Source organism: Ruegeria sp. C8 (assembly GCF_056537565.1).
Map to the genome: position 1 here is coordinate 1 of NZ_JBQFRV010000026.1, position 49,731 is coordinate 49,731.

Genomic DNA, 49,731 nt, shown 5'->3' on the forward strand with positions numbered 1-49,731 from the left:
GCACATTGCTACCTTCGAGGAGTTTCCTCCGATCCCCCCAGGAACGCCGGACCCCTACGAACCACCCACTGACTGAAGGGCGGCTTTGTCCCGCATTTTCCGAATTGCCGTCGTTCCCTGCAACTTAACTGAACATCTAATTTGCAGACATTTGCCGACTTTGCCAGTCACCTATTGAGGTAACCCTGCCTTCAACCAACCTTCACGCCAGTTGTTTGCGGAGGCTGGAACAGTGAAGATTGGTATCTGGGTTTCCTGTGAAGCGGCAGTCAAGCCCGGGCGCAAAATCTGCAGGTCTTTAACCGCTTTGCGAGCGACTTCTTCATCAGTCAGGTGCCCCAGAGAAGCGATCAGCATGAGGTGACTCATGACGAAGCTGGATCGCACTGACAAAGCATCCCGACAAGCTCCAGCCGCTTCCTCATATCGCTCAAGCTGAAAGAGTGCGCTTGCCTGAGCAAGGTAGGCGGCGTGGCGCAACGGATCATGTGGGCTAAGGTCGACAGATTGAACCGCGTGTTTCAGAGCCTCCTCCGGCCTATCAAGCAGGCATAGGTTAATGGATGCTAGCATGTGAACTGTTGCAGCGTTTGGATTTTGCTTGAGCGCTTGTTTGAAAACGTCCCGCGCACGCGGCAGGTCTCGCGCGAGCATTGAGATGGAATGCGCCGCATACGCCATTGCGATCCCGTCTGCACGATCGCTCATGAGGACCCGTTCAGCGGCCGTGACAGCTTCCTTTGGCCCGTCACCAATAGGTTCAAGTCCTTGAACCATTCGTTGAATATGCAACCAAGCCAAAAGCCCGGATGCGGACGTATAGTCTGGATCACGATCCAGTGCGAGTGTTGTGAGTTGTATGGCCTTGCGGTTGTCTTCGTCCGTCAAAAGATGGAAGTGCGATTGCGCCCGAAGGTACAGTTCGTAAGCTTCCAAATTGTCCGTTGGTTTCGCTCGTGCTCGGTTTGTTTCAGCGTGCCTCAGTGATGGCTCAATCGCTGTCACGACCTCAACGGTGACTTTGTCTTGAAGGTCAAAAATATCATCAAGCACGCCGTCAAATCGATCTGCCCAAAGATGGCTGCCGTTTTCTGCATCAATCAGCTGCCCTGTAATGCGGACGCGCTGACCTGCACGTCTGACCGAGCCCTCTAGAACATACCGCACCCCAAGAGTGCGCCCGACTTCACGTATATCCGTGCTTTTGCCTTTGAACGTGAATGACGAGTTTCGGGCCAACACCATAAGCCAGCGGAAACGAGACAGCTCTGTGATGATGTCCTCGGTAATGCCGTCTGCAAAAAACTCCTGTTCAGGGTCACCGGACATGTTGTCGAACGGAAGTACGGCAATCCCGGGTCTGACATCTGTTGTTGTGGAAAGATTGGCCGAAGTGCCTTTGGGCCAGTGCCAAACACCAATGCGGCGTGTGATGTTCTTCAGTTCAGTTTGCTCGCCGCCTTCGAAGTGAGATGCATCACCACGGTCCAAACTGTTGTGCGAGGTGTCTGACATCAGAACTTGATCCGGCTCGGCCAGCGCTTCGAGACGGGAGGCGACATTTATTCCGTCACCAAAAATGTCATCACCATCCGTGACGACCTCTCCGGTATGAATGCCAATTCGAAGTTTGATACCGTCCGGTTTCTGAGCTGACTGTATTGCGATTGCGCAATCTGCGGCATCTGATGTGGATTTGAACTCGGCAATCCAACCATCGCCCATACTTTTGATCAGCGTTCCGTCATGGTCCTCCAACAGACACTGAAGCGTTTCTTCACGAAATGATCTGAGCGCTGCAATCGTGCCCTCCCGATCACGATCCATCAGTGCAGAGTAGCCAACAATATCAGCTGCAAGCACCGTGGTAAGCCTTCTGTCCATTCGTTAACCCCCGTTTCTACGAACTTAACGCGACGCTCAGGTTCTGTCAGCCCGACAAGGTCACCTTGGGGCTCAGTGGCGACCTCGGTGACAGCGCGGCATCCTGTTATGCCCTATCTAGTCAACTTCAGGTCTTCGTTGTGGGCGTGCATAGCGGATCGGAGGATCAGTTGTGGAAACACAAAACTCACCTGCCATTCGTGCTCTTCGTTCCTCTTGGAAAAAGGGACGCATCGTCGGTCAGAAACGACCTTTGAAACCTAAACACGTCTGGGCAATTCGAGTAAGATTAGAACTCGCAACGAACTATCGCCGCTCGCCTCTCTTTAAAATGGCCATCGCCAGCGAGTTGTGCGGCTGTGACGTGGTGAAGATGAAAGTCGTTGACATCATGGCGTCAGGTTAGATCAACGAGCTGTTTTCGGTGCTACAAAGCAAAACTTAGCAACCGGTCCGCTTAGAGATTTCTGAAGCAATTCAGATCTTAGTCGAGAGGTGGATGGAAGGCGAACTGATGGTCGGGTCTGAATACCTTTGGATAGGGCGTTTCCATGAGTCTATACACATTTCAAAGCGCCAGTATACGCTGACCGTGAGCGCTTGCGCGGCTGCCTTTGCTGCACCTTTCGGCTTGAGTTCACGCCAATGACTGGGAGACGTATGTCAGAGGAACGAACACTTCACTCCCGGTGCTTCGATTCGAACAATGCTTCACCTCATTCATAGTGTGCCTCCAGGCTGCGAGAAATGGTGATGCGTGATCCTTGGCTGGTAAATGTTCTTTCAAAACTTGATTGATCAAGGACAACTGGTGCGCGTGGCGAGCAGGAGCGTCCGAACCGAACGGAGATACTTCGCCTTTTTGACCGAGAGAGCTTCGAAATACGCCGCTTAAAAGAAAGTTTGGGAATGGCTGGGCTCCCTGTCCGAAGCCGCACCGTGACAAGGACGAAAACCTAATGAAGGGCAACTTCCGCGGCCCATTAGCTAGGAACAGCCCAAAGCTGTCGTTGATACATTAGTCCTATTGCTGCGCTGCGGTCCGTCAGAGAAGACATTTGCCGCAGGCGCAATATTGCGAACTGATTTAGAGTGCGAAGCGCACTTTCTGCTGTAGTACTGGCGGATCTTACAGTTGAGTTGCTTGATCAATTACCCAACTGCAGAACTTTCTTGTGTCTTCTCTGTCTGCAGCAGCGTTGATTAAATAGAAATAGTCGCGTTCGATTTCCAAGAATCCTTCCAACTTTATCAAAGTTCCGTCAGCGAGATATGGGTCGACCAATGGGTTTCCCGCCAAAGCGATACCTTGTCCCGCGATCGCGGCCTGCAGCATGTTGATATAGGTATTCATAGCCACGCCGCTGGAGTCCGCTGACAGCACCAAATCGTTGGCTTTAAACCAATGTGGCCAACGCGCCCCAGCCCGATAGATACCAGACAGGTAAAGCAAATTCTCCTTCATCAGATCCATGGGTTCTGACAGAGCAGTACTGGGAGAGTATTTTGGGCTCATCACTGGAAAAATGCGCTCGCGCAACAGCGGAATTACGTTGTCTCCGGTTGGCTTTTCCTTGGAATAACGGATCGCAACATCGACGTTTTCCGCGGCAAGGTCCAGCTTACGATCAGTGACTACAAGGTTCAGTTCAACCTCCGGGAACTGATTGCTGAAATCCACCATACGCGGCATGAGCCAGTAGGTCGCAAAGGCAGTCGTCGTGGTTACTGTCAGTGGGGTATCACCTGACGTCTTTGAGACATTCAGAACGGCGTTTGCAATCTGATGCAAAGCCGGAGCCACCTCAGCCTCCAGCATCCTGCCCGCCAGAGTCAAAGATACTTTTCTGTGGTCCCTGACAAACAGCGTCGTACCAAGTGCTTGTTCAAGCTCGGCAATCTGGCGGCTAACCGACACGCGCGTGACGCCCAGCTCTTCTGCCGCACGTGTAAAGTTGGAATTTCTGCATGCTGCCTCAAAGGTTATCAGATGCGGCAGCTTAGTAAGTGTTTTGCGAAGGTTTACCATAACATTCTGGTTAACAAACTGGATGGTATTTTGGAACTTCACAACTGCATTCAGATGACAAAAAATCACCCCAAGAGAAGAAACCGGCCGAACAGGCCCTTGTAAATTTCAGGGAGGAAAACATGACAAACTTCTCCAATCTCACGCGTACCGCAGCGATGACAACCGTGCTCGCACTTCCAGCATTTGCGGCCGATCAGCCCGGCGCAGGTGTTGATGTCTCGCCCATCAAAGGATCGCCCGCCAACGCGTGGTTTCAGCATATGGTCGTGCAGCAGGGTTTGGAGGCTTTGGGCTACAATGTCGAAGAAACCTTGGAAGCAGATTTCCCGGCTGTGCATCTGGCTGTTGCGTCTGGCGACGCCGACTATACCTTCAATCACTGGAAACCCCTCCATAACGACTTTTTTGACAAGTCCGGCGGCGAAAGCACCATGACCCGAGTAAAGGCAGGGATTACTGGGGCGGGCCAAGGGTTCTTTATCGACAAGAAGACCGCTGAAGCGAACGGCATAACCAGCGTTCAACAATTCTCCGATCCTGCCGTTGCGGCCCTGTTTGATGCAGATGGCGATGGTCGTGCCAACTTGTCGGGATGCAATCCCGGTTGGGGATGTGAAATCGCAATCGAGGATCATCTGGACAATTTGAACCTGCGCGAAACCGTTCAACATGATCAGGGTAGCTATTTTGCGATCATGGCTGACACCATTACGCGATATAACGAAGGCGGCGCTATCCTTTACTACACTTGGACGCCGAATTGGATCAGCGATGTCCTGGTCCCCGGTGAAGATGTAATAAAGATTGGCATTCAAAGCGACGGCGAGATGGACGCGGGTTTTGCTGTGAACGACGTCTATATCGTCGCGAACAATGAATTCCTTGAAGATAACCCTGCCGCTGCAAAGTTCTTTGAACTGGTCGATATCCCGATCAGCGCCGTCAACGCGGCGCAAGTAAAACTGCGCGACGGGGAAAATACGCTGGAAGACTTCCAGCGCCACGCCGCCGATTGGATTGCCGAAAACCAAGCGCAATTCGACGGTTGGGTGGCCGAGGCCGCGGCTGCCGCAAACTAACTCTCCCCGAAGACTTTGGGGCGGCTTATCCGGCCGCTCCGGTTTTTTGAAGGAACAAGACAATGGCTGATGCACAGATCGAATGCCGTGACCTCTGGAAAATCTACGGCAACCGCTCGGACGAAGCCATGAAGGCGGTCCTGGCTGAGGGGCTGTCGAAAGAGGACGTGAGAGACAGATTTGGCTGCGTTCTTGGCGTTCGTGATGCGAGTTTCAGCGTCCGGAAGGGCGAGATTTTCTGCATTATGGGACTGTCCGGGTCAGGCAAGTCCACCCTTGTGCGCCACGTCAACAGGTTGATTGAACCGACGTCTGGCCAAATTCATGTGGCTGGCCAGCGCGTGGACACGATGGGCGAAGAAGAACTTCGCCAATTGCGAGCCGAAACGATTGGCATGGTCTTCCAGCATATGGCGCTGTGGCCGCATCGAACCTTGGGCGAAAATGTCGGATTCGGGCTCGAAGTTCGCGGCATTGATTTGCCAACACGGCGAGAGGCGGCAGTCAAGGCGCTCGAAGCCATGGATCTAGGCGGTTGGATTGATCACTACCCCGATCAGCTTTCGGGCGGCATGCAGCAACGTGTCGGTCTCGCCCGCGCATTGGCAGCCGACCCAGAAATCCTGTTGATGGACGAGCCATTCTCGGCGCTTGATCCTCTGATCCGCCGCCAATTGCAGGACCAGTTCCTGAACCTGTCGGCGCATATGCACAAAACCACGCTGTTCATCACCCATGATCTGGATGAAGCCATCCGGATGGGAGACCACATTGCCATCATGAATGACGGTGAGATCGTGCAGATTGGTACACCCGAAGAAATCGTGACCAGCCCCAAGGACGACTATGTCGCAGAGTTTGTGAAAGGCATCAGCCGTGTCGCGCTGGTCCGGGCGGAAACCATCATGGAGCCGCTGAACGGGCGGGAGACAACGGAAAAGACCGTGCGCGTCGACGCTGAACTGGGTGAGATCATTGATCTGTTCATGGAAGATCAGTCTCCAGTCACCGTCGTTAGTCCGGATCATGCCTCCGTTGGGCAGATCACCATCAAGGACGCGTTGACTGCGTTGCGCGGGTAAGGGGCGAAATCATGGATATCTGGAATATTTTTGACACCGAATGGGTCCCCGTTGGCACATGGGTTGAATCCTTCCTGCAATGGGTGGTGACCAATTTCCGCTTCATCTTTCAGGCGATCAAGGTGCCGTTTGAAATCGTTCTGACCGGATTGGAGGACGCTCTGACCCAGGCCCCAGACTTGGTGGTTCTGGCATTAATCATTTTGGTGGCCTGGCAGGCAGGCGGTCGCCGTCTGGGCCTGATCTCGGCGGCCTGCATGCTTGCCATCGGTCTGATGGGTGCATGGGAAGAAAGCATGACCACCCTGTCCATCGTTCTGACATGCGTTGTGTTCTGTTCACTGATCGGCATTCCGCTGGGTGTTTACTCGGCCAAGAATGATCGGTTCTGGACGGTTCTGCAGCCCATGCTTGATCTGATGCAAACGATCCCGTCCTTTGTCTACCTGGTGCCAATCGTGATGTTGTTCTCGATCGGCAATGTCTCAGGTGTAATCGTGACATTCATCTACGCCCTGCCGCCAGTGGTGCGCCTGACCAATCTGGGCATCCGACAGGTTCGGGGCGATATGGTCGAGGCCGCGCGCGCCTTTGGTGCTTCGAACCGGCAAACGCTGTATAAGGTCGAGCTACCTTTGGCGATGCCGACCATCATGGCAGGCGTGAACCAGACCATCATGATGGCCTTGAGCATGGTCGTGGTGTCTTCGATGATTTCCGTGACTGGTCTGGGCCAGATGGTTCTGCGGGGCATCGGGCGTCTGGACATGGGTCTGGCGACCGTCGGTGGGCTGGGCATCGTATTTCTGGCCATCGTCATTGACCGTGTATCGCAAAGCTTCGGCATTTCATCGCGTGAGCGTGGTCACAAGAAATGGTACGAAACCGGCCCGGTTGGATATGTCCGCAGCCTGATGGGACGGTGGTAACATGACCGAATCTCGCCCAAATATCCTGTTCTTTCAGGTCGATCAGCTGACGGCGTCTGCCCTGCAAACCTACGGAGACACCATCTGCCACTCCCCGACCATTGATGATTTGGCCGCGCGTGGTGTGGTGTTTGAGAACGCCTATTGTAACTATCCGCTTTGTGCACCATCCCGCTTTTCGATGGCAACAGGGCAGCTGGCGTCGAAAGTTGGCGCTTATGACAATGCAGCAGAGTTTTCGGCCGAAATCCCGACCTATGCGCATTACCTGCGCGCAGCGGGCTATCAAACGGCCCTGTCCGGCAAGATGCATTTCATCGGCCCTGATCAGTTCCACGGGTTTGAAAAGCGCCTGACAGCGGACCTGTATCCGGGTGATTTCGCCTGGGTTCCCAATTGGGAAAACGAGGGCAAGCGCGACACCAACGATCCTCGGGCCGTGCGCATCGCCGGGATCTGCGAGCGATCGGTCCAGATCGACTATGATGAAGAGGTCACGTTCAAGGCAATACAACACATATTCGATATGGCGCGCGGTGACGACAAACGCCCGTTCTTTTTGCAAGTCTCTTACACCCATCCGCATGAACCTTACCTTTGCCGGAAAGAGTTCTGGGATCTCTACGAAGGAAAATACATCCCCATGCCCGCTGTCGGGGCATTGTCGGAAAATGAGCATGATCCTCACTCTGTCCGCCTACTCAAGGATTTTGGTATGTTGGGCATCCAGTTCAGTGACGAGGACGTTGTCCGCGCCATCCGCGCCTACTATGGATCTATAAGCTATATCGATAGCCTGATGACTCGGATCATAGATGCCCTGAGAGCAACCGGCGCGGACCAGAACACCGTAATTGTTTTCACTTCGGATCATGGTGAGATGCTTGGTGAACGTGGCATGTGGTTCAAAAAGCATTTCTTTGAAAAGTCCCTGCGCATTCCCCTTATCATCGCTGGCCCCGGTATCGCGCCGCAACGGGTTCAGGAGTTGACATCTCTTGTCGATGTCGTCCCGACCCTGAACACAATTGCCGAGATTGAGAACGCTGTAGAACCGCTGGAAGGTGTGGATCTGTTGTCACTCGCAGACAGGGGTAATCCGCCACCTGAACGCGCAGTCTATGCCGAGTATCTGGCCGAGGCGACCAAGGTTCCGATGTTCATGATCCGCCGTGGGAACTTCAAATTCATCTCGTCTTCCCATGACGGGATCATGCTCTTTGATCTATCGGACGACCCGAATGAGCGCACAAACCTTGCACATGCCGAGAGCCATCGCGAATTGGTCCACGGATTCATCCAAGAAGTCGAAGAAAAATGGAATGAAGCTGAGTTGATGGAAAGCATCGTTCTCAGTCAGAAACGACGCGCTCTGGTTCGCAGGGCAATGGGGCAAGGCGTCAAGCAGCGTTGGAACCACGGTGAGTCTGAAGCCGACAAAGTTCTATGGTACCGCGGAGAACAGGGCTACAACGAATGGGCGTTCGACTATATCTGACGCCAAACCAATGAGCCGCCATTTGTAACGGCTGTCTGGGCCCAAACCTGCCTTTGTTTAAAGCTTGATGACGCTGCAGTGCGGCCGGCAGAAGGAGACTTTCGCTGCGGTTCAGAGTTGCCCGGGAAGATGGGGTCAGTCCCGCGGAACACAGTGTGTCGCCGCCCTAAGGTTCACAGAAAACCCGAGACAATGTAGGTTTCTTTTGAAAGCTTAACAGCAATGGGAGTGGACTAAAATGGCACGACAGTTCCCACTCGAAGGTCAAAAGACTTATCTGGTTTATGCTGGCACTGGCACCGACCTGATATTTAATCATGGAGTTGAGTTGCCTGGTTTCGCGTCGTTTCCATTGCTGGAAGAGCCTGACACAAGGGCAATACTGGCCGGTCAAATGAAAGCTCTTGTCGATCTCGCGCGTGAAATGAATGTCGGATGCATCCTTGATGCGCCCACATGGATGGCGAACGCCGACCGGGCAGCGCCCTTGGGGTACGATGCAGAACGGCTCGTTGAAGTGAACAAAGATGCGGTCAGTCTAATGGAGGAATTACGCCAAACTTCCGCTCGCGATGATGTACTGGTGTCGGCCTGTATCGGCCCCCGCTATGATCCTTACGCCGATATCCCACCAGTACCCCTCGAAGATGCACGTCAGTATCACGCCGCTCAAATGCGAAGCCTGAAAGACACAAGCGTCGACCTGGTCACCGCTTATACATTCAACCGTCCAAGCGAGGCAGCGGGATGCATCTTCGCCGCCCGAGACGCTGATCTGCCGATCATAATGTCTCTGGCCGTTGAGACAGACGGGTGCTTGGCAGACGGAACCAAACTTGTGGACGGAGTAGACCAGATCGATGCGGCAACCGACTCAGCGGCGCTGTTTTTTATGGTTAACTGCGCCCATCCGACCCATTTCGGCGGAGCGCTTGGCAATCACCCTCGACTTAAAGGACTGGTGGCGAACGCTTCAAGTTGCTCGCATGCGGAGCTGGACGAGGCAGATGAGCTGGACGAAGGCGATCCAATTGAACTTGGTAAGCAGATTGGCGCGATTGCGCGGCAGAATCCTTCGATTAAAGTATTTGGAGGGTGCTGCGGTACCGACATGCGTCACTTGAAGTCAATGGCCCGCGAATTGTTGTAGCCAACATAGTTGAATCTTAGCGTTAGCGTTGAGATCTGCGGTGATACTGTGAATTCTGTTCGTAACTTTCTATGAGCGGCCCAATCCGAACCTTGAGCCAAGGATCGTGGTGCCGCGGTGCGGTCCGTCAGACCGGCCATTCGCTGCACTTTCGAACCCTGGTTGGTGTCGGAAGTGTGCGGACGAAGCGGTCATTTATTCTCCTGCGGCGATATTTATAGATCTAGCCGTGAACGAAGTGCACACTTGCAAAATGACAGCGCCAGTCAGCCACTTCGGCGGCGATATCGTCGCCCTTCAATCCGCGCGCAATCAGAGAAGACAGTCTGTCGGCGTGATCAGACGTCATGCCCCATCTCACCAACTCGGGCGTACCGATGCGCAGACCATTCATGTCACCTTCGATTTCCGTCACCGGCAGGCCAATACCGCAAGCCAGGAACCCGGCTTTGCGCAGGGTCTTGGATGCAGCCTGTCCACCGCCAAAGCGTTCTGCCAGAACAGCGAACTGGTGAGAGGCAGTGAAGCCCTCGCGTCCGGCAAAAACCGGAACACCTCGCGCATCGAGGCCCTGGGCCATTGCGCGGGACATTGCGATCATCTCGGCAGCGTAGTCCTGTCCATAGTCGCGCCAATCAAGCATCGTCACAGCAAGCGCAGCTGACTTCGCAGCATCAAAGTTTGCCGTCATGCCTGGGAATGCTATGGCATCCAAAGCCTTTGCGATCTCCGCATCGTTTGTGACAATCAGCCCCCCAGCAGGACCGCCGAGGCTCTTGTACGTACTCATTGTTATGAAGTGTGCGCCCTCGACCAAGGGATTGCGCCAAGCTCTTCCTGCGATAATACCGCATTGGTGCGCGGCGTCGAACATCACCTTGGCACCGACTTCATCTGCAATGGCTCGTACATCTTTGACCGGGTGCTCAAAAAGGTTGAGACTTCCGCCGATCGTGATCAATTTGGGACGCTCCCTTCGCACAAGCGCGCGCAGCTGGTCGAGATCGACGGTGTAGCCATCGGCATCAGTTGGTGCATCTATTGTTTGCAAACCAAACAAACCGGCGCATCCTGCGATGTGATGTGTTACGTGCCCACCGATCGATGCCGGCGGTGCAATGATCGTATCGCCTGCTTGGCAGGTGGCCATGAAGCCATAGAGGTTCGCAATCGCGCCAGAAGGCACGCGGATTTCTGCGAACTTTGCGTCGAAAACTTCCGCGCAAAGCTCGGCTGAGATGACCTCGATCTCTTCGATGGCTTCAAGTCCCATCTCATATTTTTCGCCCGGATATCCAAGCGACGGGCGCGAGCCGATTCCTGAAGACAGCAGTGCTTCAGCTCTCGGGTTCATTACATTGGTTGCAGGATTCAGGTTGAAGCATTCGTGCTCGTGGATTTCCCGGTTTCGGGTGGCTAAATGGTCAATCTGATCCAGCAGAGCCTTGGATGAGGTGCGAGACGTTTCGGTTGCGATCTTCTGGACTAGTGCTTCGCTGTCGGCCGGCACCCAGTTTCTCATTTCTATGGTCATCGCAATTTCCTCCTTGGCTGCACACAGATTGGACAGATCGGAATGACAACGCAAACTAGTTTTGCTATTTCTGGGCTTAGAAAAACTTAGGCTGAGATCTATGGCTGTCGCTCCACGTCGCCCTAAAGGGCCGCCCCTCAATGCTCTGCGTGCCTTCGAAGCTGCGGCGAGGCTAGAAAGTTTCGTTTCTGCGGCCGAGGAGTTGGGCGTCACGGCAGGCGCGGTCTCACAACATATAAAAGCTTTGGAAGGCTGGGCCGGAACTACCTTGTTTGAAAGAGGTGCTCACGGTGTTTCGCTATCCTCCTCTGGTCGCAAGCTAGCAGTAGAGTTCACGCATGCCTTTGATCTTCTCGCGGCGGCGACGCAGAGTTTACGAACCCTAGCACCCAACCCCGAGATTCATATTGCCGCTTTGCCCTCAATTGCGCAGCTATGGTTGCCAGCGCGATTGGGCAAGCTGCGCGAGAAGCGTCCCGACCTGAATGTCTCGGTGACAGCGATGGAGAGGCCTCCCAGCCTATCGAGAGAACTATTTGATCTGTCGGTTTTCCTTTCCGTCCCGGCTGAAACACCGGATCAGATCGTGCTTGCGGAAGACGAAATCCTTCCCGTTTGTTCAGCAAAGATAGCAGATGGTCTTGATCTAGAGACCGCGCAGTTGCTGCACGACCAGACGTGGCAAGAAGACTGGTCCATGTGGTCAGAGGCGACAGGTGTTTCAGTTGGTGATCCCCAAAGGGGGCCGAGGTATTCGCTATACGCCCTTGCCGTAGAAGAAGCGAAATCCGGTGCGGGTGTACTTATGGGACACAGTTGCCTGGTTGAGCAGGCGCTTCAGTCTGGACAACTCAAAAAAGTTTCATCGGAAAGTATCGGAACGGGTCGGGTGTTGGCCCTCGAGCTTCCACATAGATCGAGACGCCATCCTGCGATTGATGAGGTCGTTAGTCTACTTCGAGAGGAAGGACAGCAATTTACGGATGAAAACTGCTGACATGTCGAGTGTTTCTGCGTTGGGCTCAAAACCGATTTCGGTGAAGACACAGAACCTGGGTTTTTCAGGCGTTGCATCTTCGGTTGAGAACGGGCGTGAGTTGACCTTTGCAGATCATGTGAGCCACTTCGATTCCATCTAGCGTTGCAGCTGCTGATGCTTCGGCGTTTGACCCAAGCATCGGTCGTATTCGCCTCTTAATGGATTGGTGGTCTTGTTCGATGATATTGTTCGAGTTCTTTCGCCTGACAATCTCTATTAGTATAGGGCAACCAAAGCCTTTGAGCATTCTGTTGATTGCTTTGTTACCCGCAGTGTTTGCGCCGCTTTTGTCGATGACAATCTTTCGTAGAAGGCCGTTGATGCTCCTGCATTTTGGCGAAGAACTTTGTGGCTGCCAGTTTGTTTCGACGTTCTGAAAGCATGAAATCAAGCATTTTGCCATGTTTGTCTACGGCGCGGTAATGACAGACCCAAGTTCCTTTCACCTTTATATGTAAGTCTCGTTCATTCTCCAGGAGCGGTCGCATGGCTCTTTCCGCCGAAGTTCTGCTTCAGCGATTGCACCGGAAAATTGCGTACCCCAACTGTTCAGCGTGTTGTGGTCGACCGGAACATCTCGTTCGTACTTGATTTCTTACAAATCGCGGCAGGAAACACCATAGCGAACATAAAAGAAGACCGTGAACTGGATAACGTCTCTCGGATACTTCGCTCCCTTGAATGAAATCATGATTAGGATTTCAACTGGTTAAGACCCGAAGTCATTCACTTCGCAGCCGCTACACCGCCAATTGCTAAAAGCTTGCAACAGAGCTCAATAGGCCGCGATTATCTTGGCCTGCGCATATCTAGTCCCTGAAGGAGCAGATTTATAGTAGCAAGACTTACGACCAATTATCTTCGTTTGTAGCAAACCAGGGTTGTAACTATTGGAAGATTCTGGGGATGACTGAAATGTTCCGTGTACTGCTAGTTTTGGCGTACCTGCTCCCTTCGACCATAGTGGCTAACACATTGGCGACGGACGCATTGAATTCACTTCGCGAACGCCAAGGTCTTCACGCCTTGCTATATAGCGAAAAACTGGAGAAAGCTGCGAAATCTCATGCAGAGGACATGGCTAAGAGAGGTTTCTTTTCGCACACCGGATCAAACGGGTCTGATGTAGGAAGGCGGGTTCTCGGGGCAGGCTACAAATGGTGCTTCGTCGCTGAAAACATCGCAAAGGGGCAGCAAGGGTTGGATGCAGTTGTGTCGGCTTGGGCTCGATCACCCGGACATCGAGCGAACATGCTCTCTCGCGAGGCTAGGGAATTCGCGCTCTACGAAGCCGCGGATCGAACTTGGGTAATGGTTTTGGCCGCCCCTTGCTAGTTTCGCGCAGGATCAGCGGGTCAGTTGAAACAATGGTGACGGCCAATCCATTTGTTCGACACGGCCCAATTGAACGCTATGCGCATCTAATCTTCTCAATTTTATCCATATTGGGCATTGAACGGCTAGCGAGCGAGGCGTCTCCAAGGCTGAGGTGCATATGGTAGCATGGCAAGAGTTCGTGTGACGCCGCATACCACTGCGAGTGTTTTCTGCCGCGGCCCGAATTCCAACCTCCATAAAAGCACTGCCGGTGTCATTCTCATTGGCTTTAAACGTCACCAATTGCCTGACACGTACTGGCTCTTGAAGGGTGACCTGATCAACACTCAACCTAGCAGAACACAAGCCCGAAAACCGCGATGCTTAAGAAAACGCGATGCGATCCAAAAGGTTGAGAAATGCCCGGCCATGTACTTTCCCAATGAAATTTGCCATTTTGGGTGTTTTAGATACGGTCATTTATACTAGTTGAACAGCCCAGCATCTGGTTTTCTCCTCATTCGAAATGCCAGTAGTCTGCGATGAGGAATCTCCCTTGAAGCCAATGAAAAGCCGTCAATTGAAAGAAGAGTGCTTCCCTCCTACAGCTTTCGAATGCCGTGGACCGTCAGTGTGCTGACCAGATCAGCGTAGTCTTCACGTGCCTTGGTTCCTGCTCCCGTGTTCCACATGTAATACCAGTTCAGCATGCCGAAGACTGACATTGTGGCTCCGCGCAGCTTGGCCTTGTCATCACCCAATGTCTCTGGAGACAGCTCCTGTAGGATATTGTTGATGAAGCTGACCATATCACGCTGGTACTCGCGCAGTTTCTTTTGCTGGTCGTCGGCGAGGGCGTTCATACCGCTGATCTGAACCCGGTGCTCGTCATCAGCACCTTGATAGGCGAACAAGATTTCGCGGACTGCCTTTCGAAGTTTCTCTTCAGGCTCAAGCCCTTCGAAATCAACGTTGCAAATGCGGTCACGTAAATCACGTAGATAGGTCTCAAGGATGTCATACAAGATGGCATCCTTACTGTCGTAATAATGGTATATGTTCGCCTTGGATATCCCGCACTCTTTTGCCAACAGGGTCATCGAGGCGCGGTCGAACCCCTGATCCGCAAAGATTTTCGCAGCTCTTTTGAGAATCTGTTCCCGCTTCTGGTCGTGGTCTTTGGCGATTGTCCGGGCCACGGCTTATTCCTTATCGCGGTTGTCGATGACGCGCTTCGCCTTGCCCTGAGAGCGTTCGACGTCGCCTGGATCACCTACAACAATTTCCGTTGAAACGCCAACAACGTCCTTGATGCGCTTAGTTAGCATTCGGGCTGCGGCTGTCTTTGACATCTCGTCGGTTGAGTCTGCTGACGCTTCGACAAACACCCGCATCGCGTCCATTCGGCCGGATTTGTAAAGTTCGATCTGATAGTAGGGGGCCAGACCGCCCGTCGCCATGACCTGCTCTTCGATCTGGCTGGGGAAAACATTCACGCCCCTCAGGATCATCATGTCGTCGCTGCGGCCGGTAATCTTTGCCATCCGGCGCATCGAGCGCGCCGTTCCAGGCAACAGACAGGTCAGATCGCGCGTTCGGTAGCGGATCATTGGCAAACCTTCTTTTGTCAAAGTGGTGAAAACCAACTCGCCGGTTTCGCCGTCGGGCAGTACTTCGCCTGTGGCCGGGTCAATGATCTCTGGTAGGAAGTGATCCTCCCAGATCACGGGACCATCTTTTGTTTCGACGCACTCGCTCGCGACGCCGGGACCCATGATTTCAGACAGGCCGTAGATATCAACCGCGTGCATGTCGAACGCGGATTCAACCTCCGTTCGCATCGCGTCTGTCCAGGGCTCTGCTCCGAAAACGCCGACCTTGAGAGAGCTTTTTCTCGGGTCGAGCCCGGATTTGTGGAACTGTTCAAGGATGTTGAGCATGTATGAGGGCGTCACCATGATCCCGTCGGGCTGAAAATCATGTATCAAGCCGACCTGTTTCTCGGTCTGCCCGCCGCTCATGGGGACAACGGTCGCACCCAATCGTTCGATACCGTAGTGGGCGCCCAGACCACCAGTAAACAGGCCATAGCCATAGGCGTTGTGGACCAAATCGCCCTTACGCAAACCTGCCGCCCGCAACGAACGCGCACCCAAATCTGCCCAGTTATCGATATCAGCTTTGGTATAGCCCACCACAGTTGGTTTGCCGGTTGTCCCGGAAGACGCGTGCAGTCGAATAATCTCACTGCGTGGGACCGCGAAAAGGCCGAAAGGGTAGTTGTCGCGCAGATCGTTTTTATACGTGAACGGGAACTTCGAAATATCCGAAAGCTGTTGCAAATCATCCGGATGGACACCCGCCTCATCAAAGCGCTGCTTGTACATCGCCACGTTTTCGTAGGCATGTCGGACCGACCATTTGAGGCGTTCAAGCTGTGTCGCACGGATTTCGTCGATCGATGCGATTTCGATCGGGTCCAATTCAGCTTTGTTGGGGGACAGGGCGTCCATTGCGTTGCTCCTCCAGCGTATTTCTATTCGACAAAATTCTGACCACCAACCGCGCGGGACATACCCCGGAATTCGGCGATAGTGATGCCATCTTGATTTGTGATGCGCACGTCATAGACACCGCTACGACCTGCAACAGCAGTTTCTGTTGCGGTTGCGGTCAGGCGGTCTCCCAGGCGGCCCGGTGCGAGATAGCTCATCATTGTATGTTGGCCGACGGTCGCCACGTTGCGACTGTTGCAGGCAAAGGCAAACGCGCTGTCTGCCAGGGCATGGGTGACGCCGCCGTGGCATATGCCATGGCCGTTGCAGTGATGAGTTGCGACGGTCAGTGCCAGAACGGCGCGGCCTTCGTCGACGTTAACGAGTTCCATGCCGAACCATTTGCTGGCCTCATCATTGGCCCACATAGCAGCGGCAGATTTGGCGGCGCGTTCTTGCGGGGTCATCGTCATTTGCCCTGAAAACTTGGCGCGCGTTTTTCGAGGAAGCTGGACACGCCTTCGGCATAGTCCTCGCTTTCCCCGCAGATTTTCATAGCGTCCGCTTCGATTTCAAGATGATCAGAAAGGCTGGTGGTCGCCGCGGTCTGAATGCACTGCTTGGTCTTACCCAACCCAACGGTCGGACCGTTGGCAATTTGGTTTGCCAAGGCGCGGGCTTCGGCCATCAACTGCTCATCGGGCAGGGCTTTCCAGATCAGGCCCCAGTCTTCTGCTTGTTTTGCTGGCAAGGGTTGCGCCGTAAGCGCCAGTCCTTTGGCTCTGGCCTCTCCCAACAAGCGAGGCAGGTGCCAACTGCCGCCGGTATCAGGGATCAGACCGACCTTGGCGAAACTCTGAATGAACTTGGCGCTTTCACCTGCCAAAACCATGTCGCAGGCCAGTGCCAGATTGGCCCCAGCTCCGGCAGCAACACCGTTCACAGCACAAATAACCGGGAAGTTCAGCGACCGGATCAATCGCACCAAAGGCGCATAGAAGGTCCGCACGGTTTTGCTCAGATCAGGCGGGCCGTCCATTTTCGATGGATCGCGGTCACCAAGATCCTGTCCGGCGCAAAATCCGCGACCTGCACCGGTCAAAAGGACGGCGCGCGCGCCGTTGTCTCGGGCGGATTTCAACGCGTCTTGCAGCGCGTAATGCATCTCATCATTGAATGAGTTCAGTTTGTCGGGACGATTCAGTGTAATCTCAACCCAGGTCCCGTGATCTTCTACAAGAATCGTATCGTTCATGACTGCTCTGCCAGATGTCGTTTCATTTTTATCATTGCATTAACCGAACGGTTGGTCAATATATAAACAAGACTCGAATCCAGAGCGCTTGAAGGGCACACCCATGTCTCAGACCTCACTTGTGAATGTTGAACTCAAAGGCGATGTTGCCTGGGTCACCATTGACAACCCGCCGGTCAATGCGACCTCGCAAGCGGTCCGGCAGGGGCTTGCAGATGCTGTGGACGCGGTCAAAGACGCCCGGGTGGCTGTGCTGCGATGCGCTGGCCGGACCTTTGTCGCGGGCGGGGACATGTCCGAATTCGACAAGCCGCCGGTCGAGCCGCACCTGCCCGAGGTCGTTCAAATGATCGAAGACAGCGAGGTTCCCTTTATTGCCTGTATGCACGGGAACGTTCTTGGTGGCGGGTTCGAAATTGCGATGGCCTGCGCATGGCGCATAGCAGCGGCGGGCACGGGATTTGGTCTGCCAGAGGTCAATGTTGGATTGATCCCGGGCGCGGGCGGCACGCAACGTCTGCCACGCCTTGTAGGGATGGAAGCGGCAATCGACCTGGCCTGTAATGGCAAAATGCTGAAAGCCGAGGAGATGCTGCAGCTTGGTGCCGTCGATCTGGTGGCTGACGATCTTGAAAAGGCGGTCGAGAGTTTTGTGGCCGATCTGCCGGACCGTCCTGTGCCGGCCAGCCAACGTATTGTTGCTGATTTTGCGCCTGATCTGATCGAGACCTCTCGGGCATCGCTGAAAAAGCGCGCCAAGGGGCAGCAGTCGCCGTTGGAGAACCTGACCGCGCTAACCTGGTCCCAAATGCCGTTTTCCGAAGCTCAGCCGATGGAGCGGACGCGCCATCTGACGCTTCGCCAAACTGCGGAAAGCCGCGCGCTGCGTCATGCGTTCTTTGCAGAACGCAGTGTCTCCAAGCCCTCTCTGATCAAGGATGTCCAGCCGCGCGATATCAGCCGTATTGCTGTGGTGGGCGGCGGCTTGATGGGGGGCGGAATTGCAACCGCCGCTCTGACGGCTGGCCTGTCTGTCAAGTTGATCGAGCGCGACTCCGAGGCCGCATTGGCAGCCCATGATCGGGTTGAAGACCTGTTGAAGGGCGCGGTCAAACGCGGAAAGATGACCGAGGCTAAATACCTGAATTGCCTGTCCCGATTTCGCGCCGTTGACAGCTATGCCGAAGCAGCCGACGCGGAATTGGCCATAGAAGCCGTGTTCGAGGACCTATCGGTCAAACAGCAGGTCTTTGCCGAATTGGCCAAGAACATGGACGTCGACGCAATTCTTGCCACCAATACATCCTATCTAGACCCGGCTGAAATCTTCTCGGGCATCGAAAACCAGTCACGGTGCATAGGGCTGCATTTCTTCAGCCCGGCTCATGTGATGAAACTGCTCGAGATCGTGCACACCCCCCAAAACACCCCCGAAGTGGTTGCCACGGGATTCGCACTGGGCAAGAAGCTTCGCAAGGTCTCGGTTCTGTCAGGCGTTTGCGACGGTTTCATTGGCAACCGTATGCTGGCCGCTTATCGGCGCGCGGCAGATTATCTGCTGGCAGACGGGGCACTGCCGCATGAAATTGATCAGGCGATGCGGGATTTCGGCATGCCGATGGGGCCCTACGAGTTGCAGGACTTGACCGGGCTGCAGATCGCCTGGGCGAATAGAAAACGCAACGCCGCCAACCGCAACCCGAGTGAACGCTATGTCACCATTGCCGACCAGCTATGTGAGTTGGAGCGGTTTGGTCAGCGATCCGGCAAAGGCTGGTACCGGTACGAAGATGGAAATCGCAAACCGATCCGCGACCCCGAGGTTGAGGCTTTGATCGAAGGGTATTCCGCTGCGCAGGGCATTACCCGCCGGACCTTTACGGCCGAGGAAATATCGTCTCGCCTTCTGGCTGTCATGGCAAATGAGGGCGCTTTGATCATCCAAGAAGGGATCGCCGAAAACGCAGAAGCCGTCGATATGGTTCAGATCCATGGCTATGGCTTTCCGCGTTGGCGCGGGGGGCCGATGAACTATCGCAAGGAAATTGGGAGTGACGTGTCCCAGTCGGTTATGCTGGCTGTGGCTAAAGAAAGTCCGGCGTCTTGGGCCATCGCGGCCTAAACGAAGGCGCTTTAAAAGTGTTGATGGTTACAAAAGCAACCATTAACGCATTCAAAATGCATGTTTCACAGGGAGGAGACAGAACATGAAACTCAGCAACTTGAGCACCTTGCTGGCTTCGGCAGCACTGGCCATTTCGGGTACGGTTGCGATGGCGGCAGACTATACGCTGACCATTTCCAGCTGGGCACCGCCGACTCATGGCATCAACGCCAAGATGTGGCCGAAATTCGTCGAAATGGTTGAAGAAGCCACCGATGGCCAAGTCACCGCCGAACTGAAACTTGGCATCGCACCGCCACCGGCCCAGATGGACCTGATCATGGATGGCGCGGCGGATGCCTCGATCATTTTCCACGGCTACCAGCCGGGCCGCTTTGTCACCACCAAGATGATCGAACTGCCCGGATATGAGGGCTCTGCCGAGGCTGCATCGGTGGCCTATTGGCGCGCCTATGACACGCACCTGAAGGCGGCCGACGAACATCGTGGCGTCAAGGTGATCGCGCTGCATACGCATGGGCCGGCCCAACTGCATTCCAGCAGCCCTGTTACCACGCTGGACGAGGTATCAGGCCTTAAGGTTCGTATCCCCGGTGGCGTGGGTGGCGATGTCGGAACAGCACTGGGCGCAACCGGTATCCAGGTGCCTGCTCCGAAAGTGTACGAAACACTGGCTTCGAAAGCAGCCGATGGTGTCGTGATGCCATTTGAATCCCGCAAGGGCTTCAAGCTGACCGAAGTGGCTCAGAACGTGTACGAAGTTCCGGGCGGCCTGTATCGCGGCTCTTTCGCGTTCATCATGAACGAAGACACATTTGCCGACCTGCCTGCCGAGCTGCAGCAAGCGCTGGAAGAGCAAGTCTTTGGCGAGCCGCTGAGCCGTGAAATCGGTAAAATTTGGGACGAGATTGATGCCATTGGGCGCGAAGCCACCGAAGGCACAGACGGCAACGCGATCAACACTGCATCTGCCGAAGACCTGGAAAAATTCAATGCGATTGCTGTCGATGTCCGCGCCAAGGTCATTGACGAGGTTAACGGCGCCGGGGTCGATGCTCAGGCCGCGTATGACATGATCGTCAGTGAAATGGCCGCGCAATAACGCGAGCTGGTTGGCGGTCTCGCACCGCCAGCCGTTTCGACCGGGCGGGAATTCCTCATGCAATCTCTGGTATCCTTCGCGCGCCGCATCAGTGTTTTTCCGACAGTGATGGCCTGTGTGGCGCTTTTTATCCTCATGGTCATGACGTTTTGCGACGTCATTCTTCGGTCCATATTCAACGCGCCGATCGAAGCGGCGACCGAGTTGACGCGTATTCTGATGGCGATCCTAGTATTCTCGGTGCTGCCGATGATTTCGGCTGGAAAGGGTCAAATTGCAGTCGACCTGACGGACGGGTTGTTTTCGCGACTGCGCCTAAGCCGCGCCCGGGATGCGATAGTCTATCTGGTCTCGGGCATCATGCTTTTCTGGCCAATACAGCGGGTCTGGATCCTTGCCGAACGGGCGCGGGACTACGGTGACGTGACCGAGTACCTTTCGATCCCCGTTTTCTATGTCGGCTGGTTCATTGCCGCGTCTACGGCGATCACGGCCGTCGCTATGATCACAACTGGTCTGCTACACATCTTCGCCCCCCATACTTTGTCGGAGCACCCTCAATGACTGCCGCACTGATCGGCTTTGGCCTTGTTCTTGTTCTCGTGCTTCTGCGCCTGCCGATTGTCTTTGCAATGGGCCTCGTTGGAACGCTGGGTTTTGCGTATGAACGCGGAGGCAGCACTCTGTCCGAACGCGGCTTGAAAGCGGCGATGTCGATGGTGGGTCGTCAGATTACCGACACGGCACAGGACTACGGCCTTTCGGTTATTCCGCTGTTTATCCTGATGGGTTTGTTCGTGAACAAAGGTGGGCTGGCGCGCGAACTTTACGCCGTATCAAACGCGTTTCTTGGCCATTTCAAAGGCGGGATTGCAATGGCTACGGTTGCGGCCTGTGGTGGGTTCTCGGCCATCTGTGGCTCGTCCCTGGCAACGGCGGCAACGATGTCCAAGGTCGCCATGCCGGAAATGCGCCGCTATCGCTATTCAGATGAGCTGTCGACGGCGTCGATCGCGGCAGGCGGCACGCTCGGCATTCTAATCCCGCCCTCCGTGATCCTTGTAATCTATGGTCTGCTGACCGAGACATCCATCGGCAAGCTGTTTGTTGCCGGTATCATTCCCGGCGTGCTTGGCATCCTTCTGTACCTGTTTGCCGTTCGCTGGACCGTCTGGCGCAAACCCGACTCCGGACCCGCAGGAGAAAAACACGGCTGGGGCGAGAAGCTGAGGGCGTTACGGTCGGTTTGGGCGGTGTTGCTTTTGTTTTTTCTGGTCATCGGCGGGCTTTACGGCGCGTTTGATTTCCATCCGCTGAACCTGACCTTCAGCCCGACCGAAGCCGCCGGCATGGGCGCCATGGGGGCGTTTCTGATCGCCTTGTCCCGCGGTGGGTTGACCCTGAGTTCGACCTTCGAGGTGTTGAAAGAAACAACTTATACCGCTGCCGCCCTGTTCTCGGTCCTGATCGGGGCTCAGATCTTTTCGAACTTCATCAACCTCGCTGGCCTGCCCGAGGCGCTGATCGGCTTGGTCACGGCCTATGACGTGGAACCGTTCGTGGTGATCCTGATGATCCTGGGCATCTACATCATCTTGGGCTGCGTGTTTGAATCGCTGTCGATGCTTTTGCTGACCGTGCCGATCTTTTTTCCGCTGGTGACGTCGCTGGGCTATGACCCGATCTGGTTTGGGATCGTGGTTGTTGTCGTGACCGAGATCAGCCTGATTACCCCGCCGGTTGGTTTGAACGTGTTCATCCTAAAAGGGGTGGTCGGGGACGTTTCGACCGCAACGATCTTCAGGGGTGTTACTCCATTTTGGATCGCCGACATTTTCCGTCTGGCCCTGATCGTGCTGGTGCCCTGGCTGGTACTGGTCCTGCCCGAACATATGGGGGCGATGGGTCACTGATGTTTTCCCTGACGGCGCTTCCCGACGGGTTTCACGAGGACCCTTATCCAGCCTATGCCGCGCTGAGAGAGGATATGCCGGTCTGCCCCCAACCCGATGGCTCTGTGATCCTGTCGCGATACGAGGATCTGGATCTGGTCTATCGGGATACGACGCGCTTCATCTCGGATAAAAAGGCGGTGTTTGGGCCCAAATACGGGGTCGACAGCCCGTTATACGAACATCACACCACAAGTCTGGTGTTCAACGATCCGCCTCTGCACACCCGCGTCCGTAAGGTGATGGTCGGCGCGATGAACCCGCGTGCCTTGGCGCAGATGGAGCCGGGTTTGATCCAGCTCGTCGATGGTTTGCTGGATCAGATGCAGGCCAAAGGTCAGGTCGAATTGATCGAGGATTTCGCCGGAGCGATCCCCATCGAAGTGATCGGCAACCTGTTGGGCATTCCCAGGTCCGAACGCGAACCCCTGCGGGACTGGTCTCTGGCTATTCTTGGGGCTTTGGAACCACAATTGACGCCTGAGCAGGAAGAGTGGGGTAATCGCGCCGTCTCCGAATTCAAAGAATTTCTTCGCCATATCATTGAGGATCGAAAAGCCAACCCGGGCAATCCGGAAACGGATGTTCTGACACGTCTGATGCAAGACGATGCGGATGGCGGCTTGACTGACGTTGAGCTGTATCAGAACTGTATCTTTATCCTGAATGCCGGGCACGAGACCACGACAAACCTGATCGGCAACGCGCTGGATCTGCTGGATCGGCACCGAGATAAACGTTCGGAATTGCTGAACAATCCCGACCTGATTGCCACGGCAGTGGACGAATTCTTGCGCCTCGAAAGCCCAAACCAGTTTGGCAATCGCCTGACCACCGAAGACGTGACACTCCACGGCCATACCATTCCGGCAGGCACGGATGTTCACCTGTGTATCGGCGCCGCCAACCGCGACCCAAGGCAGTTTGACCGGCCCGACGAAATGCTGCTGGACCGCCGCCCGAACAAGCACCACGCCTTTGCCGGTGGCCCGCACACCTGCGTCGGTCTGACTCTTGCTCGGATGGAGGGCAAGATTGCGGTCATTCGGTTTTTGAACCGCTTTTCCAACTATCAGGTCACAGAGGGCGCAAAGCGTGGTGGGCGAATTCGCTTTCGCGGGTTCGCCCAGCTTCCTGCACAGGTTTGACGTGACCGAACAAGAAAATGAGTCAGTCTTTTTATTGACCGACCGTACGGTAAATATTATAGCTACCATAACCGCGTACATAGGTCCGCGTAGATCATCTCAGGACTGAGGAGAGGCACATGACGATCCAACAGATTTCAAGTTTCGCGGCAGGTGAGTGGATCGCGCCGGGCGAAGGGGCCCGCAACATTGCCAGTGCTGTGACCGGAGAGGTGATCGCGACCGCTGGCAACACTGGTTTAGATGTACAGGGCATGTTGGACTATGCGCGCAACGTTGGTGGTCCGGCACTGCGGCAGATGACCTTTCATGAGCGCGCCAAGATGCTCAAGGCATTGTCGGTGCATTTGGGGCAGCACAAGCAGGCCCTGTACGACCTGTCATTCAACACGGGCGCGACCCAATCGGATCATCTGATCGATATCGATGGTGGGATCGGTACGATGTTCGTATTTGCCTCGAAAGGCCGCCGCGAAATGCCCGATGGTCACGTTTATCTGGATGGCGACGTCGAACAGCTGTCGCGGAATGGGACCTTTGTCGGTCAGCACATCTGCACCCCGCTGCAGGGTGTGGCGGTTCATATCAACGCGTTCAACTTTCCGGTTTGGGGCATGTTGGAGAAGCTGGCTCCGACCTTGCTGGCCGGTGTTCCAGCTATCGTCAAACCGGCGACGAATTCCTGCTACGTAACCGAATTGTGCGTGCGGTTGATGCTGGAGTCTGGCATTTTGCCTGCCGGGGTGCTCCAGCTTGTGTCGGGTGGTCTGGGTGACATGTTGGATCGCCTGACCATGCAAGACGTGGTCAGTTTTACCGGCTCGGCCAATACTGCGCTGAAACTACGGTCTAACCCCGTCATTCTGCAAAACTCCGTCCGTTTCGTGGCGGAACAGGACAGTCTGAACTGTTCGGTACTGGGCACTGACGCCCAACCGGGGACACCGGAATTTGACCTGTTCATCAAGGAAGTTCAGCGCGAGATGACCACAAAAGCGGGTCAAAAATGCACCGCGATCCGCCGGATCATCGCGCCCGAGCGGCATGTGCAGGCGGTGATCGAAGCGCTTTCCGCGCGGCTGGCAAAAACGGTTATCGGCGACCCTAGGCTTGAGACAACGCGCATGGGCGCGCTGGTATCGAATGATCAAAAACTGGATGTACTGGAAAAGGCTGCGATCATTTGCCAAGAAGCCGAACGTGTGTTCGGCAACCCGGATGATTTTGCCGTTGATGGCGCAGATGCCGATAAAGGGGCTTTCCTGCCGCCGATGCTGTTCCATTGCGCCGACCCGGACGCGGCACAGCGCGTTCATGACACTGAAGCCTTCGGGCCGGTCAGCACGATCATGGGGTATCGCGACACCGACCACGCGATTGAGCTTGCGAACAGGGGACAGGGGTCTCTGGTCGCGTCGGTCATTACCCACGACCCGGACGTGGCGCGCAAATTCGCCATGGGTGCCGGGGCGTATCACGGGCGTCTCTATTTCAACAACCGAGACTCGATGAAAGAGGCCACGGGCCACGGCTCTCCCTTGCCGCATATGGTCCATGGCGGCCCCGGTCGCGCGGGTGGCGGTGAGGAAATGGGCGGCGTGCGGGGCGTGAAACACTACATGCAGCGCACAGCCATCCAGGGCTCGCCTGACCTGTTGACGGCGATTGGCTCGAAATGGGTCTCGGGCGCGACCGAGATCAAAGGCCCGGCGCATCCTTTCACGCGGCGCTACCACGATCTGGCAATCGGTGAGACAATTCACACGGCGCCGCGCACCGTCACGCTCGAAGATATCGAGCACTTTGCGGAATTCACCGGCGACACCTTCTATGCGCACATGGATGAGGCCGCCGCGGAACGAAATCCGTTCTTCCCGGGTCGTGTCGCGCACGGATACTTGCTGCTGTCCTTCGCTGCCGGGTTATTTGTCGAACCGAACGAAGGCCCTGTCCTGGCCAACACAGGTCTTGACGGATTGCGCTTTATGAAACCGGTTGTGGCGGGCGACAGCATCAAAGTGCGCCTGACCGTTAAGTCAAAGAACAAACGCAACGATCAGTATGGCGAGGTTCGCTGGCATGTTACTATGACTCAACAGGATGATGACCTTGTTGCTGAATACGAACTGCTGACAATGGTGGCCTACTGACGAAACCGGGCCGGATGGTAATTCGATCCGGCCCGCCTATACTGCGGCCATGAAAGACGCTTCCACAGACTGGTTCGACCATTGCGTTCGTCATTTGGCCTCCGAAGGGTCTCTGCGGGTTTGGTCTGTGCTTGTCACGATCTTTGGCGATCTGGCGCAAAACAAATCCGATCAGATAAGCGGATCATTGATCACTGCGTTGACGAGCCTTGTGGGTATCAAGGCCGAAGCGACCCGAGTGGCGTTGCATCGATTGCGCAAAGAAGGCTGGATCGAAAGTACGCGAGTTGGTCGTGCGAGTGTCCATCGGCTTACGGACTATGGCCGCACTCAAAGTGCAGCCGCTGCGCCACGCATTTACGCCCGCGAAACGGCCAAACCAGACGTTTGGCACGTGCTGATGTCGAGCAGTTCGGAAACATCCCGAAAGGAGTTGGCCGATCTGTTGCTGACTGGGGAATATATCTCATTAAACCCTTCCACAGCGATGGCAGCAGGAACCATGCCGCGCAATCTGGAAGAACTGCTGGGTTTTGAGACTACAGCGATTTCAGTGCCAGATTGGCTACGAGAGCTATGCGGACCAGAGTCGCTGAAAACCGCGTATGACGAGTTTTGGACATCAATCCAGGCGATCGACGATCTGCTGCCGACGACCGGAGTGGGTGATCCGATGAAAACGGCAGCTCTGCGTGTCCTCCTTGTGCACAATTGGCGCCGCATCATCTTGCGACACCCGGCTTTGCCCTCGGATTTTCTGCCCAGTGACTGGAAGGAGCCCGCCTGCCGCGAGGCGGTCTCTAGGATTTTGGACAGGCTGCCCCGACCGCAACTCAAAAATTTGGAAGCAGAGTTGAGTACTTAGGTTTTTGGGACAAAGTCCCTCCTGATATCTCAAAGGATGATGGCTTGCTTTAACAGCAAACTGATTTCTTTTTATGTTACGAGAATGTGTAGCTACAAAAAATTCTGTAACATAATGCTTGCTTCGAATCGATGACGGAAATATAAACCGACCATACGGTCTATAATTGAGCGTGAACGCCCAGGAGAATTGACAGATGGATGCATTCATTTGCGACGCGACGCGCACTCCGATAGGGCGCTACGGCGGGGCATTGTCGTCGATCCGTGCGGATGATCTGGCGGCCATCCCGTTGGCTGCCCTGAAAGAGCGAAATCCGCAAGTTGACTGGTCCAGCGTGGATGACGTCATCTATGGTGATGCCAATCAGGCCGGTGAAAGCAACCGGAACGTCGCCCGTATGGCGGCCTTGTTGGCTGGACTACCGATAGATGTTCCGGGGACCACCATAAATCGCCTGTGCGCCAGCGGCATGGATGCTGTTGGAATGGCCGCCCGAGGCATCAAGGCGGGTGACTATGACCTGGCGATCGCGGGTGGGGTTGAAAGCATGTCTCGTGCACCCTTTGTGATGCCCAAGTCGACATCTGCATTCACGCGCAGTAACGCGGTTTACGACACGACCATCGGCTGGCGCTTTGTGAACACGAAGATGCAGCAGGCCTACGGCATCGATTCAATGCCGCAAACCGCTGATAATGTTGCCGATGACTATGGCATCAGCCGCGCGGATCAGGACAGTTTCGCCGCCCGCAGTCAAGCCCGATGGGCCGCTGCGCATGAAGCCGGCCTGTTCACAGACGAAATCACTCCGGTCTCGGTCCCACAACGTAAGGGCGACCCGATAGTGGTTGATACTGATGAGCATCCGCGCCCGGGAACAACGGCCGACAAGCTGTCGGGCCTCAAGGGAGTAAACGGGCCGGACAAAACCGTTACGGCGGGCAATGCTTCTGGCGTTAACGACGGAGCCGCAGCCATTTTGCTGGCGAATGAGGCAGCGGCTGCAAAGAACAGCCTTACTCCGATTGCGCGGGTTGTGGGAATGTCGGTGGCTGGCGTCGCGCCGCGCGTCATGGGCATTGGCCCTGTCCCGGCTAGCCGCAAAGTATTGGCCCGGGCCGGGCTAACCATTGAACAGATGGATGTGGTAGAGTTGAACGAAGCTTTTGCGTCGCAAGGGCTGGCAACACTTCGCGAACTGGGCCTTGCTGACGACGCACCGCATGTGAACCCAAATGGCGGTGCCATTGCCATGGGGCACCCTTTGGGCATGTCCGGAGCGCGGCTGGTTTTAACCGCCGCCTATCAACTGCGGCGGACAGGTGGGCGGTATGCTCTCTGCACGATGTGCGTTGGCGTAGGGCAGGGCGCAGCCTTGATCCTTGAACGGGTTTGATAGGGAGAGCACTGTTTTGACTGAGGCGATCCAAATAATCGACCACAGCGAACGCGTCGAGCGGCTGTTTGAGCCGTATCAAGATGTTCTCGGCGACGACTACAAGGCTTATCGGGGCCATGTTTATCGTGTGATTACCTATGCCATGCACTTCCTTGGCGGCGATGACACGCATCGTGCATTGGTCGAGACGGCCTTCGTCTACCACGATATCGGACTTTGGACGAAACACGATCTGGCATATCTGGAGCCATCCGAAGAACTGGCGCTGCGGGACAACGCTGAAAAGAGTTGGGGACTGGATCCAGAGCTGCTGCGCAATGCCATCCACTGGCACCACAAGGTTACACCCTACCGCGGGCCGCATGCCGATGTGGTCAACGCCTGCCGAAAAGGTGACTGGATCGATGCGACAGGGGGCAAGGTGCGAAAAGGACTGTCACGCGATCAAGTCGCCCAGGTCGAAGCCGCCATTCCCAGCTACGGATTTGCGGATGTTTTACAGCGTTTGGCAAAAGACCTTGGTGGCTCCGCACTAAAAGGAAACATGCGGGTTCTAAGCCACGTATTCAAAATCTGATCCCATCCGAGAGGAGGAAATACGATGTACGCACAAATGGTCAAGTCTGAGGCCACAAACGATGACCCTGAAAAGCTTGCCGAGTTTCAGGCAAAGATTGACGCGGACATCAAGATCGAGCCCAAAGATTGGATGCCGCAAGGCTATCGCAAAACGCTGATCCGCCAAATCGGTCAGCACGCCCATTCCGAAATCGTCGGACAACTGCCCGAAGGCAACTGGATCACCCGCGCGCCCACGCTGGAACGCAAAGCGATCCTGCTGGCCAAGGTGCAGGATGAGGCCGGACACGGGCTATACCTGTATTGCGCGGCGGAGACACTGGGCGTCAGCCGGGACGAACTGACCGAGATGCTGCTGGACGGTCGGATGAAATATTCGTCCATCTTCAACTATCCAACATTGAACTGGGCCGATATCGGAGCGGTTGGTTGGCTGGTCGACGGGGCCGCGATCATGAACCAGGTGCCGCTGCAGCGGACATCTTATGGTCCGTATTCGCGCGCCATGATCCGGATCTGCAAGGAAGAAAGCTTTCACCAGCGTCAGGGCTACGATGCCATTCGCAAGATGGCCGAAGGCACGCCCGCGCAAAAGAAGATGGCGCAGGATGCGTTGAACCGGTTCTGGTACCCGTCGCTGATGATGTTCGGACCGTCGGACAAGGACTCGGTCCATTCGACCCAATCCATGGCGTGGAAGATCAAGATGAACACCAATGACGAGCTGCGTCAGAAGTTCGTCGATCAGACCGTGCCGCAGGCCGAATTCCTCGGCCTGACCGTGCCCGACCCGGACCTGAAATGGAACGAAGGCCGCGGGCACTACGATTTCTCGGAACCCGACTGGTCCGAGTTCTTTGATGTCATCAAAGGCAACGGCCCTTGCAACACCGACCGCCTGGCGGCGCGCAATAAGGCCTGGGATGACGGGCAATGGGTGCGCGACGGCCTGCTGGCGCACGCCAAGAAGAAACGCGCCGGTCAAGTGGCCGCTGAATAAGCCTGACCTGAGGAGGAAACCCGATGAAAAACGAATGGCCCCTGTGGGAAGTCTTTATCCGCGGTCAGCACGGTATGAGCCACCGTCATGTCGGATCGCTGCACGCACCCGACGCAGAAATGGCGATCAAGAACGCGCGTGATGTCTACACGCGCCGCAACGAAGGCGTGTCGATTTGGGTGGTCGAGGCGAACAATATCTCGGCCTCATCCCCCAGCGACAAGGGCCCGCTGTATGAGCCCAGCGAAAGCAAGGTCTACCGTCACCCGACCTTCTTCGACATCCCCGATGAAGTGGGGGCGATGTGATGACCCGCGACGAAGCCTTCCTACAGTTTCTGCTAAGAATGGGTGACAACACACTCATCCTTGGTCACCGCGTGAGCGAATGGTGCGGTCATGCGCCTGTGCTGGAAGAAGATATCGCGCTGGCCAATACCGCGCTGGACCTGATCGGCCAAACCCAAATGTGGCTTGGCCTTGCCGGCGAAATCGACGGTGGCAAAAGCGCCGATGATCTGGCGTTCCTGCGCGATGCCTGGGATTTTCGCAATGTTCTGATGGTCGAGGTTCCGAACGAGGACTTCGGCCGGACCCTGATGCGCCAATTCCTTTTCGACGCGTGGCATTCGATCATGCTGGGGCGTCTGATCAAATCGTCAGACGACCGTGTCGCGGCCATTGCGGCCAAAGCCAGCAAAGAGGTCGCTTATCACCTGGAACGCTCTGGCGACACGGTGGTTGGGTTGGGCGACGGAACGGCGGAAAGCCACGACCATATGCAAGCGGCGCTGGACTATCTCTGGCCTTATGTGGGTGAGATGTTTGCCAGCGACGACGTGGATACCCAGATGGCAGCCGATGGTATCGCGCCCAATCCCGCCGATCTGCGCGATGAATATGACGCTTTGGTTCAGCGGATCTTGGCGGATGCGACGCTAACGATCCCAGACAGCGATTTCGCGCATAAGGGCGGGCGTACCGGGCAGATGCATACCGAACATTTGGGGCACTTGCTGACTCAGATGCAATGGCTGCAACGCGCCTATCCCGGCGCCAGCTGGTAAACCGATATGGAACGGGTGACCACAGATCAGATATGGGACTGGCTGGATGCCGTTCCTGACCCTGAAATACCCGTCATTTCCGTGGTTGATCTGGGGATTGTGCGCGATGTGCGCTGGGATGCCGAAACCTTGAAGGTGACGGTGACTCCGACCTATTCCGGCTGTCCGGCAACGTCGGTCATCAGCATGGATATTGAAACCGCGCTACGGGATCGCGGGATCGAAGACATCCGGATCGAAACCACCATCACTCCCGCATGGACCACCGATTGGCTCAGCGATAAGGGCCGTGCGCGGCTGGAAGAATACGGAATCGCGCCGCCGCAACCGGCAGGCGGCCCGGAACGGTGCCCGCATTGTGGCAGCAAGGCGGTTGAGAAGGTTAGCCAGTTCGGCTCGACCCCGTGCAAGGCGCACTGGCGCTGCGCCGACTGCCTGGAACCTTTTGACTATTTCAAGTGCATCTGAGGAGGAGCACCGGATGGCACGTTTCCACGACCTGAAGGTCACCGACATCCACAAAACGATCCGCGACGCGGTAGTCTTGACGCTGGAGCCCATGAATGGTGCAGCGCAAGAGTTTGACTTTACTGCAGGTCAATACCTGACGTTCCGCCGCGAGTTCGATGGCGAAGAACTGCGCCGGTCCTACTCGATCTGCGCAGGCAAGGACGACGGAGTTCTGCAGGTCGGGATCAAACGCGTTGATGGCGGGGCGTTCTCGGGCTGGGCGAACTCGGAACTGAGTGTCGGGGACATCGTGCAGGCAATGCCGCCGATGGGTAGCTTTCACGCTCCCATCGATGCAGATTCAGAAAAGCAATATCTCGGTTTTGCCGGTGGGTCCGGGGTGACGCCAGTTCTGTCGATTCTCAAAACGACACTCGCCCGTGAACCCCAGTCGCGCTTTACGCTGATCTATGCCAACAAGGGCATCAACACGATCATGTTCCGCGAAGAACTTGAGGACCTCAAGAACCTGTATATGGGGCGCCTTAACGTGATCCATATTCTCGAAACGGATTCCCAGGAAATTGACCTGTTCACCGGGCTGGTGACACAGGAAAAATGCGCCGAACTATTCAAGCACTGGGTCGATATCGAAAACGTCGATACGGCGTTCATTTGTGGTCCTGAACCCATGATGCTGGGTATTGCGGCTTCCCTGCGCGAACACGGGCTAGACGACAGCCAGATTAAATTCGAACTTTTTGCAAGCGCGCAGCCTGGGCGGGCCAAACGTAAGGCCATTGCGGCAGATGCCGGTCGGACAGACAATCAAACCAACGCGTCCATTACGCTGGATGGGTCAACCCAAACCCTGACCATTCCCAAGGACCTGTCCATTCTGGATGCAGCTTTGGAAAACGCGTTGGACGCCCCCTATGCCTGCAAGGCCGGAGTCTGTTCGACCTGCCGCTGCAAGGTGCTGGAAGGTGAGGTCGAGATGGTCGCAAACCACGCGCTTGAGGATTACGAGGTCGAGAAGGGCTATGTGCTCAGCTGTCAGGCCTATCCGATAACGGACCGTGTGGTCGTGGATTACGATCAGTAGAGGAGAGGTAGACATGACCGATACGATGACTCTCGACAGCTATCTTGCCGCAGGTGGCGTTCTGACCAATCCTTCAAATGTTCCACCGCGCTATCGCGCTGAGTTGCTGAAACTGATGGCAACCTTTGTTGACAGTGAATTGGCAGGCGCAGCCGGTTTTGCTGACGTAATTAACCTCGGGCCGGGAATCAAAGAACGCATCGCTGCCGCGAAGATAGTGCTTGAAAAAACGGATCATGCAAATCGTGTTCTGAACATCATGGGAGAGTTTGGAGCCGACACAGAACGCTACGCAAATCATCATCCGTGGACAGCCCGGTTAAGCCGGGATGCGGACATCGGAGCAACGCGTTCCGAACATGATATGCGCTTGGCTGTGTTCAACTATCCGTTCTCGGGTTGGACGGACGCCGTGATCATGAATCTGCTCATGAGCCGCGCCGTCGCCGAACAACTGGCTGAGTATTCGACGATTTCATACCAACCCCTGGCCGAGGCGTTCCGCTCAATCTCTCCGATTGAAGCACACCATGGTGAACTGGCGATGGAAGGCGCAAATAAGTTGATCGAACGAGGCGAAGCTGAGCAAATGCAAGTCTCGGTCGACTACTGGTGGCCTCGCGTCGCGGTGTCTTTCGGGGGCGACGATCCGAAACGGTTCGAATTGTTGAAATCTCTTGGTCTGCGGCGGAATAAAAACAGTTCCCTGAAAGAGCGCTGGAGCCAGACGATGAATGACACGCTGAAGACTTTGGGACTGAAAACGCCTTTGTGAATCGCTTGACTGGGCCGATTTTGGGTCCGTCCTCTAGTCTGAGGTGAGGCCTAAGTTCTTGGAATGACAAGAAAAATATCAGTGTAGGGCTGGGGTTTGTCGGACGTGGCCTGACGACTGATCGCAATGGGCCATTCGGTAACACTTCAGATCCTCGACTATCCGGGGGTTCAGAAATTCGCTCAATGGGGAATGACAGAACTATTGGACTACGCGAATAAACAGGCTGAAAATCTTGGTTCCTTGCTGTTCACAAGTGAGATCGCGCTGCAACCAATTCGCTAACCCTTGGTTATCGTCGCACCGCCATCAGTTTGGGCCAATTCCTAAAACGAAACACTTTGGAGTGAGTTACATACAGCCCGACGAGTACACGCCAAATCCACCAGTTCTATACATTGCAAAACGTTTTGCTGAAAACTAACATCAGGGGTACTCTTTGCGCTGATCCAATCGCAGCAAATATGACACCCATGAAGCCACAGCTAGACAACGCATATTTTAAACCGCTTGTGCGGACGAATTTGCGTTCACGATCTGTGGAGGGGTTTTCTCAGGATCTGGAAAAGATCTGCGGGCAGTTTGCTGTCGAGTCCAGTGTTGCCACGCGCGGACGCATCGACGGGGATATCTCCACCTTGCCGGTTTCACGCTTTGAGACGGCAATCGTATCGCTCGACGCACAAAGGGTTTTTCGGGACGAGCGTATGATCCGACAAGACCCCGGAGAGCACTTGTTTCTTCTCATCCAGGACAAGGGAAACTGTCGTATCCACCAGAATGATACATCAGTTTTGTTGGGTCCCGGCGACATGTATCTGGTCGACAGCGCGAAACGATCCGAGTTTGTTTATGACGGGATGAACTCGCGTCAGGTCTCGATCCATTTGCCACGCGACGAGATGGTCCACAGATTCGGTGAGATTTGCACTGGTGGTATCGCAGTAGACCGTAACGACCCGCTGTTTTTCGCAATGCGTGCCGTGCTGGCCAAGATATTTACCGAGGAAGCTGCTGTAGCCCCACATTTGGGCGAAGCCTTTCTGAGCTTGTTAGGCGCGTATTTCCGCTGCGTCAGCCATCAGGAAGACCAACGCGGGCGAGAAGCAAACGCGGTCCTCTCGCGCGCTCTTCAACTGATTGAGCAGAACGCGATGGATCCAGCATTTGGACCGCAGGCATTGGCTGAAGCATTGCAGGTTTCGCCTCGGACACTTCAGCGTCATTTTGGAACCATTGGGGAAACCGCAAGCAAACGCCTTATGTCCGTGCGGCTTGAAACAGCGAAAGCCCGGCTAAAAGAGGTGAACTCTGACGTAGGGCGCGACACGATCGCTGCGGTTGCGTATGATTCCGGTTTCAACGACCTGTCTCATTTCTACAAAGTCTTTCGGGAACGATTCGGTGTCTCACCCGGGGCGGTGCGGAAAAATATGTCGTCCTAAGCCACAATTTTTGGCGCAAAACCCCAAGACTCGACCGACCGGTCGGATAATAATACTCCCCAGCCTTGCTGTGTTCGCGCAAGGGCATGCGATTTAGGGAGGACAAGCCGTGATCGAATACGATCTGACTATCGGGGGTGAACCGGTATCTACTGCCGCCAGCTTTGACGTATTGAACCCGTCAACCGGTGAAGTCGCAGGGCGTGCGCCCAATGCGACACGCGCTGATCTGGATACTGCTGTTAAAGCTGCGAAAGCTGCTTTCGAAAGCTGGTCGGCCAAATCGGACGAAGAACTGCAGGCCGCATGCGAGGCCGTAGCGCAGAAGATCGGAGAACATTCCGAGGAGCTTGCACAGATTATCACAGCCGAACAGGGTAAGCCGCTTAACGGGCTTGGATCGCGCTGGGAAATGGGCGGGGCAGGGGCTTGGGCAGGATATACTGCCGGGCTGTCCCTACCAATGAAAGTGCTGCAAGATAACAACGAAGGCCGCGTTGAACTGCACCGCAAGCCGCTGGGCGTTGTGGGTTCTATCACGCCTTGGAATTTCCCGGTGATGATTGCGATCTGGCATATCATGCCAGCGCTGCGCACCGGCAATACCGTTGTCGTCAAACCCTCGCCGCTGACCCCACTGTCAACATTGCGCCTTGTTCAGATCATGAACGACGTGCTGCCCGCTGGTGTGGTTAATGTAATCACCAGCGATGACAAGGGCGACAATATCGGAGGGGCTATGTCGGCCCATCCGGACATTCGCAAAATCGTTTTCACTGGGTCCTGTGCGACAGGGCAGAAGGTCATGGCCTCGGCCGCGGAAACCATGAAACGCCTGACCCTGGAACTGGGGGGCAATGATGCCGGTATCGTTCTGCCCGACGCAGATCCGCAAGCGATCGCCGAAGGTTTGTTCTGGGGTGGTTTCATCAATAACGGCCAGACCTGCGCCGCGATGAAACGTCTTTATGTCCACGAAAGCATCCATGACGAGGTTTGCGACGCGCTGGTGGCCTTCGCCCGAAATATCCCGGTGGGAGATGGCATGGACGACAACGCGATCCTCGGTCCGGTCCAGAACAAGATGCAGTTTGACAAGGTCAGCCGCCTGGTGGCCGATGCGAAAGAACGTGGGCAGGTCTTGCTGGGCGGTGCGCCGGGCGACGGGCTGTTCTTCCCTCCCACGATTATTGCGGGTCTGAATAACGGCGATCCGCTGGTCGATGAAGAACAGTTCGGCCCGGCGCTGCCAATCATCAAGTATTCAGAAGTGGAAGACGCAATTGCGGCCGCCAACGACAGCCCGAACGGGTTGGGTGGCTCGGTTTGGTCGTCCGATATCGACGCCGCCAAGGCCGTTGCCAGCCGCATGGAGTGTGGTTCGGTCTGGATCAACAAACATGGCGCAATTCAACCCAACGCCCCGTTCGGCGGGGTCAAATCATCTGGCGTCGGTGTCGAATTCGCGGACGAAGGTTTGGCCGAATACACCGATATCCAAGTCGTATTCAGCTAAGAACAAGACAGGAGAGGAAAAGATGAAGATCAGAAATATCCTTGCCACAACTGCACTGGGCGCCGTTTTCGCCGGCAGCGCTTTGGGACATCCCCTGGACGGGTTAACGCCAGATGAACTCCAGCAAATCAACACGATCCTGAAAGACAGCGGCACCGTCACCGACGAGACGCTGTACCCTTTGATTGATCTGCGCGAGCCGTCGAAAGCCGAAGTTCAGACTTGGAAAGAAGGCGATGCACTGGATCGCAAGGCGATGGTGCAATACACCACCGACGAAGGATTCAGCGAAGCAATCGTGAACATCACGCAAGGCACCGTTGAAGAAAACTTTGCCATCGAAGGCTCGGGTCAGCCGATGGTATTGTTTACGGAGTTCATCGGCGCATTGGAAGGCGCGCTGGGTCACCCGGATATGATCGCGGGGCTCGAAGCGCGTGGGCTGACAAATGAAGACGCGTTCTGCCTGCCGCTGACAGCGGGTAACTTCTTTACCCCCGAATTTAATGGCACCCGCCTGATGAAGGTGCCCTGTTATCAGAACCCGACAGGCTCAAACTTCTACGCAAAGCCGATCGAAGGGTTGTTCGCAATCTACGACATCGGCAAGCAAGAGGTTGTTGAGGTCATCGACACCGGTGCGATCCCCTTGCCGCAAGACGCCTGGGGTTACACGGCCGAAGAGGTTGCCGAACGGGTCGAGCTGCGACCGGAAACCAACAAGGTTCTGCTGACGCAGGAAGGCGGTCCGAATTACACTCTGGATGGCAACCATCTGGAATGGGACATCTGGCGAATGAATCTGCGCGCGGAAAAGCGTGCTGGCCTCGTTGTCTCGAACATTGATGTCAACGATCAGGGCAATTGGCGTTCGGTCATCTATCAGACGCATCTGTCCGAAGTGTTTGTCCCCTATATGGACCCGACCGAGGGGTGGTACTGGCGGACCTATATGGACAGTGGCGAATACGGGTTCGGTCTGTTCCTGACGCCGTTGCGTGCGGGTGTGGATTGCCCTGAATATGCAACCTTCCTGCCTGCCGTAATCGCGGATGACGCAGGTATGCCGCTGGAAATTCCGGATGCGATCTGCATCTTCGAGCGCAACATTGGTGACCCTGCTTGGCGCCACTTTGAGATCTTTGCACAGACGCCCGACAACTTTGTACCTGCGGAAGGCCGTTCGGAAACCGAATTGGTTGTGCGTACTGCGTCAGAGGTCGGTAACTATGACTATCTGATCGACTACCGCTTCAAGCAGGACGGTCAGATGTTCATCAAGATCGGCGCAACCGGTCTGGACGCGGTCAAAGGCGTGGTTTCCACCTCGATGAATGATGCGACCGCTGCGGAAGACACCAAGTATGGCACGCTGATTGCACCGCATCTGGTTGCGGCCAACCACGACCACTACTTCAACTTCCGGATCGACTTTGACATCGACCAGCCGGTCAACCACATGGGTCTGATGGAAATCGTTCCGACCGAAGTGCCTGCGGACAGCCCGCGCAAATCGATGTGGACCTGGCAGCATGTGATGCCGGACAGTGAGTTGGACGCACGCTATCGCTTCAGCGCCTCCAAACCGCGTCACGTCCATATCTCGAACCCGCAATCGGAAGGGTATCTGGGCCACACTCCGGGTTGGATGATCCACCACGGCTCGATCGCATACGGTCCGTTCGACTTTGAAAGCGACCCGCCGTTCAAGCGCAACGCCTATATCGAGTATTCCTCTTGGACAACTGTCTATGACCAAGAGCAGCGCTATGCGGGTGGTAAATACGCGATGCAAAGCGACGGTTCGGACACGCTGGCGGAATGGGTCAAAGAAGACAAGCCGCTGATGGGTCAGGATATTGTGTCCTGGTTCACCGCAGGGTTCCACCACATCCCGCGGATGGAAGACTGGCCTGTGATGTCGACCGAGTGGAAGACGGTTCACATCATGCCGTTCAATTTCTTCGCGCATAACCCGGCGTTGACGATCCGCGAGTGATTGATGGCAAATGAAATTTTAAAGGGCGGCCTGCAATAGGCCGCCCATTTATTTCTTGTTTTCTTGTTTTCCATTAGTTTTGCTGCATCGAATGCAGACCATCCAGGATCTGATCAGCCTGCTCGATCGATGTACGTTTAGGGGCGGGGGAAGGATGATGTCGTTGGCGTCGATCCGTACCCAACGCCATCATCCTATAGCTATTGATAGATGCGGCGCATTTCGGGCGCGAGTTCCGGGTCTTTCGGGGCGAAATGGTTTCGCTGGTCCCAGTACAGCCGAAAAGTCGACGGGCCGGCAACCAAGAGGTCAGTTTTCCTTCGCGGCCTTCAGTGCCTGGTTAAGTGTTTCTCGATCTCCGATGTGATTGGAGAGGATGAGAATGAGGCGCGCGTTCAGGGCTTCGCTTTCCTCATCCGACAGCCCTTCATGCACTGCGATGAGGTCTGCATAAAAATCATCCGGTGAATACAGGTTTGGTTCGGTAGTCAGGGGCATCAGCTTATTCCTTTCCGCAGGCTTTAAGGACTGCTGAACGCAGTGCGGCCTCGTCGTAGTTCCGCCAGCGCGCCGCGACATGCTGATCGGGGCGGACGAGGTAGACCGCCTGGTTTTCAGACCCAAGGTAACGTTCCGCTAGTGTGTCCGAAGCCGTAAGGGACACGCTTCTGACCGTGATACCGTCGATATCGAGGCTGTTCGGAACTTCGGTGTTGAGTGCCAAAATCACGAAGTCGTTTCCAAGCTGATCGAGAAGGAAGCCGTCGCCAACCGGGGCATCCTTGCATGGAGATCCTACTCTGGACGTGTCAGGACCTCCTGCGAGGTCATCTGCTCCGTTCAGGGACGAGTGATCATAGGTACAGGGCACTGACAGACGCCCCGAGTTCACCAGAAGCCGCGCAAATGTATGGCGTTCCGCCAGGCTAAGCACAGCGTCCCGGAAATTCTTGCTTACCTTCGATTTTGGCGTGATGAAATCAGTTGAGCGGGTCGAATTCAGTATGTTTTCGTCCGCTCCGAAAATCCGTTCGTCATCATAGGTGTCCAGAAGGCTTTCCGGTGCCTTGCCCGACATCACTAGGCCAAGTTTCCAGCCAAGGTTGTCGACGTCCTGAAAGCCGGAATTCGCGCCACGTGCCCCGAAGGGCGACACTTGATGCGCCGCGTCGCCAGCAAAAACAACGCGCCCGTGGCGGAATTTGTTCATACGCCGGCACTGGAAGGTGTAGATGGATGACCAGACCATTTCATATTCGACGTCATCGCCCAACATAGCATCCAGCCGCTTGCGGATGTTTTCCTCTTTCAACTCTTCCTTGCGATCGACATCCCAGCCGATCTGGAAGTCCACGCGCCACACGTCATCAGGCTGTTTGTGCAGCAAAGTCGAGGCGCCGGACTTGAAGTAGGGCTCGAACCAGAACCAGCGTTCTGTCGGGAATGTGTTGTTCTTCATCCGGATATCAGCGATCAGAAAGCTGTCCTGAAAAACCCGGCCTTCAAATCCCAGATCCAACATGTCGCGTGTTGGCGAACTTGCGCCATCGCAGGCGATCATCCAATCCGCCTCAAGCTGGTAAGGCCCGTCCGGAGTTGTGACGGACAGAACAACATGGTCGTCCTTGACGTCTACAGCTTCGACCCGGTTCTTGCCTCGGATTTCAATAGGCGCGCCGCGTTCCTGTTCCGCGCAAATCGCTTCGAAAATGAACTTTTCGAAATAAGGCTGCTGCAAGTTGATGAAGGCCGGGTTGCGATGGCCGGATTCAGGCAGAAGGTTGAACTCAAAGACCTTTCGGTCGTCCTGAAACACCTTCCCAACATTCCAGACGACCCCTTTGTCGAGCATTGGCGCGCCACAGCCATAACGGTCGGCGATTTCCAGTGTTCGCTTGGCAAAGCAGATGGCACGGCTGCCCATGCCGATCCCTTCGTGATCGTCCAGAACCAACGCCGGAATGCCCTGTCGACCAAGGTCCAGCGCGGCGGCCATTCCGATAGGACCGCCTCCGACGATGACAACCGGGTGGCGCACCGCAACGGGCGCGTCTTGATCTTTTGATTTCTCATAAGGGTAAAGCTTGAAGGCGAGGGAATATCGGTCCTGAAGCATCGAAATACCTAGCTTGTTGAGTTCGGAGGAGATGAGTGGGTTCAGCCTTGCAGCTGTTCCCACATTTCCAGATCACGTTTGTCAGTCCAGATGCGAGGGTGGGCGATCCCCCGAGCTTCGTCATAGGCACGGCTGACGTTGAATGGCAGGCAGTGCTCGTAGATCGCGTAGTCCTTGAACTTAGGATCGCAGGCGTCGCGAACGGCATCCCAGGCGTCTTTCAAACTGCCGCCTTTCATCGCCACTTTCTTGGCGGGTTCGTAGGTTGAGTTAACGAAGTCGCGAGTGCTTTCGATGGCCCGTTCGACCGCTTCTTTGCCGATCAGCGCGCCGCCGCGCCCCGGAGCAATGGCGTCGACGTCATAAGCTTTGATATTATCCAGCGTCCGGCCCCAATCGGCAAAGTGACCATCTCCGCAATAGCAGGCCGAGTGGTCCTCGACGATGTCGCCGGTGAACATGACGTTCTGATCAGCTACATGGATCACAGCATCGCCTGCCGTATGGGCGCGGCCGATCTGTTTGATATCTACGCGACGGTTGCCCAGATAGACCGTCATGCTGTCGCTGAATGTGGTGGTGGGCCAGGTCAGGCCAGGGATGCTTTCATGACCTTCGAACAGGCGCGGGAAACGCTGGAACTCGCTGTCCCAGTCCTCTTGCCCGCGTTCCACGACCATCGAGCGTGCCACATCCGACATGATCACCTGCGGCGCGTTGAAGGCCGAGGCGCCCAGAACGCGTACCGCGTGATAGTGCGTGAGCACAACATGGCTGATCGGCTTTTCGGTGACTTCACGCACCTTCTCGATCACTTTGTTCGCAAGACGCGGGGTGGCCTGTGCCTCGACAATCATGACGCTGTCGTCACCGATGATGACGCCCGAATTCGGGTCACCTTCGGCAGTAAAGGCCCACAGGCCCTCGCCGATCTCATCGAAGGTGATTTTCTTTTCTGTCATATCGCCTTGCGATGCGAATGCTTTAGCCATGTGAGTCCTCCGGTGCCCGAGCGGGCGATGTTACGTGTCAGTTGCGTTTGTAAGGATCGTCGAGCGCCGCAAGGACTTGCCCCGCGCAATCTCCGAATCCGATCTGATAGCCGTCGCCTATAGCCGCGCCCGTCAGGGTTAAAGTGTCTCCGTCTTCAACAAAGCTGCGGGTCTCACCGGTGTCGAGCGTAAATGGCTCCTTGGCACCCCAGCTGAGTTCCAAAAGGGACCCGCGATTGTGTTTTTCGGGGCCGGAAATTGTGCCCGAGCCCAGAAGATCGCCGGTATTCATCGGGCACCCGGACGTGGTGTGATGGGCCAGTTGCTGAGCCGCCGAATAATACATTTCGTTGTAATTGGTGCGGGCAATAGTTGTAGCCGCTTTGCCCTTGGGAGCCAACGTGACCGACAGGTCGATGTCGTACAGCATCGGGCCACAATCCTTCAGGTGGTCCAGCAATTCGAACTCTCGCGCTGGGGTGTTGCAGCGGAATGGCTCAAGCGCAGCTTTTGTTACGATCCAGGGACTGATCGAGGTTGCCGTGGCCTTGGCCTGAAATGGCCCCAGCGGCTGGTATTCCCAAGCCTGAATGTCGCGCGCAGACCAGTCGTTCAGCAATACGTAGCCAAAAATGTGGTTATCCGCCTCTTGCACGGAGATCGGACCATCCGAAGGGGTTCCAACGACGGCGCCCATCTCAAGCTCGACGTCGAACCGTTGAGACGGGGCAAACCGGGGCAGGGTGTCGTTTGGACCTTTCAGTTGCCCCCAGGGGCGTCGAATGTCCGTGCCCGAAACGACCACTGATGAGGCACGACCGTTGTAACCGATTGGGATGTGCAGCCAGTTCGGGGGCAGCGCTTTCTCCGGCCCGCGGAACATGGTGCCAACATTAAAAGCATGGTGCCGACCCGCGTAGAAATCGGTGTATTCGCTTACGGCCAAAGGCATATGCATCTCGGCATCGTCTTGCGCGACGAGCAGCGGTTCGATTTTATCTCGTTCTTCGGCGCCTTCGGCCAACAGGCTTGTCAGCCGGTCCCGCAATGCCGCCCACACAGCCGGGCCCTCTTCCATCAATGGATTCCAGAAAGGCAGATCGAACAGGGGTTCGTCGCTCAGCGAAATCAGGCCTTCGGCCTCGGCGGCGGAGACGTCCAGGATCATATCGCCGATGGCCACGCCACAACGGGGTTCGCCGCCTTCGGTCGAAAAAACTCCATAGGGCAGGTTGTTCAAGGGAAAGGGATGGGCTTCATCATTGGCCGATATCACCCAGGAGTTCATCAAAGGCATTTTGTATCCAGACTTTGTCACGAGTGGATTTGTTGCTTCACTTTTTGCCGGGCGTGCCGTCGAATTTCTTTTCGATGTCTGCCCAGCAGTCGATATAGTCGTCCTGCAAGGGGGCCTCGGTCGCGGCAAACGCCGTGAGGTGCTGCGGGAAGCGGGTTTCGAACATGAAGGACATGGTGTGGTCCAGCTTGTCCGGCCCCAGATTGGCGTTTGAGGCTTTTTCGAACGCTTCGCGATCCGGACCATGCGGGATCATCATGTTATGCAGGCTCATGCCGCCAGGCACAAAGCCCTGCGGTTTGGCGTCATACTGGCCGTAGATATTGCCCATCAGCTCGGACATGATGTTCTTGTGGTACCACGGCGGGCGGAACGTGTCCTCGGCCACCATCCAACGTTCGCGGAACAGGACGAAATCGATATTGGCCGTGCCGGGCTGGCCCGATGGGGCTGTCAGGACGGTGAAAATCGACGGATCCGGGTGGTCGAACAAGATTGCGCCGACCGGGCAATAGGTGCGTAGGTCGTATTTGTAGGGCGCATAGTTGCCGTGCCAGGCCACTACGTCCAGCGGGCTATGACCGATCTGAGTGACGTGGAACTGCCCGCACCATTTGATCGTCACGGTCGAAGGCACCTCTCGGTCCTCGAATGCCGCGACAGGTGCTTTGAAGTCGCGCGGATTGGCCATGCAATTGGCACCGATCGGTCCGCGACCCGGCAGCTCGAATTTCTGCCCGTAATTCTCACAGACAAATCCGCGTGCCGGACCTTCCAGCACTTCAACACGGTAGAGCAACCCGCGCGGCAGGATCGCGATTTCCTGCGGCTCCAGATCAATGATCCCCAGCTCGGTCACAAAACGCAGACGACCGTCTTGCGGAACCACCAGCAGCTCGGAATCGGCCGAGAAGAAATAGTCATCCACCATCGAGTCGGTGACCAGATAGACATGGCTGGCCATGCCGACCTGCGTGTTCACATCCCCCGCCGTCGTCATGGTGCGCATACCGGTCAGCCAGGTCAAAGAGGCGTCAGAATGCGGAACCGGGTCCCAGCGATACTGGCCAAGGCTGATCACATCCGGGTCGATACAGGGCGCGGACTTCCAATAGGGCAGGTCGATTTTCTCATAACGATGGGAATGCTTGACCGAAGGGCGAATGCGGTAGCACCACGTCCGCTCGGGCGGGTTGGCGGTGAAGGCCGTGCCGCTGAGCTGTTCGCCATAGAGGCCATAGTTGCAGCGCTGCGGGCTGTTCATGCCCTGAGGTAGCGCGCCATGCAAAGCCTCGGTCTCAAAATCATTGGCCCAACCGGGCATGTAACCCTTTGAAATGGCGTTCCCATCTTCTGCAACGGTCAATCCGCTATGTTTAACGAGTGCATTCATCTGGATCTTCTTATCACTCGATTCGAGAAGATTTTGGGTTCACAGTAAATATTTGTTGCATTTGCAACGTTGTCAATATTTTTGTTGCAGATGCAATGAAAATCTGAATTCAAGAACGCCGAAAGGAAATCCCTGCATGAGCACCAAAAACTTGCCTGAGTTCGATTTGGAAGGGTTCTTGCCATACCGGCTTACGGTGCTGGCCGCGCGACTGAGCGCAGAAATGGCGCAGCAGTACAAACATGAGTTTGGCGTTTCGAACCCGGAATGGCGCGTTCTTGTGAATGTCGGATATGCCGAAAACCCGTCGGTTCGGGACATCGAAAAGCGGGTCAGTCTAGAGAAGTCAAAGGTCAGCCGGGCGGCCGCACGGCTCGAATCCCGCGGACTGATCACTAAGGTTGAGGATCCTGCCGACAGACGACTTGTCAAACTCGACCTTACGGAAAAAGGCGCGGATCTTCTCAGCCAATTGGTTCCTATTGCACTGTCGTTTCAATCCAGCCTGGAAACCAAACTTGGTGAGTCTGAGGAAGCGCTGAATGCCGCCCTCGATCTGCTTTCGGAAGAATAAATGATTAAACTTTATGACTATTGGCGCTCTTCAGCCAGCTACCGCGTGCGGATCGCGTTGGGCCTTGCCGGGGAAAGCTGGGAAACCGTCATCGTGAACCTGCTGGAAGCTGAGCAGCAGTCCGACGCGCATCTGATGAGAAACCCTCAGGGTCTGGTGCCGGTGTTGGAGATAGACGGGAATAGGTTCACCCAGTCGCTAGCGCAGATCGAGTATATTGACGAAACAAGAGGTCTTGGCCTTTTGCCCTCGGACCCCGTGGGCCGCGCCGAAGTGCGTGCGTTGTCTTATGCTGTGGCAATGGATATCCATCCGGTTTGCAACCTTCGAGTGGTGAAATGGGCTGTAGAACACTCAGGGAACCAGATTTCGAACGAAGGCTGGATGCAGCATTTTATCGGCGAAGGTCTGGCGGCTTACGAGGAGATGGCGCAGGGCGGTCCGTTTTCCTACGGTGACCGTGTAACGCTTGCCGACGTTTGCCTGATGCCTCAGCTTTACAACGCGCAAAGATGGGGTGTTGAATTGGCTGACCTGCCCAAGATTTCTCGGATCAAGGACAGCTTGGATCAGATCCCGGCCTTTCAGAACGCCCATCCGGACAACAGCCCTCATTAACTGTTTTCGTTCTCGCGACTCTGCCCATAGTCAGCCACAGCCTTTTCAAGGGCGCGAAGTCCATCCTTAAGCTTGTCTATGTCCTCATCGCTCATGCGTTCCAAAATCGAGTCAGCACAGTTCTGCACGGCTGGAAAAACTTCGTTGAATAGGGACTTTCCAGCCTCGGTACAGGAGTATTGGCGCAGCCTCCGGTCACTGTCCGCGACGGCGCGGCCAATTAGGCCCTTTTTCTCTAAACTGGTCGCAGCACGGCTTACCTGAACTTTGTCCAACGTGGTGCGCTGCGCCAGTTGGAGCGAGTTCGACTGACCCGCGCTGGCCAATAGAAACAACAGACGCCATTCCTCTCGCGAGAGGCCGTAGGTTCGACCATAGACCTGAACAAGCTGGCGAGAAAACGCCTCGGCGGTCGATGCAAGCTGATAAGGAAAGTATGTTTCAAGATTCACAAGAGCTCCTCACCAGCGGTCAATGCACACCATTGGATATGCAGGGAACTTATCTGAATTAAAGCAAATTCGCACGATCAGTGTTTTGCATTCTAACCAGAGGACTCTAGCTTTCCGACTAAAGAGCGCATTATCGACCAAAAACTTACCTCACTACTGAGGTAAGGGAACAATTTAGACCGCTTTGTTGAGCACATTTGCTTGCGCACGGGCCTTAGCGTAGCGCAAGCTTTGACTTCCGTGGCATTCTCTTAGTCTCAGAGTCCGCTAACTACTCTGAACACTAGGTTTTCTTTGTTGAACTGCCAATGGGCGTTTAGTGCAGTTTGCTATTCAGGGCAGCGCGCAGTCGAATCGCATTCTTGGTGAGACTACGGCTCCAACAAAATCAACTATTTAGAACATTGAATTTTTGAGACTCCAGAATCCGAGATTGATATCCAAACAAATAATAAGCAGTCATTCATTTAACACGCAGTGAACGACTGCATTGAGCCCGAAGCGGACGTTGCTTTCTCGAAGATGTCAGGGTCACCCTGCACAGTCGCAAGTAGCGCTGCACCTTCCAGCGTTGCGAGCATAGTTAGTGCGTCAGAAAGCGGATCGGCGCTGTCCGGAAATACGCTGACAAGCCGATCGACCAATGCTGCAAAGAACATTTTTGCCGCCTCCACGACCGGTTCAGGCAGGCCTCCGCTTTCAGCTGCGAGCAGTCCACAAAGGCACATCTTTCCGTCCTGGCGCAAGCTTTCCGCGAAAAGCTCGCGTAGGCGCGCGACACGCGTATGAGACGGGCATTCATCCAAAGCGTCTAGGAAACGGGACGTGTAATTTCTGGCCAGTCGAGCGACCAGATCGGTCTTGGTCGGGAAGTAATGATGTACGCCTGCGCTAGTCAGCCCTGCGTCGCGCGCAATGTCTCGGAACGAAAAGCCGTTGTAGCCGCCAGTGCGGACCCGCGCCTCGGCGGCGGCAAGGATTTTCTCTTCTGATGTCATACCATCACCCTCGACAATTCATGCCGCGCTGCATCCATGGCTTCAAGAGCGCCTTCGAGGAAACCCCCGTGCGACGGTGCGGTTTCAGTTCCTGCAAAAATCACCCTCTGAGTAGGAGTGAGTGTACTATACATAGGATGGGCGTTAAGCGGCTTTAGGTCGGCCGAGGTGGCGGTAGCCATGTCGGCGCTCCAATCTTTGACGACTACACCGCGCGGCTCGGCTGCTTTGGGGCCAAACAGGCGAACCAGTTGCGCCACCGCTTGCGCTTCGAACCCGGATTGTCGGGCCGTGCCGGGCATTGCAAAGCCGAACAGAGCACCCTCGGTGCCGTCCATGGGTGACGCGTCATGGATTTCAGCCAGGGGACCTTGATGAGAGATTGCGTCACCATTCAGGCCCGCGTCGCGCCAGAATGGGGTGTCGTAAAGAGCAACGAGTTTGGCGTGCCCGGCCATCCATGTTGGAACATCCGGAACGACCACACCCATCTGTGCAGCGAGGCGCGGGGGCAACGCCAAAACAACGAAGTCGGCGCGCAATGAAAACCCGTTTCCACTCAATGTCACGAATTCGTCTTCTTCGATCACATGCCGAACTGAGTGGCCAAGACACAGCGTATCATCAAGCTTTTGGGCGAGGGCGTCGGTTATCTGAGCGAGTCCGCCCGAAACGCGAAGCGCGTCACCCATGGGGGCGAAATCGAAGTCACGACGCACATTGCCCTGAGCATCCTCGAACGCCAATCGTCCATCGCTGTATTGTGGAAATGTTCGCAGCCCAAGCTTGTCTACGAGGGCCAGCATGCGGTGGTTGTGCGGCCAAATCCAAGCAGGGCCGAGATCATAGCCGCTCTGTGAGAGAATGCGACCGCCTACGCGGTCGCGCGCCTCCAGCAAAAGCGCGTCGCGTCCTTCAAGCTTCAGCGCATGCGCCAAAGCGAGGCCGGACAACCCTGCGCCGACGATGACAATCTCAGCGTTCGGCTTCATGTCGCGCTCTCTGCGACGTGACTAAGGTGGCCGGTCTTGATCCAGACTCGCGCCCCGTTAGCGCCAGCGGTCGCCTCGAAACTCGCCCCGACGGGTAGGCGTAACCAATCCCAGCGGGACAGGGTATCGCCGTCCTCGTTCAGGCTCCCATCAATCACAAAGACCTCAAGCCCGCCTGAGGCATGTAGAGAGCGCACTGTACCTGCATCCCAGTGTTCCATCGCTACAGTTTCATGTATATCTGTGTGAAGGGGCAACCTGGACACACCATCTGCTGCTTCAATCCAGCTTGCCTTACCGCTGTCGATCTGGACCTGATTGCGGTCGCTAGCGTCGAATTGGTGGAGCTTTACCAGAATTGTCGCGCCGTCCTGTGCGGCAGGTGTATGAGACGAGGTCGGTGGGTTCCGCACGTAGGAACCAGTTGGAAAATCACCGTCCTCGTCCTGAAATGTACCGTCGAGTACCAGGTATTCTTCGCCACCGTCATGCGTGTGGGCAGAGAAGGCGCTGCCAGGCGCGAAACGTACGATGGTGGTGGCACGAGCTACTTCCTCTCCAATTCGGTCAAGCATCTTCCGCTCAACTCCAGGCATCGGGGATGCGACCCAATCGTTCTCACTAAAACGTACAAGAACACGTTCATTAAAGTCGGCATTCACGCGCATGGTTTGGTCTCCTTCTATCGTCACTGTACTTGTGCAAATTGGCTATACTTACCTACTGATAGGTAGGTTGTTTCTCAATATCGCTATCGCAACAGTGATCACGCGTTCGTGATCCACTGGTTGAACCGCAGCGGCTGCCGGTCCCATCCTTCGAGTTAAGCAAGCAGCCGTGAAAGTCAGCAATGCAACCCAAACCTGACGAATGCAAATGCAGCGACCTTATGGATCAGGAAAACCGGTGGCGGTTCGTTCGACCAATCGAGATAAGTCTTGTTAAACGTCGGTAGTGGGCCCAGATCTACCACGTTAAGTTAAAGGCATACTGGACATGCATTAGGCAGGGCGCAGCCCCTGAGCAGACTTTCAAAGCCGGACTTTGCTGTTTCAGATTTGCTGACAAACCTGCCAATTGACCAATATCTGCTTTTCGCACTCGCTCTGAGTTCGAACAACCGTTCTTTGTCTGGCAAAGGCTGGACTATAGACAAATTAGCAAAACCGAACGGTTTAATCCTCTCGATAGCTGCTTCCATCTCGGCCGAGGCGGCGTTTGTGAGCCCAGCAATTCCTAGTAAGTCGAAGTCACAGTGCTAGTGGCAACCGATACCATAAGAGTTCGACTGGACCCACGTGCATTCAGATCCAACAAAACGAAAGTGCTCAACCCGAGAATGAATTGAACAGAGAATTGTAACTAAATACGCCATTGCCGCGTTGCGAAGGGCTGATTGTTCCATGTCGCATTCAACTCAGCATCCGCCGTGGTGCGGTCGCCTGTGGTTCTGGCAGTCAATGCGACCGAAACCTCGGCAGTTCCGTCAGGCCGTTCGAAAACCATCCTGTGAAGTACGTTTGTCTGTTTCTCAACGCCATCTGAAGCATCCAGACTGTGCGTCATGCTTGTTTCATAGCTGAAAGCGGTTTCTGTTTGGGCGAAGGTTGTTTTCAAAAGCGGCTGATGCCATCCCATCTCAATCCTGTCTCCGGTGGTCTGTGTCCAGCGAGACAAAGGGTCAGGCGCATAGGTGGAATGCCGCTTCTGCACGGGCATGTCTTGTGCGGGGGGCAGTGGTTTAGACAAGTCTTCGAGCTCATGGAGTAAAACAGGCAAACGCAGCGTTGCGTGGTTTATTTGCATATCCAAGACCGGTGATTTCGCGTGAAAGAGAGGCCAGAAAGATGAGGACAAAGCCAGTCGTAGGGTGTGTCCCTTGCGCACGCGATAGGCAGTCGAATGAAGTAGGATCTTCCCATAGAATTCGCCTGTTTTCGCCGCTGACGGGGTACGATCCAAATTTTCGTCAAGCGAAAGGTTTCGAACACCATAGCTTACACGCGCAGCGACCCCATCCGGGGCCACATCGCTAAGTCTTGCGATGATCTGCCCCGGTTTGCCTCCGGACTTGCCGCGCACAGTCAGTGTAACCGAACCATAGATAATGAGGTCTTGGGCCAAAGGAGCCGTTTCGAACACCAATGAACGGGCATCGTCTGCGGTTTGATCAAGTGGCAGCCCGCCGGGGCGGCCAAAATACCCCGTGTCCCCGGCGGGTTTCCCGACGGTCGGGTCTGCGGGAACCCTCCATGGTGCAGGACCGTCGCTGGATTTAAGCGTGGACAAGTCCCAGTCCTGCGTCTCGCTTTCCTGCGAGGCTGGC

General features: G+C 55.5%; 45 protein-coding genes and 1 pseudogene. 28 read left to right on the forward strand and 18 right to left on the reverse strand.

What is annotated here, in order from left to right; genetic code table 11:
- Positions 1 to 171: 171 nt before the first annotated feature.
- Positions 172 to 1,884 carry an adenylate/guanylate cyclase domain-containing protein gene (locus ACR0KL_RS21700; protein WP_170681202.1) on the reverse strand — a complete coding sequence of 571 codons (1,713 nt, stop codon included), beginning with the start codon at positions 1,882 to 1,884 and terminating at the stop codon, positions 172 to 174.
- Positions 1,885 to 2,056: 172 nt separating this feature from the next.
- On the opposite strand from ACR0KL_RS21700, the gene ACR0KL_RS21705 reads away from it, so the two are divergent.
- On the forward strand, positions 2,057 to 2,290 hold the full coding sequence (locus tag ACR0KL_RS21705; protein WP_480555428.1) for a site-specific integrase: 234 nt from the start codon (positions 2,057 to 2,059) through the stop codon (positions 2,288 to 2,290).
- A 723-nt stretch (positions 2,291 to 3,013) separates the two neighbouring features.
- On the opposite strand, the gene ACR0KL_RS21710 is transcribed toward ACR0KL_RS21705, so the two are convergent.
- Positions 3,014 to 3,955: a LysR substrate-binding domain-containing protein gene (locus ACR0KL_RS21710; protein WP_480777493.1), complete on the reverse strand. Its 942-nt coding sequence runs from the start codon at positions 3,953 to 3,955 to the stop codon at positions 3,014 to 3,016.
- 80 nt (positions 3,956 to 4,035) lie between these two features.
- Between ACR0KL_RS21710 and proX the strand changes: the two genes are divergently transcribed.
- From proX to ACR0KL_RS21735, 5 genes are all read left to right on the forward strand, one after another.
- Positions 4,036 to 4,995, forward strand: a complete 960-nt coding sequence (proX, locus tag ACR0KL_RS21715; protein WP_480777494.1) for a glycine betaine/L-proline ABC transporter substrate-binding protein ProX — start codon at positions 4,036 to 4,038, stop codon at positions 4,993 to 4,995.
- Positions 4,996 to 5,057: 62 nt separating this feature from the next.
- The gene (locus ACR0KL_RS21720; RefSeq protein ID WP_170549618.1) at positions 5,058 to 6,077 is read left to right on the forward strand and encodes a glycine betaine/L-proline ABC transporter ATP-binding protein; all 1,020 of its coding nucleotides are present in this window, start codon (positions 5,058 to 5,060) and stop codon (positions 6,075 to 6,077) included.
- An 11-nt stretch (positions 6,078 to 6,088) separates the two neighbouring features.
- Positions 6,089 to 7,006 carry an ABC transporter permease subunit gene (locus tag ACR0KL_RS21725; protein WP_170549621.1) on the forward strand — a complete coding sequence of 306 codons (918 nt, stop codon included), beginning with the start codon at positions 6,089 to 6,091 and terminating at the stop codon, positions 7,004 to 7,006.
- 1 nt (position 7,007) lies between these two features.
- Entirely contained in the window at positions 7,008 to 8,504 is a 1,497-nt protein-coding gene (gene betC / locus ACR0KL_RS21730; RefSeq protein WP_170681198.1) for a choline-sulfatase, read from the forward strand.
- A gap of 238 nt (positions 8,505 to 8,742) precedes the next feature.
- Complete coding sequence (locus ACR0KL_RS21735; RefSeq protein WP_170681196.1) at positions 8,743 to 9,654, forward strand: homocysteine S-methyltransferase family protein; 912 nt, start codon at positions 8,743 to 8,745, stop codon at positions 9,652 to 9,654.
- Between the two features lie 223 nt (positions 9,655 to 9,877).
- Here the strand turns inward: ACR0KL_RS21735 and ACR0KL_RS21740 are convergent, their stop codons facing one another.
- Entirely contained in the window at positions 9,878 to 11,188 is a 1,311-nt protein-coding gene (locus ACR0KL_RS21740) for an aminotransferase class I/II-fold pyridoxal phosphate-dependent enzyme (RefSeq protein ID WP_170681193.1), read from the reverse strand.
- Positions 11,189 to 11,288: 100 nt separating this feature from the next.
- Here ACR0KL_RS21740 and ACR0KL_RS21745 point away from each other — a divergent pair, with 100 nt between their 5' ends.
- The gene (locus ACR0KL_RS21745; protein ID WP_170681192.1) at positions 11,289 to 12,185 is read left to right on the forward strand and encodes a LysR family transcriptional regulator; all 897 of its coding nucleotides are present in this window, start codon (positions 11,289 to 11,291) and stop codon (positions 12,183 to 12,185) included.
- A gap of 64 nt (positions 12,186 to 12,249) precedes the next feature.
- Here ACR0KL_RS21745 and ACR0KL_RS21750 read toward each other — a convergent pair.
- A pseudogene (locus ACR0KL_RS21750) lies at positions 12,250 to 12,918 on the reverse strand (IS6 family transposase).
- A 224-nt stretch (positions 12,919 to 13,142) separates the two neighbouring features.
- On the opposite strand from ACR0KL_RS21750, the gene ACR0KL_RS21755 reads away from it, so the two are divergent.
- A complete protein-coding gene (locus tag ACR0KL_RS21755; protein WP_170549636.1) occupies positions 13,143 to 13,562 on the forward strand; it encodes a CAP domain-containing protein in 420 nt (139 codons plus the stop codon).
- Positions 13,563 to 14,146: 584 nt separating this feature from the next.
- Here the strand turns inward: ACR0KL_RS21755 and ACR0KL_RS21760 are convergent.
- Genes ACR0KL_RS21760 through paaG form a run of 4 tightly spaced genes read right to left on the reverse strand, consistent with a single transcriptional unit; the run spans position 14,147 to position 17,294 of the window.
- Positions 14,147 to 14,743 (reverse strand): TetR/AcrR family transcriptional regulator, encoded by a 597-nt coding sequence (locus ACR0KL_RS21760; RefSeq protein WP_170681191.1) that lies wholly within the window; start codon positions 14,741 to 14,743, stop codon positions 14,147 to 14,149.
- Between the two features lie 3 nt (positions 14,744 to 14,746).
- Positions 14,747 to 16,057: a phenylacetate--CoA ligase PaaK gene (gene paaK, locus ACR0KL_RS21765; protein WP_170681190.1), complete on the reverse strand. Its 1,311-nt coding sequence runs from the start codon at positions 16,055 to 16,057 to the stop codon at positions 14,747 to 14,749.
- Between the two features lie 23 nt (positions 16,058 to 16,080).
- A complete protein-coding gene (gene paaI / locus ACR0KL_RS21770; protein WP_170668388.1) occupies positions 16,081 to 16,506 on the reverse strand; it encodes a hydroxyphenylacetyl-CoA thioesterase PaaI in 426 nt (141 codons plus the stop codon).
- A gap of 2 nt (positions 16,507 to 16,508) precedes the next feature.
- Positions 16,509 to 17,294, reverse strand: coding sequence for a 2-(1,2-epoxy-1,2-dihydrophenyl)acetyl-CoA isomerase PaaG (paaG, locus tag ACR0KL_RS21775; RefSeq protein WP_170681189.1), 786 nt, complete (start codon positions 17,292 to 17,294; stop codon positions 16,509 to 16,511).
- 103 nt (positions 17,295 to 17,397) lie between these two features.
- Between paaG and ACR0KL_RS21780 the strand changes: the two genes are divergently transcribed.
- From ACR0KL_RS21780 to ACR0KL_RS21865, 18 genes are all read left to right on the forward strand, one after another.
- Positions 17,398 to 19,416, forward strand: coding sequence for a 3-hydroxyacyl-CoA dehydrogenase NAD-binding domain-containing protein (locus ACR0KL_RS21780; protein ID WP_480555421.1), 2,019 nt, complete (start codon positions 17,398 to 17,400; stop codon positions 19,414 to 19,416).
- 85 nt (positions 19,417 to 19,501) lie between these two features.
- Positions 19,502 to 20,521, forward strand: a complete 1,020-nt coding sequence (locus ACR0KL_RS21785) for a TRAP transporter substrate-binding protein (protein WP_170681187.1) — start codon at positions 19,502 to 19,504, stop codon at positions 20,519 to 20,521.
- 57 nt (positions 20,522 to 20,578) lie between these two features.
- Positions 20,579 to 21,085: a TRAP transporter small permease gene (locus tag ACR0KL_RS21790; protein ID WP_480777495.1), complete on the forward strand. Its 507-nt coding sequence runs from the start codon at positions 20,579 to 20,581 to the stop codon at positions 21,083 to 21,085.
- Positions 21,082 to 22,434, forward strand: coding sequence for a TRAP transporter large permease (locus ACR0KL_RS21795; protein ID WP_170681183.1), 1,353 nt, complete (start codon positions 21,082 to 21,084; stop codon positions 22,432 to 22,434). Before ACR0KL_RS21790 ends, ACR0KL_RS21795 begins: the two co-directional genes overlap by 4 nt.
- The gene (locus ACR0KL_RS21800) at positions 22,434 to 23,621 is read left to right on the forward strand and encodes a cytochrome P450 (RefSeq protein WP_170681181.1); all 1,188 of its coding nucleotides are present in this window, start codon (positions 22,434 to 22,436) and stop codon (positions 23,619 to 23,621) included. Before ACR0KL_RS21795 ends, ACR0KL_RS21800 begins: the two co-directional genes overlap by 1 nt.
- A gap of 119 nt (positions 23,622 to 23,740) precedes the next feature.
- A complete protein-coding gene (paaZ, locus tag ACR0KL_RS21805) occupies positions 23,741 to 25,771 on the forward strand; it encodes a phenylacetic acid degradation bifunctional protein PaaZ (protein ID WP_480777496.1) in 2,031 nt (676 codons plus the stop codon).
- Positions 25,772 to 25,820: 49 nt separating this feature from the next.
- A complete protein-coding gene (locus tag ACR0KL_RS21810) occupies positions 25,821 to 26,636 on the forward strand; it encodes a PaaX family transcriptional regulator C-terminal domain-containing protein (protein ID WP_170681177.1) in 816 nt (271 codons plus the stop codon).
- A gap of 196 nt (positions 26,637 to 26,832) precedes the next feature.
- Positions 26,833 to 28,035 (forward strand): 3-oxoadipyl-CoA thiolase, encoded by a 1,203-nt coding sequence (pcaF, locus tag ACR0KL_RS21815; RefSeq protein WP_170681175.1) that lies wholly within the window; start codon positions 26,833 to 26,835, stop codon positions 28,033 to 28,035.
- A 16-nt stretch (positions 28,036 to 28,051) separates the two neighbouring features.
- Entirely contained in the window at positions 28,052 to 28,615 is a 564-nt protein-coding gene (locus ACR0KL_RS21820) for a phosphohydrolase (protein ID WP_170681173.1), read from the forward strand.
- 24 nt (positions 28,616 to 28,639) lie between these two features.
- Complete coding sequence (gene paaA / locus ACR0KL_RS21825) at positions 28,640 to 29,617, forward strand: 1,2-phenylacetyl-CoA epoxidase subunit PaaA (RefSeq protein ID WP_480777497.1); 978 nt, start codon at positions 28,640 to 28,642, stop codon at positions 29,615 to 29,617.
- A 23-nt stretch (positions 29,618 to 29,640) separates the two neighbouring features.
- Positions 29,641 to 29,925, forward strand: a complete 285-nt coding sequence (paaB, locus tag ACR0KL_RS21830; protein WP_142639870.1) for a 1,2-phenylacetyl-CoA epoxidase subunit PaaB — start codon at positions 29,641 to 29,643, stop codon at positions 29,923 to 29,925.
- The gene (paaC, locus tag ACR0KL_RS21835; protein WP_480777498.1) at positions 29,925 to 30,683 is read left to right on the forward strand and encodes a 1,2-phenylacetyl-CoA epoxidase subunit PaaC; all 759 of its coding nucleotides are present in this window, start codon (positions 29,925 to 29,927) and stop codon (positions 30,681 to 30,683) included. The genes paaB and paaC overlap by 1 nt, the downstream gene beginning before the upstream one ends.
- A gap of 6 nt (positions 30,684 to 30,689) precedes the next feature.
- Positions 30,690 to 31,151, forward strand: coding sequence for a 1,2-phenylacetyl-CoA epoxidase subunit PaaD (paaD, locus tag ACR0KL_RS21840; protein ID WP_480777499.1), 462 nt, complete (start codon positions 30,690 to 30,692; stop codon positions 31,149 to 31,151).
- 13 nt (positions 31,152 to 31,164) lie between these two features.
- Complete coding sequence (locus tag ACR0KL_RS21845) at positions 31,165 to 32,238, forward strand: 2Fe-2S iron-sulfur cluster-binding protein (protein WP_480777500.1); 1,074 nt, start codon at positions 31,165 to 31,167, stop codon at positions 32,236 to 32,238.
- Positions 32,239 to 32,251: 13 nt separating this feature from the next.
- On the forward strand, positions 32,252 to 33,013 hold the full coding sequence (locus ACR0KL_RS21850) for a Phenylacetic acid catabolic protein (protein ID WP_170681164.1): 762 nt from the start codon (positions 32,252 to 32,254) through the stop codon (positions 33,011 to 33,013).
- A gap of 524 nt (positions 33,014 to 33,537) precedes the next feature.
- Entirely contained in the window at positions 33,538 to 34,458 is a 921-nt protein-coding gene (locus tag ACR0KL_RS21855) for a helix-turn-helix domain-containing protein (protein ID WP_480777501.1), read from the forward strand.
- Positions 34,459 to 34,567: 109 nt separating this feature from the next.
- The gene (locus ACR0KL_RS21860; RefSeq protein WP_480555411.1) at positions 34,568 to 35,974 is read left to right on the forward strand and encodes an aldehyde dehydrogenase family protein; all 1,407 of its coding nucleotides are present in this window, start codon (positions 34,568 to 34,570) and stop codon (positions 35,972 to 35,974) included.
- Positions 35,975 to 35,996: 22 nt separating this feature from the next.
- Positions 35,997 to 37,973: a copper amine oxidase gene (locus tag ACR0KL_RS21865; RefSeq protein WP_480777502.1), complete on the forward strand. Its 1,977-nt coding sequence runs from the start codon at positions 35,997 to 35,999 to the stop codon at positions 37,971 to 37,973.
- A 309-nt stretch (positions 37,974 to 38,282) separates the two neighbouring features.
- Here the strand turns inward: ACR0KL_RS21865 and ACR0KL_RS21870 are convergent, their stop codons facing one another.
- Genes ACR0KL_RS21870 through hmgA form a run of 5 tightly spaced genes read right to left on the reverse strand, consistent with a single transcriptional unit; the run spans position 38,283 to position 43,771 of the window.
- Entirely contained in the window at positions 38,283 to 38,471 is a 189-nt protein-coding gene (locus ACR0KL_RS21870) for a DUF2783 domain-containing protein (protein ID WP_170681158.1), read from the reverse strand.
- A 4-nt stretch (positions 38,472 to 38,475) separates the two neighbouring features.
- On the reverse strand, positions 38,476 to 40,089 hold the full coding sequence (locus ACR0KL_RS21875; protein WP_480777503.1) for an FAD-dependent oxidoreductase: 1,614 nt from the start codon (positions 40,087 to 40,089) through the stop codon (positions 38,476 to 38,478).
- 41 nt (positions 40,090 to 40,130) lie between these two features.
- The gene (locus ACR0KL_RS21880) at positions 40,131 to 41,081 is read right to left on the reverse strand and encodes an MBL fold metallo-hydrolase (protein WP_170681154.1); all 951 of its coding nucleotides are present in this window, start codon (positions 41,079 to 41,081) and stop codon (positions 40,131 to 40,133) included.
- Between the two features lie 37 nt (positions 41,082 to 41,118).
- Positions 41,119 to 42,378, reverse strand: a complete 1,260-nt coding sequence (gene fahA / locus ACR0KL_RS21885) for a fumarylacetoacetase (RefSeq protein ID WP_480777504.1) — start codon at positions 42,376 to 42,378, stop codon at positions 41,119 to 41,121.
- 37 nt (positions 42,379 to 42,415) lie between these two features.
- Positions 42,416 to 43,771: a homogentisate 1,2-dioxygenase gene (gene hmgA, locus ACR0KL_RS21890; protein ID WP_480777505.1), complete on the reverse strand. Its 1,356-nt coding sequence runs from the start codon at positions 43,769 to 43,771 to the stop codon at positions 42,416 to 42,418.
- 136 nt (positions 43,772 to 43,907) lie between these two features.
- Here hmgA and ACR0KL_RS21895 point away from each other — a divergent pair, with 136 nt between their 5' ends.
- Together ACR0KL_RS21895 and maiA are read left to right on the forward strand one after the other, a co-directional pair.
- Positions 43,908 to 44,345: a MarR family winged helix-turn-helix transcriptional regulator gene (locus tag ACR0KL_RS21895; protein ID WP_170380928.1), complete on the forward strand. Its 438-nt coding sequence runs from the start codon at positions 43,908 to 43,910 to the stop codon at positions 44,343 to 44,345.
- Positions 44,346 to 44,963, forward strand: a complete 618-nt coding sequence (maiA, locus tag ACR0KL_RS21900; RefSeq protein WP_170549712.1) for a maleylacetoacetate isomerase — start codon at positions 44,346 to 44,348, stop codon at positions 44,961 to 44,963.
- On the opposite strand, the gene ACR0KL_RS21905 is transcribed toward maiA, so the two are convergent.
- The 5 genes from ACR0KL_RS21905 to ACR0KL_RS21925 all read right to left on the reverse strand — a co-directional run.
- The gene (locus ACR0KL_RS21905) at positions 44,960 to 45,415 is read right to left on the reverse strand and encodes a MarR family transcriptional regulator (protein ID WP_170681149.1); all 456 of its coding nucleotides are present in this window, start codon (positions 45,413 to 45,415) and stop codon (positions 44,960 to 44,962) included. The two genes, maiA and ACR0KL_RS21905, sit on opposite strands and share 4 nt — an antisense overlap.
- A gap of 467 nt (positions 45,416 to 45,882) precedes the next feature.
- On the reverse strand, positions 45,883 to 46,413 hold the full coding sequence (locus ACR0KL_RS21910; protein ID WP_480777506.1) for a TetR/AcrR family transcriptional regulator: 531 nt from the start codon (positions 46,411 to 46,413) through the stop codon (positions 45,883 to 45,885).
- Positions 46,410 to 47,405 (reverse strand): flavin monoamine oxidase family protein, encoded by a 996-nt coding sequence (locus tag ACR0KL_RS21915; RefSeq protein WP_480777507.1) that lies wholly within the window; start codon positions 47,403 to 47,405, stop codon positions 46,410 to 46,412. Before ACR0KL_RS21915 ends, ACR0KL_RS21910 begins: the two co-directional genes overlap by 4 nt.
- Positions 47,402 to 48,073 (reverse strand): cupin domain-containing protein, encoded by a 672-nt coding sequence (locus ACR0KL_RS21920; protein ID WP_170681145.1) that lies wholly within the window; start codon positions 48,071 to 48,073, stop codon positions 47,402 to 47,404. The genes ACR0KL_RS21915 and ACR0KL_RS21920 overlap by 4 nt, the downstream gene beginning before the upstream one ends.
- Positions 48,074 to 48,767: 694 nt before the next feature.
- A partial coding sequence (locus tag ACR0KL_RS21925; protein WP_480777508.1) for a CocE/NonD family hydrolase C-terminal non-catalytic domain-containing protein occupies positions 48,768 to 49,731 on the reverse strand: 964 nt, incomplete at its 5' end.

Excerpts from the sequence above, each read along its gene's own strand:
- ACR0KL_RS21700 (WP_170681202.1), bottom strand. The coding sequence starts at position 1,884 with ATGGACAGAAGGCTTACCACGGTGCTTGCAGCTGATATTGTTGGCTAC.
- proX (WP_480777494.1), top strand. The coding sequence starts at position 4,036 with ATGACAAACTTCTCCAATCTCACGCGTACCGCAGCGATGACAACCGTG.
- ACR0KL_RS21720 (WP_170549618.1), top strand. The coding sequence starts at position 5,058 with ATGGCTGATGCACAGATCGAATGCCGTGACCTCTGGAAAATCTACGGC.
- ACR0KL_RS21725 (WP_170549621.1), top strand. The coding sequence starts at position 6,089 with ATGGATATCTGGAATATTTTTGACACCGAATGGGTCCCCGTTGGCACA.
- betC (WP_170681198.1), top strand. The coding sequence starts at position 7,008 with ATGACCGAATCTCGCCCAAATATCCTGTTCTTTCAGGTCGATCAGCTG.
- ACR0KL_RS21735 (WP_170681196.1), top strand. The coding sequence starts at position 8,743 with ATGGCACGACAGTTCCCACTCGAAGGTCAAAAGACTTATCTGGTTTAT.
- ACR0KL_RS21740 (WP_170681193.1), bottom strand. The coding sequence starts at position 11,188 with ATGACCATAGAAATGAGAAACTGGGTGCCGGCCGACAGCGAAGCACTA.
- ACR0KL_RS21745 (WP_170681192.1), top strand. The coding sequence starts at position 11,289 with ATGGCTGTCGCTCCACGTCGCCCTAAAGGGCCGCCCCTCAATGCTCTG.
- ACR0KL_RS21755 (WP_170549636.1), top strand. The coding sequence starts at position 13,143 with ATGTTCCGTGTACTGCTAGTTTTGGCGTACCTGCTCCCTTCGACCATA.
- paaK (WP_170681190.1), bottom strand. The coding sequence starts at position 16,057 with ATGGACGCCCTGTCCCCCAACAAAGCTGAATTGGACCCGATCGAAATC.
- paaI (WP_170668388.1), bottom strand. The coding sequence starts at position 16,506 with ATGACCCCGCAAGAACGCGCCGCCAAATCTGCCGCTGCTATGTGGGCC.
- paaG (WP_170681189.1), bottom strand. The coding sequence starts at position 17,294 with ATGAACGATACGATTCTTGTAGAAGATCACGGGACCTGGGTTGAGATT.
- ACR0KL_RS21780 (WP_480555421.1), top strand. The coding sequence starts at position 17,398 with ATGTCTCAGACCTCACTTGTGAATGTTGAACTCAAAGGCGATGTTGCC.
- ACR0KL_RS21785 (WP_170681187.1), top strand. The coding sequence starts at position 19,502 with ATGAAACTCAGCAACTTGAGCACCTTGCTGGCTTCGGCAGCACTGGCC.
- ACR0KL_RS21790 (WP_480777495.1), top strand. The coding sequence starts at position 20,579 with ATGCAATCTCTGGTATCCTTCGCGCGCCGCATCAGTGTTTTTCCGACA.
- ACR0KL_RS21795 (WP_170681183.1), top strand. The coding sequence starts at position 21,082 with ATGACTGCCGCACTGATCGGCTTTGGCCTTGTTCTTGTTCTCGTGCTT.
- ACR0KL_RS21800 (WP_170681181.1), top strand. The coding sequence starts at position 22,434 with ATGTTTTCCCTGACGGCGCTTCCCGACGGGTTTCACGAGGACCCTTAT.
- paaZ (WP_480777496.1), top strand. The coding sequence starts at position 23,741 with ATGACGATCCAACAGATTTCAAGTTTCGCGGCAGGTGAGTGGATCGCG.
- ACR0KL_RS21810 (WP_170681177.1), top strand. The coding sequence starts at position 25,821 with ATGAAAGACGCTTCCACAGACTGGTTCGACCATTGCGTTCGTCATTTG.
- pcaF (WP_170681175.1), top strand. The coding sequence starts at position 26,833 with ATGGATGCATTCATTTGCGACGCGACGCGCACTCCGATAGGGCGCTAC.
- paaA (WP_480777497.1), top strand. The coding sequence starts at position 28,640 with ATGTACGCACAAATGGTCAAGTCTGAGGCCACAAACGATGACCCTGAA.
- paaB (WP_142639870.1), top strand. The coding sequence starts at position 29,641 with ATGAAAAACGAATGGCCCCTGTGGGAAGTCTTTATCCGCGGTCAGCAC.
- paaC (WP_480777498.1), top strand. The coding sequence starts at position 29,925 with ATGACCCGCGACGAAGCCTTCCTACAGTTTCTGCTAAGAATGGGTGAC.
- paaD (WP_480777499.1), top strand. The coding sequence starts at position 30,690 with ATGGAACGGGTGACCACAGATCAGATATGGGACTGGCTGGATGCCGTT.
- ACR0KL_RS21845 (WP_480777500.1), top strand. The coding sequence starts at position 31,165 with ATGGCACGTTTCCACGACCTGAAGGTCACCGACATCCACAAAACGATC.
- ACR0KL_RS21850 (WP_170681164.1), top strand. The coding sequence starts at position 32,252 with ATGACCGATACGATGACTCTCGACAGCTATCTTGCCGCAGGTGGCGTT.
- ACR0KL_RS21865 (WP_480777502.1), top strand. The coding sequence starts at position 35,997 with ATGAAGATCAGAAATATCCTTGCCACAACTGCACTGGGCGCCGTTTTC.
- ACR0KL_RS21870 (WP_170681158.1), bottom strand. The coding sequence starts at position 38,471 with ATGCCCCTGACTACCGAACCAAACCTGTATTCACCGGATGATTTTTAT.
- ACR0KL_RS21875 (WP_480777503.1), bottom strand. The coding sequence starts at position 40,089 with ATGCTTCAGGACCGATATTCCCTCGCCTTCAAGCTTTACCCTTATGAG.
- ACR0KL_RS21880 (WP_170681154.1), bottom strand. The coding sequence starts at position 41,081 with ATGGCTAAAGCATTCGCATCGCAAGGCGATATGACAGAAAAGAAAATC.
- fahA (WP_480777504.1), bottom strand. The coding sequence starts at position 42,378 with ATGCCTTTGATGAACTCCTGGGTGATATCGGCCAATGATGAAGCCCAT.
- hmgA (WP_480777505.1), bottom strand. The coding sequence starts at position 43,771 with ATGAATGCACTCGTTAAACATAGCGGATTGACCGTTGCAGAAGATGGG.
- ACR0KL_RS21895 (WP_170380928.1), top strand. The coding sequence starts at position 43,908 with ATGAGCACCAAAAACTTGCCTGAGTTCGATTTGGAAGGGTTCTTGCCA.
- maiA (WP_170549712.1), top strand. The coding sequence starts at position 44,346 with ATGATTAAACTTTATGACTATTGGCGCTCTTCAGCCAGCTACCGCGTG.
- ACR0KL_RS21910 (WP_480777506.1), bottom strand. The coding sequence starts at position 46,413 with ATGACATCAGAAGAGAAAATCCTTGCCGCCGCCGAGGCGCGGGTCCGC.
- ACR0KL_RS21915 (WP_480777507.1), bottom strand. The coding sequence starts at position 47,405 with ATGAAGCCGAACGCTGAGATTGTCATCGTCGGCGCAGGGTTGTCCGGC.
- ACR0KL_RS21920 (WP_170681145.1), bottom strand. The coding sequence starts at position 48,073 with ATGCGCGTGAATGCCGACTTTAATGAACGTGTTCTTGTACGTTTTAGT.